Source organism: Shewanella halotolerans (genome assembly GCF_019457535.1).
GTDB classification, from domain to species: Bacteria; Pseudomonadota; Gammaproteobacteria; order Enterobacterales; family Shewanellaceae; genus Shewanella; species Shewanella halotolerans.
The window spans coordinates 115,344-173,014 of record NZ_CP080417.1; the positions used below are offsets into that span (position 1 = coordinate 115,344).

Sequence of the window (57,671 nt, forward strand, 5' to 3'; positions counted from 1 at the left end):
CTCTGGGTAGCGGACGCGACTGAGATCACGCTTTGGGCATTTGTCGCAAAGCTTACGAGCAGGGGGACGATAGAAAGCAGCAAAAGGCAGAGTCGCAGCATGGTAATGCTCTTTATTATTGTATATAAAGGCTAAATTAACAGTTAGGCCAATGAGTTTCCAGCTTCCGACCTGACTTTAGAGCATACTGCCAAGGCAAAAATCTCACGACTATTAGACAAAGGGGCTACAAAGCTGATGATAGTCGGAGTATTATAGGCTTAATTCTTACTAAAACACTCGGGTTTATCCTGACGGAGCATGTCTTAATGATCACCATTTCCGATGCAGCTCAGGCGCATTTTGTTAAGCTACTCGCTGACCAGCCTGAAGGAACTCATATTCGCGTTTTTGTTATCAGCCCAGGTACCCCTTCGGCTGAGTGTGGCGTGTCTTACTGTCCGCCGGATGCCGTAGAGGCAGACGACATCGAACTCGAATTTAATGGTTTTCATGCCATGGTGGATGAGAAGAGTGCTCCCTTCCTCGAAGAGGCTTCTATTGACTTCGTTACCGACCAGCTGGGTTCACAACTGACCCTGAAGGCGCCTAATGCCAAGATGCGTAAGGTCGATGCCGACGCGCCACTGAAAGAGCGTATCGAATATGTGATTCAGTCTGAGATCAACCCACAGCTGGCTAGCCACGGTGGCAACATCATGCTGGTGGATATCGACGAAGCCGGTATCGCTATCCTGCAATTCGGCGGTGGCTGTAACGGTTGTTCTATGGTGGACGTGACCCTGAAAGATGGCATCGAGAAGCAGCTACTGGATATGTTCCCTGGCGAGCTCACTGGGGTGCGCGATGTCACCGAACATCAACACGGTGAACACTCTTACCAATAAATGGTAAGCAAGCAGACAGCGGGATGACTTAGGTCATCCCGTTTTCGTTAGGGTATTACTCAATCGATAGCGGTAGTCCAGCGCCAGGCTGAGGCTGCGGGTTAGCATAAACAGACTCATGGCGGCCCACAGGGCATGGTTGCCATAACCCTGTAGCAGTAGCCATGTGGGGAAGAAGACCCCGAAGGTGGCGAGTATCATGGTGTTGCGCATCGCCTTGCCTTGGGCGGCGCCGATATAGACGCCATCGAACAGGTAAGAGCCGAAGGCGAGTAGCGGCAGGGCGACGACCCAGCCCAAGTAGGCCTGCGCCTCCTGGCGCACCTCAGAGATGTTGGTCAGCAGATTGATGACCAGCTCGCCCCACAGGGCAAAAAACAGGGTAAACAGCAGGGCAAAGATGGCCGACCAGAGTCCAGCAAGGGTGACGCTTTGGGTCAGGCGCTCATGGCTCTTTTCGCCCACGGCCCGGCCCACCTCGGCCTCACCATAATAGGCGATGCCATCCAGGGCGTAGGAGATGAGCAGCAAAAGGTTGAGCAGCACGGCGTTGGCGGCCACCGTATTGTCGCCCAGGTTCGCTCCCTGAAAGGTCATGAAGGCGAAGGCGAGTTGCAGGCAGAGGCTACGGATAAAGATATCCAGATTGAGGCGCACCAGGCGCTGGTAGCTATTGAGCGATAGGCTGCGGAGTAGGGGAAGGAACTCGAAACCTCCCTCTCGTTTGATGGTGCGCACCACCATGCTGGCGGCCACGGCAAAGCCCGTCATGTCCGCCAGTACAGAGGCCAGAGCGGCCCCTTCGACACCCCAGCCTAACCCCATCACGAACAGCACATCCAGTAGTATGTTAGTGATGTTGGCGGCGATGAGCTGCCACATGGCGGCCTTAGGCTGCTGGCGCCCCAGCAGCCAACCCAGCAGGGCCAGGTTGGCCAAGGCAAAGGGAGTTGACCAGATGCGGATGTTAAAATAGGCCTGGCTGTAATACCGCACCTGCTCACTGGCGTCGGAGAGCGCCATCGCCGCGGTGATTATGGGTTGCTGCAGGAGTAGCACCAGCAGGGAAAACAGCAGCGCCAGGCTGGCCGACTGCATCAGGAGGCGGTACTGGGTCTGAAGCTCCTTGGCGCCGAAGGCCTGCGCTACCAAGCCCGTAGTCGACATGCGCAGGAAGCCCAGAATCCATAAAATCAGGGTGATCACCGTTGACCCGACGGCGACTCCCCCTAAATAATAGGCGTTACTCAAGTGTCCCACGACGGCAGTATCGACCAGCCCCAGCAGGGGAACCGTAATGTTAGACAGAATCATAGGCACGGCGAGCGCGAACAACTGGCTGTTTTTCTGTTTATTTAACAATAAGTTTAGTGGCGACATAGACTCTCAGAGGTTACTCAATATGTTTAGAAGCGTGATTGCAGCGCTATTGGCCTGTCTCAGTTATTCGGCTCATGCTGTGGTGATTCTACAATATCATCATGTATCCGAGGATACCCCTATGGTGACCAGTGTGACACCTGCTCAATTCAGAGAGCAGATGAGCTACCTGAGGGAGAATGGTTTCAAGGTCAAGCCCTTGACCCAAGTGGTCGAGGCGATAAAGCAGGGACGAGAGCTGGCGGACAAGACGGTGGCCATCACCTTCGATGATGGCTATCAGAACATTGCCGATACCGCGCACCCTATCTTGAAGGAGTTCGGCTATCCCTACACCATCTTTATCTCCATCGATCCCATAGAGCGTAAGCATAAGAATGTGATGAGCTGGGCAACCCTGAAACGCCTGAGCGATGAGGGGGTGACGCTGGCCAACCACAGCTGGGGCCATGAGCATCTTATTCGCCGTCTACACGGTGAGGATGAGCAGGTTTGGCTGAGTCGGATTACAGATAATCTACTTGCCACCGAGGCCGAGATAGAGGCGAAAACCGGCCAGAGTGTGAAGATGTTAGCCTACCCCTATGGCGAATATAATACGGCCATCGAGGCGCTGGCGGATAAGCTGGGCTTCGTGGGCTTCGGCCAGCAGTCTGGCGCTGCAGGCGGTTACTCTTCGCTTACCGCCTTGCCGCGCTTCCCTGTGGCGGGTGCCTATGCGGATCTCACCTCGCTCAAGGCCAAGCTCTATAGCCTGAATATGCCTGTGCTGGCGATCACCCCGCGCAATACCCAACTGCCCCAGGGGCGGTGGCGACCCGAGATGCAGGTGACCTTAGATATGACAGATATCGTCGCCAGCCAAGTGATGTGCTTCGTCCAGGGCCAAGGCGCCATGAAGCCGAGCTGGGAGAGTGAAGATACCTTCAGTATACAGGCGGTGACAGACCTGCCACCGGGGCGTTCGCGCTACAACTGCACAGCCCCAAGCAAGGCAAGCGGACGCTATTATTGGTTCTCCCAGGCCTGGGTCAGGCCGAAAAATGACGGCACCTGGGTGAAGGAGTAGATTAGATCGATGTGTCACAAGAGCTAGGAGATCTCCGCCGTCTTGCTGGCGTTGAGTAGCTGCATCAGCCGGGCGGGGATCTTGTCCAGATGCAGTATCTCCTTGTGAGCATTGAGCTCGGCGGCGGCGCCCGGCATGCCCCATACCACAGAGCTGGCCTCATCCTGTATTATGGTGTGACTGCCGGCAGCCTTGAGGCGTTCCAGCCCCAGGGCTCCATCTTTTCCCATTCCCGTTAGCAGTATACCTATGGTGTTGGCCCCATAGCAGTCGGCGATACTGTTGAATAGCACATCCACTGCGGGCTTATGTCGATTGACCGGATCTGAGTCCAGTAGCTTGGTATAGAGCCTGCCGCCGTGTTTCTCCACCGTGAGATGAGCATCCCCAGGGGCCAGATAGGCGGTGCCTGACGCTATGAGCTCGCCGCCCTTGGCCTCGATCACCTTCATCGCAGAATGGCTGTCCAATCGCTTGGCGAAGGAGAGGCTAAAGGCGGCGGGAATATGTTGGGTGATCACTATGGGCGGCGTATTTGCCGGCAGCGGGGTGATCACCCGCTGGATAGCCTCTGTCCCACCGGTCGAGGCGCCGATGGCGATCAACTTGTCCCCGGTAAGGGCAAACATGTTGCTGGTGGCGACCTGAACAACCGGCCGGGTGAGCGGCTTAACATGGCTGACGGCGGCGGTGCGCACCTTGTCGATCAGCTCATCGGTATAATCCAGCAATGTATTGGTGAGATCCGACTTGGGCTTAGAGATGAAGTCCACCGCACCTAGTGCCAAGGCCTCCAGGGTGATCTCGGCGCCCTTGTGGGTCAGAGTCGAGACCATGACGACCGGCATGGGTCTGAGCTTCATCAGGTTGCGCAGAAAGGCGATGCCGTCCATCTTGGGCATCTCGATATCCAGTGTCAGCACATCTGGGTTAAATTGCTTGATCAGGCTCCTGGCCTCGTAGGGATCTTCGGCTGAGGCGACCACCTTGATATCCGGCGCCTGTGAGAGCATATGGGTAAGCAGCTGCCTGACCAGAGGTGAGTCATCTATGATCAATACTTTTATCATATGGCGCCATCCTTTTGCGTTATCTGGCTCATACGCCGACACCGAGTCGTTGCCGCACCAGAGCAGCGTGTTGAGGTTGATAGATGGTTTGGCCGATCAATTTGAAATCGCTCGAGATATTATGCAACGTCTCCGAATGACCGATAAACAGGTGACCATCGTCGGCGAGCAGTCGTCGAAACTGGCGGATGATCTTCACCTTGGTCTGGGCATCGAAGTAAATGAGCACGTTGCGACAGAAGATGAGATCGAAGGGGCCATGCATGGGCCATTCGCCTAGTAGATTCAATTGCTTGAAGTGGATGAGTCGCTTGAGTGAGTCGCACAGCATGACCTCGCCGGGATGGGGCCCGGGTTCCACATATTGGTTCAGCAGCGCCTTGGGCAGGTTGGCCATCGCCTCCTGGCTGTAGATACCGGCCCTGGCCTTGTTCAGCACGTTAGTGTCGAGATCTGTGGCGAGGATCTTGAGATCCCAGCTGGCGGACGGAAAGTGTTTCGCCAGGGTCATGGCGATGCTGTAAGCCTCTTCGCCGGTGGAGCAGGCCGACGACCAGACGCGCAGGCGGCGATTGCGTCTCTGTTGCCACTGAGGCACCAGGTGCCGCTCCAGGTAGTCGAAGTGGTGGGCCTCGCGAAAGAAGGAGGTGAGGTTAGTGGTCAGGGCATTGATGAAGTTGATCAACTCGCCGCCATCGTCCTCTAGCCTCTGGCAATACTGATGGAAATTGTTCAACTTGAGGGCGCGCAGGCGTCTGCTGAGGCGCGAGTAGACCATGTGCTGCTTCCTGTCTGGCAACACTATGCCCGACTCGCGATAGGCAAGCTGCCGAATAAATTCGAAGTCTTGCTGCGCCATCGGAAATTCCTTTTCATTGCTCTGTTCCAATTGCATCCCCTGGCCTAATATCGGCTGCTGGCTATCGAATCGACTCTATGGGGCGCCTTCCTCTGGCGCCCCCAGTTCCTAAAACTCGTTCCACTCCTCGTTGCTGATATTCAGGGGGCCATGGCTATCGCCGGCAACCAAGGAGAGCGGCGCCGAGGTCATGCCCGAATGCACCGGCGTCTGAGACTGGAAGAAGCCGAGCTGCGCCTTCATGTTGCGCGCCTGTTCGGCCATGGCATCGCCAGCGGCCGATACCTGTTCGACCAGGGCGGCATTTTGCTGGGTCATCTCATCCATCTGAGAGATCGCCTTGTTAACCTCCTGAATGCCCGCCGACTGTTGATCCGAGGCGATGCTGATCTGGCTGATCATATCGGCGACCTTAGTCACCGCCTGTACTATATCTTCCAGCGTCTCACCGGACTGGTTCACCAGCTGGGTACCATCGGTCACCTTGGTCACGCTGTCACGGATCAGCTCCTTGATCTCCTTGGCGGCGCCGGCGCTGCGCTGCGCCAGGTTACGCACCTCGCCTGCCACCACGGCAAAGCCGCGTCCCTGCTCGCCCGCTCGGGCCGCCTCGACGGCGGCATTGAGGGCCAGCAGATTGGTCTGGAAGGCGATCTCATCGATCACCCCTATGATGTCGGCGATACGCTTGCTTGATTCGTTGATTGCCTCCATGGCGGTCACGGCCTGCTCCACCACCTTGCCGCCGTGGGCGGCCTTAGTGTTAGCCTCCTGAGCCAGTTGATTGGCGACCGTGGCGTTTTGTGCGCTCTGGGTGACGGTTGCCGTCATCTCCTCCATGCTCGAAGCTGTCTCTTCGAGGGAGGCGGCCTGCTCCTCGGTGCGCTGACTCAGGTCGGCGTTACCCTGGGCGATCTCTTCGGCACCCGAGGTCACTGTATTGGCGGACTGGTTGATGCCATCGAGCACCTCGGTCAGCTTGGCTGCGGTGGCATTGGCATCGGCCTGTAGCTTACCGAACTGGCCTTGATACTCGCCCTGGATCTGACGATTGAGATCCCCCTTGGCCAGGCCGTCGAACATGTTCACCACATCGCCTATCACCTGGTCGGCGATGCCGACCAGACGGTTAAGGCCGTTGGAGAGGTTGAGGAAGAAGCCCTCTTTATCCTGGGTGCCTACCCTCAGGGAGAGGTCCCCCTTGCTGGCGGCGCCGATGATGGAGTCTATCTCATGTTCTATCGCTACCTCGGCGGTTCTGTCGGCCCACTCCACAACCGTGCCTATGCTTTCACCGTTAGGATCGCGGATAGGGTTGGCGACCACCTGGAAGGTGCGTCCGCCAACCTTGAGCTGGCTGGTGTAGGTGGTGGTCAGCGTCTTGAGCAGGTTGCGTTGATGGCTGGGATTCTTGTGGAAATTGTCTATGTTGACGCCCATGAGGTTGCTGGCGTCGAAGTTAGGCAGATCCTTGGCAATATCATTCTGCGCCTGCTTGAACATCTGGCTGACGGCCTTGTTCATGTAGATGATGTTCAGATCGGCGTCGGCCACCATGGTATTGGAGGAGACATTGTCCAGCGCCTGCTTGATGCGGGCATTCTCGGCGGCTAGTTGACGTTCCTTCGCCTCCTTGGCCAGCTTCTCGGTGACATCCTGCCACTCGACCACTGTGCCCGTGCGCACGCCATTCTCAAATACCGGGGTAGCGATCAGGGTGAAGTCTAGCCCCGCGACCTGAATGCTGGTGTCGTAGCTGCCGGTGAGCCTGTCGAGCATCTTACGTTGATGGGCCGGGTTCTGGTGGAAGATATCGATATTGCTGCCGAGCAGGCTATTGGTATTGAATTTGGTCAGCGTCTGTTGCAGCGTCTGCTCATTGTCCTTAAGCATCTGGGTGACAGAGTCGTTGAGGTAGATGATGTTATAGTCGGCATCCGCCACCATGACGTTGGCGCGGCAGACATCCAGCGCCTGCTTGATGCGGCTGTTCTCCTGGGCCAGCTTGTTCTCTGCGTCCGCCTTGGCCAGGGCTTCGGTCTTATCCTGCCATTCGACCACAGTCGCGATGCGCTGATGCTCGTCGTCAAACACCGGAGAGGCGATCAAGGAAAAGATGCGGCTACCTACCTTAATCTGCGCCGAGTGTGGGCGTTGCAGCTTGGCAATGATGTTTTGTTGATGGCTGGGTTGCTGGTGGAAGGCATCCATGTTGGTGCCGATAAGCGTGTCGACGCTGAAGCTGGCGATCGCCTGCTGTATGTCAGACTCTGCCTTTTCCAGGGTCTGGCGCAGCGACTGGTTGAGGAAGTTAATATTGCCTTGGGGGTCGGCCAGCATCACATTGGCCTGGCAGATCTCCAGTGCCCTGAGCTGTGCCTGATTGCCCTGGTTGGCATGCCATTGTTGGGTCAGGCTCTGGCTGATCTCAGGCCAATGGGGATAGTCGAAGGCGGAAAAGCTCGGCGGATTCTTGCCTTCGAGTGCCTGGCGGATCTCCTCGAAGGCTTGCCGCAGCCTGTGTTGCATCTGCCCCTGTTGTTGAATACCCAGGGCGATGACGGCGATGGCAACCACCTGAGCTATGCCGACCCAGAGCGAGGGCTGCTGGGTAAAGGCCAATAGGGCTGCGACGCCAGCGATCAGCAGTCCAATGATCGGCAGATTGTTTGCGTTGCCAGTCTTGCTGTTCATTGCATCCATTCTCTGTTCCTCTCTTGCCGGGTTAGGCGCTGACAGCCTGTGTTGAAGCAGCGTCGATATTATTGATGATGTTTGACAGTTGGGTGGCCTCGGGCAGCACCTCACTGCTAAGTAGGGTGTCTATGTCCAGCAGAATCACCATCTTGTCCGCCAGATTGGCGAGTCCCTTGATGAAGGTGAGATCTGTCTCCTCGCCGAAGTCGGGGGCGTCGCGCAGATCCCTGTGATGGACACTGAAGACATCAGAGACGGCATCGACCACTATGCCGATCACCTTGTGTTCGTCGCCGATACAGACCTTGATGACGATCACCACGGTTGTGGGGCCATAGTCCAGGCTGGCGATACCGAATCGTTGCCGTAGATCTATGATGGGGACTATGGTGCCGCGCAGGTTGATGACTCCTTTGACATGGCTGGGGGAGTTGGGAATGACTGTCGTTGGCTCCCAGCCGCGGATCTCCTGCACCGAGAGTATGTCGACGCCATACTCCTCATCGGCCATGATGAAAGTAAGATACTGATCGCTGGCATCGTCTTTGGCGGTGAGTGTGATGCCTGCTTCGTCTGCCTGTGTCATGGATGAATCTCCCTTCTCATTTGGTTTTCTAGGCGGCGTGCTCTTGGGTGTTGTTGATGCCCGCGAGGCTGACTAACCCGGCAATGTCTATGATCAAGGCGACGGTGCCGTCGCCGAGTATGGTGGCTCCCGAGATACCGGCCACCTTGCTGTAGTTATCTTCCAGACTCTTGATCACCACCTGCTGCTGGGACAGTAGCTCGTCGACCAGGAGCCCCACCTTGTCGTTGTTGGCATCGACCACCATCACCAGGCCATCTTTAATCTGTTTGGCATCTGCTTCGTGATGGAATGCCTCATAGACCTTGAGCACAGGCAGGTATTCATCCCGCAGACGGATCACCTCATGTTCTTCACTCAGGCGATTGATATGGGCGGCGGGCACCTCGAGCGACTCGTGAATCGCCACCAGGGGCACCACATAGGTGTGCGTACCAATGCGTACCAACTGACCATCGAGTATCGCCAGGGTGAGTGGCAGGCGTATGGTAAAGCGACTGCCCTTGTCCTGGGTGGATTTCAGCTCTATGGTGCCGTTGAGTTCGTGGATATTTCTTAGCACTACATCCATGCCGACGCCGCGGCCGGAGAGGTCCGAGACCGTCTCTGCGGTAGAGAAGCCGGGTTTGAAGATCAGCTGGTGAATGGCCTCTTCGCTCAGCTCCTCGTCGCTGCCGACCAGTCCCTTGGCGCGTGCCTTATCGAGAATTTTCTGGGTGTTGAGCCCGGCGCCGTCATCGATGATCTCTATGATGATGTTACCGCCCTGATGGAAGGCATTGAGGGTGAGGGTGCCTGTTTCGGGTTTGCCCTTCTGACGGCGCACCTCTGGGGTCTCCAGACCGTGGTCGAGGGAGTTTCTCACTAGGTGCACCATAGGATCGACTATCTTCTCCATCACAGTCTTATCCAGCTCGGTATCCTCCCCTTTGAGGACCAGCTCTACTTGTTTGCCCAGTTGCTGGCCTATGTCCCGTACCAGACGGGGGAAGCGGTTGAAGGCGAAGCTGATGGGCAGCATACGGATCTGCATGACACTCTCCTGCAGATCCCGGGTGTGGCTGGCCAGCTGCTCCAGCCCCTGTTTCATGGTGATGAAGGACTCGGGCGTCATCTCCTCCTGCTGACCGATTTGGCCCAGCATGGCCTGGGTGATCACCAGCTCACCTACCATGTTGATCAGCAGATCTATCTTCTCTATGCTGACGCGAATGGAGCCAGCGTCCTGGGTCTTGTTGCTGACCACGCTGGGCCTGGTCTGGCTTGCGGGTTTTTCGGGCTGGATACTAGCCGGGGGAGTTGTTTGAGCATTGGTTTGAGCATTGGCCTGGGCACTGGTCTGAATATCGTTTTCTGCCGTCGCCTCTATCTCTTTCTCTGTCGCTATCTTGTTGGCCTCGATCGCCTTGGGCTGAGCCTGATAGTCAATGTCGCATTCATCCTCGACCCATTCGAAGGCTTCCTTGAGACGCGAAAGGGGTTGGTCTGTGGTGAGGGTGAGCGACCAGGCGAGGTAGCAGGCCTCGGGGTCATACTGAGTGAAGTCGGGGACCTCTTGAGGCAGCAGCTCGACACTGAGTTCGCCACACTGACCCAGCTCGTTGAACATCAGCAGGGGGTCGTTACCGTACCTGAGGATGTCCGTGCCCGCCTTGAAGCTGATCTGCCAGGTCGTCAGTTCTGGTGTCTCGGGTTCGCGCGAAGCCGTATCTTCTTGTGACTCGGCCTGGGATAGCTCGGCGGCAAACTTCTGCTCCAGATCGGCGAGCATGGGATCGTCGAAGGTTTGCTGATGCATGACTGCGTCGAGCATGTTGCGCAGCAGGTCGACCGACAGCAGGAGTATGTCCTGATGATGGCTGGTCATCTCGCGGCGGCCATCGCGGATCTCATCCAGCAGCGTCTCTAGCAGGTGGGTGTAGTTGGCGACCTGGTTAAAACCGAAGGTGCCGCTGCCCCCCTTGATGGAGTGGGCGGCGCGAAAGATGGTGTTGATCGCCTCGGGATCCGGCGCGGCGATATCGAGCTTAAGCAGCTCGGACTCCATGCTTTCCAAGCCCTCTAGGCTTTCTTCAAAGAAGACTTGGCTGAATTGACTCAGATCGATTTCCATATCCCACCATCCAGACTCAGATTAACGTAACACCTTGTTGACCGTGGCAAGCAGCTGGTCTGGGTTAAAGGGTTTGACTATCCAGCCGGTGGCTCCGGCCGAGCGTCCCTCCTGCTTCTTGTCGCTGCCCGATTCTGTGGTGAGCATCAGCAGAGGGGTGAACTTGTAGTTGGGCAGGCTGCGTAGATTACGGATTAGTGTGATGCCGTCCATCACTGGCATGTTGACGTCTGAGATCACCAGGTCATAGTCCTGGCTCTTCGCCTGGGTCAACGCTTCGTCACCGTTGCAGGCTTCGGTCACGTCGAATCCCGCTGTCTTGAGGGTAAAGCCCACCATCTGACGCATGGAGGCTGAATCATCCACTGCGAGTATCTTCTTCATTCCTGAATTCTCTCCTGAGCAAGCACAAAGATCTGTGTCGCGTCGAGCCCCAACTCGGCCAAGGTATGTTCGACCTCCTCTGCGGGCGGTGTCCACTCGATGGCATGGTGGTGCGTCTGGCAATAGTGATGCAAAAAGTAGAGCAGCTGCGCACCTGAGGTATCGACCCGGGTCAACTGGCTGGCGTCGATACACAAGGCGTCAGACGCTGTGAGTTGTTCGGCAATATCGTGATGGACCTGCTGGATGTTACGAATCGTCAGCTCGGACGCTAAGCGAATCGGACTCTGGGTCATCGGGGGGCTCCTCTACAATCCCTGTCAATAAGACTCCACTAGGATCAAAAGATAGACGGTAAATAAGAGGCTTGCCTGAAAAATAACAGTTTTTTAACTAAATAGGCTCCCGAGTGAGGAGCCAGTGATGTGTGATGAAAGCAAATTTGACCAGTGATTCTTGCTATTCACCATAGTGAGTCGCCAGGGCGATCACATCATGAATGAGGTTCTTGTTGCGGATCTGCGGCAGCTGTCGCGGATCCAGGCTGGTGGGCTTAACCGTGGCCACCCGGGTGCCGTCGGGGGAGATGAGCACCATGGAGGCGCTGTGATCCACCTGATAGTTTTCGCCTTCGCCTACCATGGTATAGACGAAGCCCAGCTCCCGGGTCAGCGGCAGTAACTGGCTATGGGGGGCCGTGACCGCAACGAAGTTAGGATTGAAGAAGTTGATGTAATCCTTGAGTTTGGCCTGAGTATCCCGGGCCGGATCGACCGACAGAAACACCACCTGTAGATCTACTACGCCTTCCAGCTGTTGATAGGCCGCCGCCAGCTTGCCCAGTGTGGTGGGGCAGACATCCGGGCAGGAGGTGTAACCGACGAAGAACAGGCTCCACTTGTCTTTTAGCCTGGCGTTGGTGAAGGCCTTGCCGTTCTGATCTGTCAGCTCGAAGGGGGACAGAGGTCGCTGCTGGGGATAACGATAGCTGGTGAGCAGCTCAGGCGGCGTCGCTTGACCCGTGAAGTTAACCGCCGCGATCGCCCCCAGGCCGCTGAAGATGAGTAAAGTTAGGACTATCCATAGCGGTTTCATTGCGTTAGCTCCAGAGGTAGTGGTCGACCAGGAGCAGCAAGAAGAGCAGCATCAGATGGTAGATGGAGAAGCGAAACACCTGCATCGCCAGGCCCGGCTTGTCTCGATACTTGAGCTGCCAGGCCTTATAGATGAAGCCACAACTCAACAGGGTCGACCCCATCAGATAGAGGGGGCCGCACATGCCAACCAACACTGGGTAGAGGCAGGCCAGCGCCAGTAATACCGTATAGAGCATGATGCAGGTCTTGGTAAACTCGACGCCGTGGGTGACGGGCAGCATGGGCACATCGACCTTGGCATATTCGGCGCGCCTGTGGATCGCCAGCGCCCAGAAGTGGGGCGGGGTCCAGGCGAAGATGATGATCACCAGCAGCAAGGCATGGCCGTGAAACTCGCCGGTGATCGCCGTCCAACCCAGCAGGGGGGGCATGGCGCCGGCCAGACCGCCGACGACGATATTCTGCGGTGTCGCGCGCTTGAGATAGGCGGTATAGATCACCGCGTAGCCGATGAGGCTGGCGAAGGTGAGCCAGGCGGTTAGCGGGTTGACGGCCCAGTAGAGCAGCGCAAAGCCGAGAATCGCCATGGCGGTGGCAAAGGTGAGCGCCTTGGTGATAGAGACCCGGCCTTTGGGGAGCGGACGGTTATAGGTGCGGGCCATCAGGCCGTCGATGCGGCGGTCGATCAGATGGTTATAGGCGGCAGCGGCCCCCGCCATCATGCCTATGCCCACCAGGCCGGCGATCAGTGGCTGAACCGGTACCGCGCCTGGCACCGCCAGACACATGCCGACCAACACGGTCAGCAGCATCAGGGCAACCACCCTAGGCTTAGTCATCTCGAGGTAGGCGCGCCAGGGTAGCGGGGTGGCGACAGGCTTAGTGATTGTCATAGGTTTGGCCATGGCGATGCCTCCTTATGCCTTACGCCACAGGGCGTAGTTGATGAAGACCAAGGTGAGTAACAGGAGTGCGGCGCCCGCGTTATGGGACACGGCGATCCCTAGGGGAAGGTGCAGTACTACGTTGCTGATCCCTAGGGCTATCTGTAGGCACAATAACCCCAGGAGGACCCAGGCGCTGCGTCTCAGCAGCTGAGAGTGTGAGAATTTGATCATGCGATACACCAGCCAGAGCAGGGCGGTCGCCGTGATGATGGCGCCGAACCTGTGCGCCACATGAATTGTCATGCGGGAGGAGTAATCCAGTATGCCGAACTCGTAGCTACCTTCCGTCTTGTGCAGGGGATAGAAGGCGTGCAGCGGGTCTAGGTTGCTTACCCAGTCTCCTTCGCAGATGGGCAGTGTGGTGCAGGCCAGCGCCGCATAGTTAGAGGAGGTCCAGCCGCCCAGGATGATCTGCAGTACGAGTAGGCAAAGGCAGAAGAGGGCGTAGGGTGCCAGTTTTCGCAGCCTTGGCTCGCCGCCGGGTAGGCGTAGCGGCTTGGTTCTGAGATAGAGGAGCCACAATAAGGAGATCAGGGTAAAGCCGCCTATCAGGTGAGACATCACCACCACGGGCATGAGTTTCATGGTGACAGTCCACATCCCCAGCGCCGCCTGGAACAGGATCAGCAGGGCGATAAAGCTCGGCAGCTTCTTGGGGGCGTCGGGCTGCCTGAAGCTGATAAAGAGGATTAAGGCGACCAGCAGGCCCAGGGTGCCGGCAATATATCTATGGATCATCTCCAGCCAAGCCTTCTCAGGTTCTACCGTGTGTTCGGGAAAGCTGTCCTGTGCCTTGGCCAGCTCATGGCTCTGGGTAGGCACCTTGATCATGCCATAGCAGCCGGGCCAGTCGGGGCAGCCAAGGCCGGCGTCAGACAGTCGGGTGTAGGCGCCCATCAGGATAACGCACAGGGTAAAAACCAGGGTGAGTTTGAGTAGGGATGTCATCTGCATTAGCCGACCCTCGACAGTTTAAGCATCTTTCTTAAGTCGGCGATCATCGCCTTACCCAGCATCAGCTGGGCCTGCTCATCTTCAACCTGGGCATAGCGCATCACCAGGGAGCCCAGGGGATCCACTATGATGATCTCTTCCCGAGTTAGCATCTGGCTGAGCGCCTCGGTAGCCTGGGCTGTGGTGAAGCTGAACTCACTCTCCTGCAGCGCGGCGAGATCGCTTTCTGCCTGCAGCAGTATGATGGGGTTGACCCTGTGTTGGTCCCGTCCCAGGGCGATCTGGCTCTGATGCAGTATGTAGAGTCGGTTCATGCAGGCCTGATCACATTGGGTCGGCAACAGGTAGATCATCTGCCAGTGCTTGGGCATGGGGTTGGCCATCGCCAAGCGGGCGTAGTTGGTATCGGGCGGCAGGAGTTCGCCCTTGTTGGTGACGCCACCATGGTAGAGATTCAGACTCAGCACCAGCTTTGCCACCGCAACGGGCAAGACAAATACCAGTAGCAAGATCAGTAGGGGTTTTGCGCCTCGGCTCTTTGGGGATCTCATCTTAATCCTCTGTTGATTATTTTATGGGTTAGCGCGTGCCAGACACCGAAAAATATCAACTCCCCGAGACGGCTAGGAAGTGACCATTTACCTGGGTGAGCCCCCGTTAATTTGGGGTGCCTATTGTTTAACCTACAGGGTCAGCTGGTTTTGCGCAACAAGTTACGGCACTCATTTGTTTTTTCTGGATTTTTCATTTTTCCTCTTAAATATCAGAAGGTAAGTCATAAGCATCAGAAATACGGTCGCCATGGAAAACCACTGTAGTGCATAGCCCTGATGCTTCTGGGCACTCATGGGGATCGGCTGCCAGGGATGGGGTAGCGCGCTGCCCGGAATCGTCTCGGGTTGGAGTATGGCGGGGGCGAGCGGCAGCCCAAGTGTTTGCGATAACTCAGGCAGGTTAAGGTTCTGGATCCGCATGGGGGAGCCCGTTTCGGCCATCAGATGCTGACTCAAGGGGTTGCTGGCTCGCTGATAGACGCGACCGCTCAGTGTTTCCTCTCGGCTTAGTTTGGTTAATTGGGGCAGTTTCTGTCTGTCCAGGCCGCTGTCGATAAAGCCAAGCTCGACCAGCAGCAAGGGAGTATCGGCCTCGATCTCGGTCTCGACACGCATCACCTGATAGGCAAGATAACCGACGCGGCCCTCATATACCTGGTTGTCTAGCAGTATGATGGGGGCATCCACAGGTGTCGCCTTGACCTCCAGACGGTAGCCGGTGAGGGACCCGCGCTCGGCTAAGACGAGCAGACTCTGATAATCCAGCGGCGCGGCGGCCTGCTTGAGGGTGAGCGCCTGTTGCAGCGCCTGCTTCTCGGCGGCCCTGTCTAACTGCCACAGTCCCAGCTTGACCAGAATGGTGAATACCAGCAAAGTAACTAAAACGAGAAAAATCGTGCCACCGCGAACCGTGGGAGCCTTCATGAGCGAAATACTGCTATTTAAGATCGTCTTAGTACTGCTATTGGTCTTCATTATCTTTAATCTTGGCCGGGCCTTATTTGTTTTGGTGAAGGGAGAAGGCAAGGCGCCCATGAGTCAGTATCTGGGGCGACGTGTGCTCTTCTCTGTGCTGGTGGTGATCCTGTTGTTGGTTGCTCTGGGACTGGGGGTCATCACTCCCAATCCCAGACCCTATTAGTCTCTCGATTCGTCGCTAAAGCACATAGACGAATACGAACAGGCAGAGCCAGACCACATCCACAAAGTGCCAATACCAACTGCCCGCCTGGAAGGCGAAATGCTTATCCGGCGTGAAATGCCCCCTCAGTACCCGCAAGAAGAGCACGAACAGAAAGATAGTCCCCAGGGTCACGTGCATGCCGTGAAATCCGGTGAGCAGGAAGAAGGTATTACCATAAACGCCAGAGGAGAGAGTCAGCCCCATCTCCTGATAGGCGTGGGCATACTCTTTTGCCTGGAGGAAGAGGAAGGCAAGACCTAAGAGTATGGTGATGCCTAGCCAGAGGGTGAGCGCGGTGCGTTTGCTCTTCTCCAGGCTCACATGGGCGAAATGCAGAGTTACCGACGAGGTCAGCAGTATGATGGTGTTGTAAAGGGGCAGACCCGTCCAGCCCATGGCCTCCGTCTTGGTGCCGTCCGGTGTGGTGACCAGAGGCCAGACCGCCTGGAAATTGGGCCAGAGCACTTCGTGGGTCATGGCATTGTTCGAGGCGCCACCGAGCCAGGGCACGGCAATGGTTCGGGCATAGAGCAGGGCACCGAAGAAGGCGGCAAAGAACATCACCTCGGAAAAGATAAACCAGCTCATTCCTTGGCGGAAGGAGCGATCCATCTGTTTAGAGTAGAGGCCAGACATGGACTCGCCGATCACTGTCCTGAACCAGCCGAAGACCATGTAGAGGATGACGGCGATCCCGGCTGTAAGGATATAACCGCCGCTAGTCTGCTCCGTCTGTAACTGCTGTACATAACTGCCGGCGCCATAGGCGATGAGGAAGAGGCCGAAGGCACCTATGATGGGCCAGGCACTCTGGGCGGGGACATAGTAGTGTTCATGTTTGCTTGTCATTTCGAAGCTCCTTGCTCAACATCATCTACGTACCCCTTGTCGGTGATGTTGTATAGCGTATAAGAGAGAGTCAGTGTCGAGATCTGCTCGGGCAGCTCGGTATCGACATAGAAGATCAAAGGTAATTGCGCATCGGCATTGGCATCGAGTTTTTGCTGGTTAAAGCAGAAGCACTCTGTCTTGTGGAAATAGGCCGCGCCCTGTCCCGGAGAGACAGAGGGAATAGCCTGTCCGACAATCTGCTGCGCCGAGAGATTTTTGGCGTGAAACTGAGTACGAATCACCTCACCCGGATGCACCTGAATGCGTTTCATCTCAGGGGCGAAGACCCAAGGCATATCTTTCTGGGTCTGTGCCATAAATTCGACCGATACGGTGCGGCTGGTGTCTATGGTCACCGCCTTATATTCGGCGGCGGTCGATTGCGTCTTACCATTGATGCCTAATTTTTCACATAGCACATCGTATAGAGGCACCAAGGCGAATCCGAAGCCGAACATGCCCACGCAACCTAATAGCAGCAGGCCGATCAGCTTACGGTTGGAGTACGCCTTAGTGTCCGTCATGCTATTTCACCTCAGGTGGTGTCGAGAATGAGTGGTAGGGGGCCGGACTCGGCAATGTCCACTCCAGTCCCTCGGCGCCATCCCAAGGCTTGCTGGGTGCTGGCTCGCCGCCGCGGATGCACTTGATCACCACCACCAGGAAGATCAGCTGAGACAGGCCGAAGGCGAAGCCGCCGATAGAGACAATCTGGTTGACGTCGGCAAACTGAATCGAGTAGTCCGGAATACGTCGCGGCATGCCCGCCAGCCCTAGGAAGTGCATGGGGAAGAAGAGCACGTTCACAGAGATCACCGAGCACCAGAAATGCAGCTTGCCGAGCTTCTCGCTGTACATATGCCCGGTCCACTTAGGCAGCCAATAGTAGGCCGCCGCTATGATGGAGAAGATAGCCCCCGAGACCAGCACATAGTGGAAGTGGGCCACGACGAAGTAGGTGTCGTGATACTGGAAGTCCACCGGCGTGATGGCCAGCATCAGACCGGAGAAGCCGCCTATGGTGAAGAGTATGATAAAGGCCAGTGCAAACAGCATGGGCGTCTCGAAGGTGAGCGAGCCGCGCCAGAGAGTGGCGACCCAGTTAAATACCTTCACCCCGGTCGGCACGGCGATCAACATGGTGCAGTACATGAAGAAGAGCTCGGCGAACACAGGCATACCTGTGGTAAACATGTGGTGCGCCCAGACCAGGAAGGAGAGGATCGCGATACTGGCGGTGGCATACACCATGGAGGAGTAGCCGAACAGCTTCTTGCGGCTGAAGGCCGGTACTATGGCGGAGATGATGCCGAAGGACGGCAAGATCATGATGTAGACCTCGGGATGGCCGAAGAACCAGAAGATATGCTGGAACATCACAGGGTCACCACCACCGGCGGCGTCGAAGAAGCTGGTGCCGAAGAACTTGTCGGTCAGTACCATGGTCACTGTACCGGCGAGTACCGGCATCACGGCGATCAACAAGAAGGCGGTGATCAGCCAGGTCCAGACGAACAGTGGCAGCTTCATCCAGCTCATGCCCGGAGCGCGCATGTTGACTATGGTCACGATCACGTTGATGGCACCCATGATGGAGCTGATACCCATGATGTGCACCGAGAAGACAAACAGCGCCGTGCTATCCGGGCTATAGGCCGTCGACAGCGGGGCGTAGAAGGTCCAACCAAAGTTAGGCCCGCCGCCCTCCATAAACAGCGAGCTGAGCAGGATCGCAAAGGCGAAGGGCAAGATCCAGAAACTCCAGTTGTTCATCCGCGGCAGGGCCATATCCGGCGCGCCTATCATCATAGGGATTAGCCAGTTGGCGAGGCCGGTAAAGGCTGGCATCACGGCGCCAAACACCATGATGAGGCCGTGAACTGTGGTCATCTGGTTGAAGAAGTTGGGCTCCACCAGTTGCAGACCCGGCTGGAACAGCTCGGCGCGGATCACCATGGCCATGGCGCCGCCGGTTAAGAACATGATGAAACTGAACCAGAGATACAGGGTGCCTATGTCTTTATGGTTGGTGGTAAACAGCCAACGCTTTATGCCCGTCGGGTGCTCCTCGTGGTGGGTCGAATGTTCGCCAATATGAGTGGCATCCATATCTGCTTCACGCGTTATTGCATTCATAATGCCTCCCTATTGACCCTGTTGATTGACGTCTGTTGCCTGAACCATGTCGCCTGTGTTGTTACCCCAGGCGTTGCGCTCATAGGTGATCACCGAGGCGAGTTCCTGTGGCGTTAACTGGCTGGCGAAGGCCTGCATGGCGGTGCCAGGCTTACCGTGAAGCACTATGTCTAGGTGATTCTCAACTGGCCCTGTGGCGATGGCGCTGCCTTTGAGTGCCGGGAAGGCGCCGGGTAATCCCATGCCTGTGGCCTGATGACAGGCGGCGCAGTGGCCGAGATAAACCTGCTCTCCCTTGGCCATCAGCTCATCCATGGTCAGATCGTCTAACACAGGTGCTTGAGATTCCTCGGCGACGGAGTTTGCTGCCGCACTGGATTCGGCCGTCGGGGTAGGTATAGATTGAACCGCTTCGGCAGCTGCATCTGCTCCTGTGTTAGCGCCGCTCGATGCGCCTGAGTTTGCCTGGTTGACATCGGCTGCCTGCACCGTATCGCCCGTGTCGTTACCCCAGGCATTACGCTCGAAGGTGACCACTGCGGCTATTTCTGTAGCGGTGAGCTGCTGGGCGAAGGCCTGCATCGCTGTGCCGGAGCGGCCATGTAGCACCACATCCAGGTGATCGGCGACAGGGCCCTTGATGATTGGGCTGCCTATGAGTGACGGGAAGACGCCAGGTAAACCGGCACCATTTGGCTGGTGGCAGGCGGCGCAGCGCGCCATATAGACCTGTTCGCCCTGAGTCATCAGCTCTTCTTTCGACAGGGTCTTCGACAAGGCTGCCTGCGCCTCGGCGGCGGCAGCGCTGGCCTGTGCCTCCTGCTCGACAATCCAGTTGTCGAAATCGGCTTCGGAAAGTACTTGCACCACGATTGGCATGAAGCCGTGATCCTTGCCGCAAAGTTCGGCGCACTGGCCACGGTAGATGCCTGGCTTGTCGATGCGGGTCCAGGCCTCGTTGATGAAGCCTGGGTTAGCGTCTTTCTTCACCGCGAAGGCCGGTACCCACCAGGAGTGGATCACATCCTCCGAGGTCATCAGGAAGCGGATCTTACGATTGACCGGCAGCACCAGTGGCTTGTCGACCTCCAGCAGATAGTGTTCGCCTTTGGTCTCCTTACCTTCTATCTGTTCTCTGGGGGTCGCCAGTAGGCTGTAGTAGCTGATGTCTTGGTCAAAATAGCTGTAGTGCCATTTCCATTGGGAACCTGTGATCTTGATGGTGAGATCGGCATTGCTGGGATCTTCCATGGCGATGAGGGTCTTGGTGGCCGGGATGGCCATGAGGATCAAGATGACAAAGGGAACGAGCGTCCAAGCGATCTCTACCTTAGTGCTCTCATGAAAGTTTGCCGCGACGGCACCCTTGGAGCGCCTATGGTTGATGATGGCGTAGATCATCACCCCAAAGACGACTAGGCCTATGGCACAGCAGATATAGAGAATCGTCATATGAAGGCTAAACACCTTATTGCTGATCTCTGTGACCCCTGATGTCATGTTCAGGGGCATATCTGCTGCGAGTATGGTGGGCGTAAATAGCAACGCCAGCAAACAACACAACACTTGCTTCACTAGACTTCTCCTCTGTCAATTGCGAAGGCAACTACAAAGAAGAGCCACACAGTATGTCTCGGCTCTATGCAAACTCTTCAGTTCCCAAAAAAGCAACGATGACTTCAAAGTGCGTCGGTGGTGAATCTCTTGTTCTGCTGGTGGTGACCACGCTTGCACTTACGGCTGAATATATCAGACCAATTTCAGCTTCCGTAGGCGAGGTAGTACAGGTTCATTTTCGCCGCTCAAGCCGACAACCAAATTGTGCGATATAACAAATAATCGTTGATATCTCTTACTAACTTAATGGCTGTTTAAATATTGATCAAGATCACTTTTATTTTATTTTTCTAAACAAAACAGACACAAAAACGCCCCTGGCGGGGCGTCTGTATGGAAAGGTAAAGCGCGGAATATCAATGCAGCGAACTGAACAGACTCAAGGTCTGGCCGCCGAGATCCTCTTGGGGAAAAGGGTTGGCAGGTAAGTGACCATTCGCATCTTCGATTACCACCCCCAGGGCGCGGGTATTCTTGGCAACTATCTGTAGGCGACGACTGTCACGGGCATCCAGGGTTTGTGCCCAGCAGATCACCGCACTGGATGTACCACTTGTGAGGGCTTTTTCCATCGCCCACAGGGTTTCGACCTCATCCTTGGTGTGTACCAAGAGGATGCGATCCATACGCACACCGCCGTCGGCCAGCATCTGCTTGTAGCCTATATTAGGTGGGCTGATTAACACCACCCATTGTCCCTGCTGACTGAGTCGAGCCAGTTCCGGGGTGAGGGCCTGCAGCTCCTGCTTGCCCTGGGTCGAACTTGCCGTAGTCGAGATAGTGTTGCCATCGCCGCGCTTTAGTGAGCTGTCGAGATCGACCCACAGTCCTGGATGGCGTGGCGCCATGCCCATTAGGTTGTTCATTGCCAGTCTCCATTTCGAATAACGCCGACGGCCAGGCCTTCGATGCTCAGGCTCTGGGTGGTGAGGTCCACCACGATAGGGGAATACTCTTCATTTTCGGCATGCAGATAGACGGTACTGCCACGTTTCTCGAAGCGTTTAACCGTTACATCATCTTCCACGCGGGCCACGACTATCTGGCCGTTTCTTGCCTGTTCGACCTTATGTACCGCCAGTAGGTCGCCCTCGAGAATACCTATATCTTTCATACTGTCACCCCTGACGCGCAGCAGAAAGTCGGCGCTGGGGCGGAACATGCTAGGGTCAACCTGATAGTGTTGTTCCACATGCTCTTGGGCCAGGATAGGCTCACCTGCGGCCACCTGACCTATGAGGGGCAGGCCGAGATCTTCAGGCTCTTCCTCTTGGGTCAGCTTGATGCCACGTGAGGTGCCGGGCATGATCTCGATGCAGCCTTTCTTGGCCAGGGCCTTGAGGTGTTCCTCGGCGGCGTTGGCGCTCTTAAAGCCTAATCGACGCGCAATCTCGGCACGGGTAGGCGGCATGCCCGTGTCGGCTATATTGCGTTTTATCAGATCTAAAATCTCGGCTTGTCTTGGGGTTAAGGGTCTCATGATTAATCCTGTCTTTCCATACAGTACCTGTCAGTATATACAGTATTTTATACAGTGCAAGTATTAACCAGATTTTCTCCCAATCCCATCAAGCGATTAGCGCCTAAAGTGTGATTGATTAGCCGAGATGCGTCTGTTCAAGTGAGAGCAGTAGATGATGGTAATCGTCGATGGCGGGGAAGTCGGCAAACTGCTTGTGAGGCTTCTGGCTGTCGGGATTCTTGATCCCCAGCTGGTAGCCAACGCCGGCCTGCTTGGCCGCCTGCAGTATGGGCTCGCTGTCGTCGATAAACAGGCAACGGCTGGGATCCAGGGAAAACTGACTAAACAGGTGACGCCAAAATTGTGGGTGTTCCTTGGGATAGCCGGTTGCGTGACTCGAGAGCATCTCATCGAGTCCGTTAGCCAGCTCTGTATGCTCGAGTTTCAGTGCCAGACTGTGTGGGTGGGCGTTGGTGACCAAGATGCGCCGCTTGCTGTGTCTGGCCAGTGCGGTGAGAAAGGGCATGCTGTCCTGACGCAGCTGGATCCGGTCGACCAGAGTGTGGTGCAAAGCCAGAATGTCCAGACCCAGCTCCTGTTGCCAATATTCCAGGCAATACCACTCCAGGGTGCCGAAGACCTTAGCATAGGCTGTCTCCACTAGTTGCTGAGCCTCGACCTTAGGGATCTGCCTTTGTTCACACAAGGCTTGAGGTACCAGACTGAGCCAGAAATGGTTGTCGAAATGCAGATCCAGCAGGGTGCCGTCCATATCCAGCAGTACGGTATCTATCTTATTCCAGGGAAACATAAATCGAGTAAAAAAATTCCTTGGTTTGAGTTGTGGATTAGGCCCATCATAGTAAGATTGAGTGGTTAAGCAAACGCCATTTTTATCAGGAAGTTTCATGCCGGACAAAAAGCCGCAGATCCTACATGCCGAAGTTGTTGCCCAGAGCCGTCTGTTTCAGATAGAGCAGGTGCATTTAAAATTTTCGAACCAGGTTGAGCGTCAGTATGAGCGCATGAAGGGCAACGCCCGCGGCGCCGTGATGGTTGTGCCTGTGCATGGCGAGGAGTTACTGCTGGGGCGCGAATATGCGGCGGGCACCCACAGCTATGAGCTGGGCTTTCCCAAGGGCCTGGTGGATCCCGGCGAGACTCATGCCGAGGCGGCCAACCGTGAACTCCAGGAAGAGATAGGTTTTGGCGCCCGTAAGCTGACCCATCTGATGGAGTTGAGCCTGGCGCCTGGCTACTTTGCCAGTAAGATGCAGATCTTCGTCGCCGAAGATCTGTATGAGAGTCGATTAGAGGGTGACGAACCTGAACCCATAGAGGTGGTACGCTGGCCATTGAGCCAGTGGTCTGAGCTGTTATTAGAAGATGATTTTTCCGAATCTCGAAGCGTTAGCGCCTTGTTTTTGGCACAGAAACATCTAAAACTAAAGTAGTTAATTCAAATTTTCATATTAGGCATTGCCAGATGTAGGCTGTTGGAGTTGTGATGAAGCCAGAAGAGTATGTTGAGCAGGCGATTTCGATTGCCATCGAGGCGGGAGAGGCCATTAAAGGGATCTACCTCGAGGGCAGTTTTGACAAAGAGGTGAAATCCGACAATACCCCGGTAACCTCAGCCGATATCGCGGCCCATAAGATCATCTCTTCCCAGCTAAGCAGCCTTACCCCTGAGATCCCCGTCCTCTCAGAAGAAGCGGCCGACATTCCCTTTTCCCAGCGCGCCGACTGGCAGCGTTACTGGTTGGTTGACCCTCTCGATGGCACGGGTGAGTTTATCGCCGGTAGCGGCGACTTCTCGGTGATCATCGCCCTGGTCGAGCACAACCGCCCCATCATGGGAATCGTCTATGTGCCCATGACGGGTGTGGTCTACTATGCCGTGGCAGGCCTGGGGGCCTATAAGCGTAGCAGCAAGGGCGAGGTGCGTATCGCCAGCAAACAGCTGACCAAAGACGATGAGCCCTGCCTTCGTCTGGCGGTGAGCCGTCGCCAGGATCCTCAATCTGTGTTGAAGCTCTTCAATCATCCTAAGCACTGTGAGCTCGTTGTGCTGGGCGGTGCGGCGTTAAAGAGCTGCCTGGTGGCAGAGGGCCGCGCCGACTGCTATGTGCGCATCGGCCCAACCGGCGAGTGGGATACAGGCGCGGCGCAGATCATCATCGAAGAGGCTGGCGGCCAGGTGATGGACCTCGAGCTGCAGCCGCTGAGCTACAACGAGCGCGAATCACTGGAGAACCCCAATTTCATCGTCGTGGGCTCGACTCACCTGCCATGGGATGAGCTGTTAACCGGTGAATAACCCAAGCATTATCAGTGTCGAGGCGGCTTGTAAGACTCAGCTGCCAGCGATCTATCGTCTCGAGCAGGGGCTCTTTGGCGACCATGCCTACCCGGATTTTTTCTTTCGTCAGAGCTTCGATTGCTGGCCGAGCGGGCTGCTTGTTGCCTGCGACGACACTGATCGCCTACTCGGCTACATCTTGCTGGCAAGGAGTGAACAGGCCGACTGCGCCTGGATCCTCTCTGTGGCCGTCGACGATGCCGCTCAGGGTCGGGGCATAGGCAGGCGCCTGATCACCGATGCCCTAAGTGCGCTGCCAGATAGCGTGACCCTGGTAAAACTCACGGTAGCGCCGGAGAATCCCGCTAGACACCTCTATGCCAAGCTGGGCTTTGTCGACCAGGGGCTGGAAACCGATTATTTCGGCCCGGGCGAAGACAGGATCCTCATGATACTCCAGCGATAAAATCCTACTTATTACTACCCGGTGAAAAATAATCTTATTGTGAACATTGTTTTTTATTTTGCTTGCTGGTAACTTGAGCACAAATTGACAGCGCGATGGAGCCGAGATGGCAAGACGCAAAGAACATACTCATGATGAGATCCGGGCGATGGCGACCACCGCGGTGCTGCGCCACCTGGAGGTCGAGCCGCTCGATAGTCTTAGCCTGCGCAAGGTAGCGGCGGCCATAGGTTATGTGCCCAGCACCCTGGTGAATCTCTTCGGTAGCTATCAGGGCTTATTGCTGGCGGTTGCCGAACTGACCCTGGACGAGCTGTATCGGCGCCTGGCCGCTAGCGCTCAAGCTGACCCGATTCAAAGCCAAGCGTCTGAGTCGAGTCAGCTTGAGGCGATGGCCGCGGCCTATCAGCAATTTGCCTTCGCGCAGCCAAGGGCGTTTCAGCTGATCTTCGAGCTTAAGGCGACGGAGGAGCAGGGGCTGAGCGAGCACCATGCCCAGCTAATCGCGCAGCTGTTTGGCCTGATTGAGGCTTGCCTGGCGCGTCTGCTGCCCGAGCTTTCAACTGAGCAACTGCTACTGGCGAGCCGCGCCCTGTGGGGCGGCGTCCATGGTCTGGTGAGTCTGTCGCTGGACGATAAGCTCTTTGCCCCCGGGATCAGTATTGAGCAGGCCATTAGTCATCATCTCGCGGTACAACTTAAAGGATTGGGTTATCACAAGGAGGCGTTATGTTGTTAACCAAGCGGTTTTTTCCCTATTTTGCGACCCAGTGTCTGGGCGCGCTCAACGATAATATCTACAAGAATGTGCTGCTCCTGATGGTGACCTACAGCCAGATAGAGAGCCTGCCCATCAGCGTCAACCTGTTTGTTAACCTCGCCGCCGGCGTGTTTATTCTGCCTTTCTTCCTGTTTTCTGCCCACGCGGGTGTGGTGGCCGATAACATGGACAAGGCCAAGTTGATCAGGCGCTTAAAGCAGCTCGAGCTGGTGATCATGTCCTGCGCCGCCATGGCGATCTTGACCCAGAGCTACATGATGATGTTGTTGCTGCTCTTCTTAACCGGTAGCCAGTCGGCCTATTTCGGGCCGGTAAAATACTCGCTTTTGCCTCAGGCATTGGCAGAAGATGAGCTGGTGACGGGCAATGCCTGGGTGGAGATGGGCACCTTCCTCTCTATCCTCACAGGTACCCTGAGCGCCGGTCTCTTGGTGGCCAGCGACAAGGGGGCGATCATTACGGCGGCGACCGTATTCGTGTTGGCGCTGGCGGGTTATCTGAGCAGCCGCGCGATTCCTGCCATGCCGCCGCAGGGAAATGTCACTAAGATACGTTTCGCACCTTTGTCTGGCACCTGGCGAAGCATCGCCAAGGTGAGGAAGACGCCGAGTATCTGGATGGCCATCTTGGCGATCAGCTGGTTCTGGTTCCTCGGGGCGACCTATTTGACCCAGTTCCCCAACTTTGCTAAGTTGCATCTGCACGCCGATGCAACCGTGGTTTCACTCCTGTTGGCGCTCTTCTCTATCGGTATTGCGGCGGGCTCCTTCCTGTGTGAGCGCTTCTCCTTCGGCCATGTGGAGCTCGGGCTGCTGCCCTTCGGCGTGGCTGGGCTAACTCTGTTTGGTGTGGATCTGCTGTGGTCGCTGCCCGAGTTGCCCGCACAAGTCGAGACCATCTATAGCTTTAGCAGTTTCATCGCCGAGTCACAGCACTATCGGGTGATGTTTGCCCTGTTTATGGTGGGGGTGAGCGGCGGCCTGTTTATCGTGCCCCTGTACGCCTTTATTCAGTCGCGCGCCGACAGGGGCGAGTGTGCTCAGGCGATCGCCGCGAACAATATCATGAATGCCCTGTTCATGGTGGTCTCGGCGGTCATGTCTATCTTGCTGCTAGAGGTGTTTGGCTGGCAGATCACAGAGCTCTTCCTGTTGCTGGCGCTGCTCAATGCCGTCGTCGCCCTTTATGTCTATAGCCAGGTGCCCGAGTTTACCCAGAGATTTGTCAGTTACCTGCTGAGCCATATCCTGTATCGCGTGACAGTTACCGGCCGTGACAAGCTGCCCAGCGAAGGTGCCGGCATCATAGTGTGCAACCATGTGAGCTATGTGGATGCCTTGATCATCATGGGCGCCTCGACCCGCCCGATCCGTTTCGTGATGGATAAATCTATCAGCGAGATGCCGCTGCTCAAGTATCTGTTTCGTCATGCGGGAGTGATCCCCATCTGTTCGCCGCGTCAGAGTGAGGCCACCTATAATCAGGCGTTCGAGTCTATCCATCAGGCGCTGGCCGATGGCGAGCTGGTGTGTATCTTTCCCGAGGGGCGTCTGACCCCTAACGGTGAGCTGGGCGAGTTCCGTCCCGGTATCGACAAGATCCTCGCCCGCGATCCTGTACCTGTGATCCCTATGGCCCTCAACGGCCTCTGGGGTTCCTATTTCAGCCACAAGGATGGCCATGCCCTAAGTACCAGGCCAAAGCGCTTCTGGTCTAAGATATCCGTGGATCTGGATGATGTGGTGTCGGGCACAGAGGCTAACCGCCATCTGCTGCGCGAGCGGGTCGAGGCCATGTTGCCCGCATCCTAGCCGCTTGCGGCCCTAGATTAGATAGCGAAAAGCCAGGCTGATGCCTGGCTTTTGTGTGCTAGCGAGTGGCGTATTCATCCAGCCACTGATGCATGGCCTGATGGTCGCCTTGGAAGATCACCCTGTCGGCCTTCTTGCCAATCTGATATTGATACATGGGGTCGTAATATTTGCTCAACAGCAGGGCGATCCATTCGAGGTGCGCCTGGGTATCGCCGCGCTGGGTCTGTACGGCTAACGCGTCTCTGATCATCTGCTGCAGCTCATCATGCTGCTTGCCACCCAAGCGTTTCTGGATGCCACTGATGCTGTTGGCCAGGTACTCGGCAAATGCTTCAAAGCCAGCTTCTTCGCCCAGACGCTCAACATAACCTCTATGCATCTTGTGGACATACTCGTCGAGAAGACGCGTCAGCCTTGCCTCCAGCGGTTCCTCCAGGATGACCACGCTGGCTGATTGCATTCCCATGTAGAAGGCTTTGGGCAGCGCCGAGCGTCCGATAAGGTAACTCTCATCTTCTAACAGCAGGATTTTCGCAGGGCTTTGTTGGTGTCTGAGCAGGGCAACGCCCAGACTGTTTTCGAAGTTGATCTGCGTCGGCTGCCCTTCATGATAGCGGCCGAAGCTGGATCCCCTGTGATGGGCCAGTCCTTCGAGATCCACTGCCTCCTGGCGCTGCAACAGAAAGTCTGTTTTGCCACTGCCTGTGATGCCGCTGAGGATCAGCATAGGTTTCACCGCTGGCGCCCTGTCTATGGTGTCGATAAGGTACTGGCGCATCGCCTTGTAGCCGCCCTGGATATAGGGGACGTCTCTGCCAGCCTCGGCAAGCCATTGCTGAGTCAGCTGAGAGCGTAGGCCACCGCGAAAGCAATAGAGGTAGGCGTCTGGATGGGCGTCGAGATAGGCGAGCCAGGCATCGACCCGCTGCCGTTTGACCTCGCCGCACACCAGTGAGTGGCCCAGGGCTATGGCGGCATCTTGGCCATGTTCCTTATAGCAGGTGCCCACTTGTTGCCGCTCATCGTCGCGCATCAGGGGATGGTTGCTGCTGGCGGGAAAGGCGCCCTTGGTGAACTCTATCGGCGCGCGCACATCCATGATGGGATGGCCACTGGCAAGGATACGGCCATATTCGCTAGCCGGAATGACGTTAGCCAATTGATGATTCCCCATTAGATCAGTTCCACCAGTGGCAGTCCTTTGGCTTGCGGTACCAAGTGGCCGATGCATTGGGTCGGCAGCCCCTCTTTTTCCAGTAGTGCCAGCAGTTCGGCCTCATGGCTGTTAGATACGGCGATAAGCAAACCACCGCTGGTTTGTGGGTCGCACAGCAGGGCCTTCTGCTCGTCGTTCACCTCTGGCAGATGTTCGCCGTAGCTGTCGTAGTTTCTATGGGTGCCGCCGGGGATACAGCCGAGCCTGAGGTAATCCATCGCCTTTGGCAGCATGGGCAGGGCATCTAGGTCTATCTTGGCCGCCAGCGTGGCGCCCTGGCACATCTCGATCAGGTGGCCAGCTAGGCCAAAGCCGGTGACATCCGTCATGGCGGTAACCCCGGAGATCTTGGCGATTGCCGCGCCAATCTTGTTGAGCTGGCACATGGCACGCGGCGCGATATCGATATCCTCGTCCGCCAGCTTCTTCTGTTTCTGCGCCGTGGTTAGTATGCCGATACCCAGCGGCTTGGTCAGGAACAGCCTGTCGCCCGCCTTGGCGGTGTCGTTCTGCTTGAGTTCGTCTAAAGGGATCTGTCCGGTCACGGCGAGGCCGAAGATAGGCTCGGGCGCATCGATACTGTGGCCACCTGCCAACATGATGCCGGCATCCTTACAGGCCTGGCGTCCGCCATCGACCACCTGCTGGGCAATCTCGGCGGGTAAGACGTTGACCGGCCAGCCCAAAATAGCGATGGCCATCATGGGAGTGCCGCCCATGGCATAGATATCGCTGATGGCATTGGTGGCGGCGATGCGGCCGAAGGTAAAGGGATCATCCACGATCGGCATGAAAAAGTCTGTGGTGCTGATGATGCCTGTCTCATCGTTGAGTCGGTAAACGGCGGCATCGTCACGGGTCTGATTGCCTACCAGGATGTTGGGATCGTCAAAGCTGGGTAGCTGAGAGGCGAGTATAGTGCCCAGTACCTTAGGTGAAATCTTGCAACCACAGCCAGCGCCATGGCTGTATTCGGTGAGTTTAATCTTTTCTGCTGACATAACCGCAAACTATCTCTGGATGAAGTGGAGAGCCGCTCATGATAGACCCATAGGTGCGCCACTTCAATCGCCGGACGTGTTATACCAATCGTAATAAATAACTGATCATGCTAGCTTGTTAAAACGCTCGATAACGGCATTAGTATTTTTAATTGTAGAATAACTACTTATCTAAAAATCCTGCTTTGTTCTCAAGCGTTTTTCCTGCGCTATCTCTGCTCACTTACTTACTGTGATTGGTATTAGATGTGAAGGGTGGGAGGCCGCTATCATTCCTGATTATTTCAGGGTGTAAAAAAGCCACCCCGTGGGATGGCTCTTTCGAGATTGGATTAGGCAAAGCCAGTGGTGAGGGACTTCCACTGTTTCTGGCGTGCCAGGAGCTCTTGTTTCAGGTGTTCTACCTGCAGCATCAGCTGATGTGTGGTCAGCTGTTTGCGCTTGGCTTCCAGCAGCTCCTTATGGGCCTGGTAGTAATCGGCAATATGGGTCTTGAGTAGCTCATATTCCGCATGGATCTTCTCGAGGATCTCTTCGTGGTTGGCCAGCTGTGTGACCTTATGCTGGGCCTTCTTCAGTTGCATCTGTAGCTTGGCGCTCTCGATCCGTTCCTGAGGGGTTACCCTGAGGTTGTTGGCCAGCCCTGTCCAGGCCATGGCGTTGATCAGCCATTTGGTGGGATCATAGTGCCACCAGAGGATGCCGTTGCGATAGTCGTTCTCGAAGATGTGGTGGAAGTTATGATAGCCCTCGCCATAGGTAAACAGCGCCAGTACACCGTTGTCACGCGCCGTGTTCTTGTCTGTGTAGGGCTGGCTGCCCCAGATGTGGGCCAGTGAGTTGATGAAGAAGGTGCAGTGGTGAACGACCACCAGACGCAGCAGCCCTGCCATCAGCAACATGGCCCAGATATCGCCATTGAGCCAGCCTAGTAGCGCCGGCAGGCCTATGTTCATGATGATGAGGAGCGGCAGATAATATTTGTGCTGCCACATCACAATTTTCTCATTCTGCAGATCACGGACGTTCTTATAATCGTGATAACGCTGTGCCTGATACTCCCTCAGCATCCAGCCGATATGGCTGTACCAGAAACCCATGTTAGCCGAATAGGGATCTTTGTCGTTGTCATCCACATGTTTGTGATGGATGCGGTGATCCGACGACCAGTGCAGGGCACTGTTCTGTAGGGCCAGGGCGCCGCCCAAGGCAAACAGAAAACGTACCGACCAGTGTGCCTTGTAGGTGCGATGTGACCAGAGTCTATGGTATCCGGCGGTTATCGACAGGCCGCTGGCGAAGGCTAGGCCGACAAAGGCTACCCATTCCGCCATGCCGTAGCCATAGGTGATGCCATACCAAGGCACCAGAATGACAGCGCCTAAGAAGGTGATGGCAAAGAGTAGGATGTTGGTCCAGATGAGGGGAGGCTTTTTCATTATTATGTCCAGGTTATCTTGGTTGAGCGTACAGCTGTAAGCTAATTCTACTGACTTCACGGTGCAGGTCAAGGTGGGCTGCGTTTTTGCGCCAAAGAAGGTATTATTGTCGGATTGAGTTTTATCTAGTGGATTCATCATGATGGGTATCAGAGCACAGCAAAAAGAAAAAACGCGTCGCGCCTTGGTCGATGCCGCATTTAATCAATTAAGTGCCGAACGCAGTTTTTCTAGCCTGAGTCTGCGGGAAGTGGCTCGCGAGGCCAACATAGCGCCAACCTCCTTCTATCGTCACTTTAAGGATATGAACGAGCTGGGGCTTACCATGGTGGATGAGGGCGGCCTGACCCTGAGACAGATGATGCGCAAGGGACGTCAGCGCGCCGAGGCCGGCGGCAGCGTGATTCGTATCTCAGTCGATACCTTTATGGAAGTCTTGGAGTCTAACCCCAACGTCTTTCGCATCTTGTTGCACGAGCGTTCGGGTACCTCGGCGCCGTTTCGTGCGGCGGTGGCGAGAGAGATAGAACACTTCATTTCTGAGTTAGCGCACTACACCGAGGCGACCACCAAGCGCACCCCCGAACTGGCAAGAGCCCAGGCGGAGGCCCTAGTGACTTTAGTGTTCAATGCTGGCGCCGCGGCGCTGGACATGAAAAGAGTCGATCGCAAGATATTGGCCGATCGTCTGGTGATCCAGCTGCGCATGGTGGCTAAGGGCGCTGAGTCCCTGCAGCAGAAGATGGAACATCGTTAAGCCGGGAATGGATAGCCGGTAATAAATCGGATAAGCGAGCAACAAAAAAGGGCCATCGGGCCCTTTTTTAATGTTTCATTTATAGCTAGCCGATTAACGACGCTCCAGCAGCACACCAGATTCCATATGATCTGTATAGGGGAACTGGTCGAACAGTGCGAAGCGGGTGATCTTATGGGTCTTGTCCAACACCTTGAGGTTGTCCAGCAGGGTATTGGGATTACAAGAGATATAGAGAATACGCTCGTAGCCCTGCACCATAGATAGTGTGTTGTCATCTAAGCCTGCTCTTGGCGGGTCGACGAAGATAGTGTTGCAGTCATAGCTGTCCAGATCCACCCCTTCTAAGCGTCTGAAGCTACGCTTCTTGGCCAGCGCATCGGTAAAGTCTTCCGCCGACATACGGATAATCTGCAGATTTTCTATCTGGTTGGCCTCTATGTTGTACTGGGCCGAGTCCACCGATGGCTTGGCCAGCTCGGTAGCGAGCACACGGTTGAAGTTTTGTGCCAGGGCGATAGAGAAATTACCGTTGCCGCAGTAGAGCTCCAACAGATCGCCATTACTATCACGGGTGATGTCGATGGCCCACTCCAGCATCTTGATTGCCACCTCGCCGTTAGGCTGAGTAAAGCTATTTTCGACCTGCTTGTAGGTAAGCTGTTTGCCGCTGACGGGGAGGGATTCGATGACGAAGTCGCGATCCATCACCAGCTTCTGCTTACGAGCGCGGCCTATGATGTCCACCTTAAACTTGCTCGACAGTGCCTGTTTCAGCGCCTGAGCTTCCTCTTGCCACTGGGCATCGAGCTGCTTGTGATACAGGAGTGACACTAAGATCTCTCCGCTGAGGGTAGAGAGAAAATCCACCTGGAACAGCTTGTGTCTCAGGACTGGGTTAGGACGCAGCGCCGCCATCAGCTCGGGCATCATGTCGTTGATCAACTGACTCGCCGGTAAGAACTGCTCGCAGCGAACCTTCTGGTTCTGCGCCTTATCGAACATGTAATAGTAGAGATCCTCACCCTCATGCCAGACGCGAAACTCGGCGCGCATGCGGTAGTGGGCCTTCTGTGAGGCAAACACTTCCAGTTCGGGTGTCTCGAAGTCGGCAAATAGCTGGGCTAGTTTCTGACGTTTCACATCAAGTTGTGCGTCATATTGCTGGGGATCCATTGCGTCTACATTCATTTCTTAACACCGTTACTGTATCTGGGGGCGCAAATAGTATACTACTTGTCGTTGATGTCTAGGGGGTGGCTAACATTGTAGCGGACTTTCCCGGCGGATTAAGCCGCCATAAAAGCCAATTGTGAGGCCTATGGCTTTAGCTTTTATCGCGAATGTGAAAAAATCGCCCCTTTAGTGTGTCAGCGTTTCTATGAAGGGAGAGCCAATTTGTCAGCAAATATACTCGTGTTCGATTCTGGGGTTGGTGGCCTGTCGATATTGGCGGCGGTGCGAGAGCAAGTTCCCAGCGCGAACTACTGTTATCTGTTTGACAATGCCAGGCTACCCTATGGCGAACTCGACGAGCAGGAGCTGATCCAAGGTTGCGTTAGCTTAATTAGCCAGGCGGTTATCCAGTGTCAGGCGGATATCGTGGTCGTGGCCTGTAACAGTGCCAGCACACTTATCCTGCCAGCGTTAAGAGCCTGCCTGAAGGTGCCCGTGGTGGGCGTCGTTCCGGCTATTAAGCCCGCGGCGGTGTTATCGAAGAAGAAACACCTTGGGCTATTGGCAACGCCCGGTACTGTCAATCGCCAATACACCCAAGGTCTTATCGAGCAATTTGCCAGTGATTGCCGCGTTGACAGATTTGGCTCCTCCGAGCTGGTCTATCTGGCCGAGGATAAGATGGCGCAGCGGCCTGTGGATAGCGAGGCACTGAATCATATCCTCGCACCAATCAAAGCATCCGGGTTAGACACCTTGGTTCTCGGCTGTACTCACTTTCCGATTCTAAGAGAGGAGTTGCAAAGCTACTTGGGTGAGGACGTGCATCTATTAGATTCATCTAACGCCATCGCCGCCAGGGTGGTGAGCCTGCTCGAGCCGAGCACGAGTGGGGAGATAGGTAAGAGCCAGGCGCTCTATACGACAGATAGTATTTCCGAGGGATTAAGGAAGACCTTAGCTGCCTGGGGATTCAGATCGGCTACCGCCTTTCACGATAGCCTGATGCCAACAGGCAGCTAGGTTATGACGCTGCTAAATATAAGCTGACTTTCTAATATCAATTAAGCCGGGTTAAATTTAGCTGGCCTGTACTGCTTCGTTTTTCTCTGCGTCTTGAGATTTAGCTTCACGAACCTTGAGAGTGCGCTCCTGGAACTCGAATTCGTTTAGCTTGGTCATCGCCTTCTTGGCACCCGCCTCTGACATCTCGATAAAGCCGAAACCCTTACGACGTCCTGTCTTGCGATCGCGAACCAATCTGACCGAGCTAACAGGACCATACTTGCCGAATAACTCTTTCACTTCACCTTCATGCACACGGTAAGGCAGGTTGCCTACATAGAGTGTCATTGTGGGTCCTGTATAAGTGTCGCCTCCGGTAGCGTTAGCGGGAGATGACTGAAGTGTAAAAATAACACTCGCAATAATAGCACCAGTAAAAAATGCGACCGCTGAATAAAGCTCTGGTGTGAACTGAGATATTGCCAATGCGCCCAGGATGGCGACAATCAAAACAATAAGAAATGGCTTTTGCATATAATAGGTTCTCTGAGGAATTGATAATTAACTGTTAACAGCTCGTATATGGTAATGAATTATTAGCAATTACACTAGCATATTGATGAAAAAACGAACTTTAGCGGCCTTTGATATTGCGAGATCCCGATCCATTCTGTGTGATTTCCCCTCATTTTGTTTCTTAATTCAACGAAGCGATTAAAAGATCGACTTGCGATCGTCGATCCTTTAAAAAGCCCTTGCGCCTAAATCATAACTGCCTATAATGCGCATCCACTGACACGGCAAAGCAGACAACGCAGCGTCGAAACACTTGGTAGCTAAGGCAATAAGGTGGTCAGTCACTGAAAAGTGAAGCCTCAAAAAGTTTGCAAAAACTGCTTGACGCGAACAAGGGATTGCGTAGAATACGCAGCCCTAGCCACTCGGGAATCACCGGGATGCGCTAACGCTCTTTAACAATTTATCAAGTAATCTGTGTGGACACTCACAGGTATTGAGTTAATCGAAAACGATTTAAATCTCAATGCAACAATGAGTGTTCATAGCAATATGTACAAACATGTAGATGATTCTTCCGAGTCATTTATGTGAATCAGAATTCATTGAGTCGCTTCCTTTTGAATAAAGAGTGAAGCAAAAAAACTTTTAATTGAAGAGTTTGATCATGGCTCAGATTGAACGCTGGCGGCAGGCCTAACACATGCAAGTCGAGCGGTAACAGGGAGTAGCTTGCTACTTTGCTGACGAGCGGCGGACGGGTGAGTAATGCCTAGGGAACTGCCCAGTCGAGGGGGATAACAGTTGGAAACGACTGCTAATACCGCATACGCCCTACGGGGGAAAAGAGGGGCTCTTCGGACCTTCTGCGATTGGATGTACCTAGGTGGGATTAGCTAGTAGGTGAGGTAATGGCTCACCTAGGCGACGATCCCTAGCTGTTCTGAGAGGATGATCAGCCACACTGGGACTGAGACACGGCCCAGACTCCTACGGGAGGCAGCAGTGGGGAATATTGCACAATGGGCGCAAGCCTGATGCAGCCATGCCGCGTGTGTGAAGAAGGCCTTCGGGTTGTAAAGCACTTTCAGCGAGGAGGAAAGGTTAACGGTTAATACCCGTTAGCTGTGACGTTACTCGCAGAAGAAGCACCGGCTAACTTCGTGCCAGCAGCCGCGGTAATACGAGGGGTGCAAGCGTTAATCGGAATTACTGGGCGTAAAGCGTACGCAGGCGGTTGATTAAGCGAGATGTGAAAGCCCCGGGCTTAACCTGGGAACTGCATTTCGAACTGGTCAACTAGAGTCTTGTAGAGGGGGGTAGAATTTCAGGTGTAGCGGTGAAATGCGTAGAGATCTGAAGGAATACCGGTGGCGAAGGCGGCCCCCTGGACAAAGACTGACGCTCAGGTACGAAAGCGTGGGGAGCAAACAGGATTAGATACCCTGGTAGTCCACGCCGTAAACGATGTCTACTCGGAATTTGGTGTCTTGAACACTGGGTTCTCAAGCTAACGCATTAAGTAGACCGCCTGGGGAGTACGGCCGCAAGGTTAAAACTCAAATGAATTGACGGGGGCCCGCACAAGCGGTGGAGCATGTGGTTTAATTCGATGCAACGCGAAGAACCTTACCTACTCTTGACATCCAGAGAACTTTCCAGAGATGGATTGGTGCCTTCGGGAACTCTGAGACAGGTGCTGCATGGCTGTCGTCAGCTCGTGTTGTGAAATGTTGGGTTAAGTCCCGCAACGAGCGCAACCCTTATCCTTACTTGCCAGCGGGTAATGCCGGGAACTTTAGGGAGACTGCCGGTGATAAACCGGAGGAAGGTGGGGACGACGTCAAGTCATCATGGCCCTTACGAGTAGGGCTACACACGTGCTACAATGGTCGGTACAGAGGGTTGCGAAGCCGCGAGGTGGAGCTAATCTCACAAAGCCGGTCGTAGTCCGGATTGGAGTCTGCAACTCGACTCCATGAAGTCGGAATCGCTAGTAATCGTGGATCAGAATGCCACGGTGAATACGTTCCCGGGCCTTGTACACACCGCCCGTCACACCATGGGAGTGGGCTGCACCAGAAGTAGATAGCTTAACCTTCGGGAGGGCGTTTACCACGGTGTGGTTCATGACTGGGGTGAAGTCGTAACAAGGTAGCCCTAGGGGAACCTGGGGCTGGATCACCTCCTTACCTATACGATTGACTGATATTTGTTGAGTGTTCACACAGATTACTTGATAGAAAGATAGAGCAAAGTATCGAAAGATATTTTTGAGGGTTTTGATTCTTAATCAAAAGCCAAAAAGAAATGGGTCTGTAGCTCAGCTGGTTAGAGCGCACCCCTGATAAGGGTGAGGTCGGTGGTTCAAGTCCACTCTGACCCACCAATTCTTTTCTACTCTTCGTTAGTTTAATACTCGTTTAGCAGGCTAAACGTCGCATTAAACTGCCTTGATTAGAATGCGAATTGGCAATGGTATACTTTGTTCGCTGCATGTAATGGGGCTATAGCTCAGCTGGGAGAGCGCCTGCCTTGCACGCAGGAGGTCTGCGGTTCGATCCCGCATAGCTCCACCATTTGCTCTTGAAGAGAGCATGCAGTTATGGTTAGAGATGCCAAAGATAAATGCAGAATTTATCTTTGGCTTTTTTAAGCCCGCTCTTTAAAAATTTGGAAAGCTGATAGTGTTAATGTGAAAGGGATGGCGATTTATCGCTGTTTGTAGCATTAGCGCGAAAAATAATTGAGTTCTCAAAACACACTTTAATCAAGTGACTTGAGTATTCTTTTGGCGAAAGTAGAAACCGTTAGTTGCGATGCGACTCAGATGAAACTCATTTGGGTTGTATGGTTAAGTGACTAAGCGTATACGGTGGATGCCTTGGCAGTCAGAGGCGATGAAGGACGTAGTAACTTGCGAAAAGCGTTGGCGAGCTAGTAACAAGCATTTGAGCTAACGATGTCCGAATGGGGAAACCCGGCACCATAAGGTGTCATCATTAAGTGAATACATAGCTTAATGAGGCGAACGAGGGGAACTGAAACATCTAAGTACCCTTAGGAAAAGAAATCAACCGAGATTCCCCTAGTAGCGGCGAGCGAACGGGGATTAGCCCTTAAGCCTAGAGGGTGTTAGTGGAATGTGTTGGAAAGCACAGCGATACAGGGTGATAGCCCCGTACATGAAAACTAACTTTAGGTGAAAACGAGTAGGACGGGACACGTGATATCTTGTTCGAATATGGGGGGACCATCCTCCAAGGCTAAATACTCCTGACTGACCGATAGTGAACCAGTACCGTGAGGGAAAGGCGAAAAGAACCCCTGTGAGGGGAGTGAAATAGAACCTGAAACCGTATACGTACAAGCAGTGGGAGCGGTTCTTGAGACCGTGACTGCGTACCTTTTGTATAATGGGTCAGCGACTTACATTTTGTAGCGAGGTTAAGCGAATAGCGGAGCCGTAGGGAAACCGAGTGTTAACTGCGCGTTTAGTTGCAAGGTGTAGACCCGAAACCCGGTGATCTAGCCATGGGCAGGTTGAAGGTTGAGTAACATCAACTGGAGGACCGAACACACGTATGTTGAAAAATGCGGTGATGACTTGTGGCTGGGGGTGAAAGGCCAATCAAACCGGGAGATATCTGGTTCTCCTCGAAAGCTATTTAGGTAGCGCCTCGAGCGAATACCATTGGGGGTAGAGCACTGTTAAGGCTAGGGGGTCATCCCGACTTACCAACCCTTTGCAAACTCCGAATACCAATGAGTACTACTCGGGAGACACACGGCGGGTGCTAACGTCCGTCGTGAAAAGGGAAACAACCCAGACCATCAGCTAAGGTCCCAAAGTTATTGCTAAGTGGGAAACGATGTGGGAAGGCTTAGACAGCTAGGATGTTGGCTTAGAAGCAGCCATCATTTAAAGAAAGCGTAATAGCTCACTAGTCGAGTCGGCCTGCGCGGAAGATATAACGGGGCTAAGCAATACACCGAAGCTATGGGTACTAGCGCTTGCGCTAGTGCGGTAGAGGAGCGTTCTGTAAGCCGTTGAAGGTGAAGGGGTAACCCACGCTGGAGGTATCAGAAGTGCGAATGCTGACATGAGTAACGATAAAGGGGGTGAAAAACCTCCTCGCCGAAAGACCAAGGGTTCCTGTCCAACGTTAATCGGGGCAGGGTGAGTCGACCCCTAAGGCGAGGCCGAAAGGCGTAGTCGATGGGAAACGGGTTAATATTCCCGTACTTCTGCTAACTGCGATGGAGAGACGGAGAAGGCTAGGCTAGCGCGGCGTTGGTTGTCCGCGTTTAAGGCTGTAGGTAGGGTACTTAGGCAAATCCGGGTACCTAATACTGAGAGTTGATGACGAGTCACTACGGTGATGAAGTAGTTGATGCCATGCTTCCAGGAAAATCTTCTAAGCTTCAGGTTAGTAGGAATCGTACCCCAAACCGACACAGGTGGTCGGGTAGAGAATACCAAGGCGCTTGAGAGAACTCGGCTGAAGGAACTAGGCAAAATGGTACCGTAACTTCGGGAGAAGGTACGCTCCTGTTGGTGATGAGACTTGCTCTCTAAGCTGACGGGAGTCGCAGATACCAGGTGGCTGCAACTGTTTATCAAAAACACAGCACTGTGCAAACTCGCAAGAGGAAGTATACGGTGTGACGCCTGCCCGGTGCCGGAAGGTTAATTGATTGGGTTATCTTCGGAGAAGCTCATGATCGAAGCCCCGGTAAACGGCGGCCGTAACTATAACGGTCCTAAGGTAGCGAAATTCCTTGTCGGGTAAGTTCCGACCTGCACGAATGGCGTAATGATGGCCACGCTGTCTCCAGCCGAGACTCAGTGAAGTTGAAATTGCGGTGAAGATGCCGTATACCCGCGGCTAGACGGAAAGACCCCGTGAACCTTTACTATAGCTTGGCACTGAACATTGACCCTACATGTGTAGGATAGGTGGGAGACTTTGAAGCGGGAACGCCAGTTCTCGTGGAGTCATCCTTGAAATACCACCCTTGTAGTGTTGATGTTCTAACTCTGGCCCCTGAATCGGGGTTGAGGACAGTGCCTGGTGGGTAGTTTGACTGGGGCGGTCTCCTCCCAAAGAGTAACGGAGGAGCACGAAGGTTGGCTAAGTACGGTCGGACATCGTACGGTTAGTGCAATGGCATAAGCCAGCTTAACTGCGAGACATACACGTCGAGCAGGTGCGAAAGCAGGTCATAGTGATCCGGTGGTTCTGAATGGAAGGGCCATCGCTCAACGGATAAAAGGTACTCCGGGGATAACAGGCTGATACCGCCCAAGAGTTCATATCGACGGCGGTGTTTGGCACCTCGATGTCGGCTCATCACATCCTGGGGCTGAAGTCGGTCCCAAGGGTATGGCTGTTCGCCATTTAAAGTGGTACGCGAGCTGGGTTCAGAACGTCGTGAGACAGTTCGGTCCCTATCTGCCGTGGGCGTTGGATGATTGAAGGGAGCTGCTCCTAGTACGAGAGGACCGGAGTGGACGAACCGCTGGTGTTCGGGTTGTCATGCCAATGGCATTGCCCGGTAGCTACGTTCGGAATCGATAACCGCTGAAAGCATCTAAGCGGGAAGCGAGCCCTAAGATGAGTCATCCCTAGACCTTTAAGGTCTCTAAAGAGCCGTCCGAGACTAGGACGTTGATAGGCAGGGTGTGTAAGCGTTGTGAGGCGTTGAGCTAACCTGTACTAATGACTCGTGAGGCTTAACCATACAACCCAAAAGGGTTTTACTTGAAACGTTCCAGACGTTTAAAGTACTTCCTCCTTCCATGGAGGTCGTAATAATGGTTTTACGTAATCAAAAGAATACAAAGTACTTGATTAAAGTGCGAACTTAAATTGACTCTTAAATAAAGAGTACAGCTTTCCGAATTTCCAATTTTGTCTGGAAACCATAGCATTGTGGTCCCACCTGATCCCATCCCGAACTCAGAAGTGAAACGCAATCGCGCCGATGGTAGTGTGGGGTCTCCCCATGTGAGAGTAGGTCATTTCCAGGCGCCTAATTAAGTGAAGAAGCCACCTGAATAAGGTGGCTTTTTTGCGTTTGGGGTTTATGAATTTATTGGGTACCCTTTCGAACCACCTTAATTAAAGTCAGGTGGCTTATTCACTGATGTAGGCATGAATGCCTACTCCCGACGTCGCCCCACCGCTAAGCGGGGTCTCCGGCTACGAAGCTTAGCTTCTCCGCGTTCAAGTGGGGCTAAATACTGCGTATTTAAAGCGCCTCACTTTCACCCCCATGTGAGATTGAACATCTATCAACGAGAGCGAAGAAAATGCTTTAAGTAGGTCGATATTCTTCGTGGCTCTGTTAGCAACTGTATGTATACCCTTATTAACAGGTGTCGATTGCGCAACGCTATGCTCTCTTCCATTTTCAGTGTCCATTCACAAATGAATCATGAGCTCCATCAAGATTAATCTTTGTTGGGATTTAGGTTGCCGGGTTCAGATACGTTACAATGACTTTTTTGGCTGACAGACATAAATCACGCTTCCTCTATGGACTCCAAGAACACTGACTCTTTAACGCAATTTAATACCCTGGGCCTTAGGGCTGACTGCTTTCGACTGGTTAGGGCGAAGCAGGAGACTGAGCTGGTTGCCGTCTGTTTGCAGGCATTTAAGCAGCAGGAGCCGCTATTGCTGATAGGTGGGGGCAGCAATATTGTACTCACCGAGACTTTTCAGGGGACGGCCGTATTAGTGGAGACTAAGGGCATAGAGGTGAGTCAGGATGACCAATACTATTACCTCAGGGTCGAGGCTGGCGAGGTGTGGCATGATCTTATCGAGTTCTGTCTCGAATATAATATGCCTGGTCTCGAGAATCTTGCGCTTATTCCCGGTTCTGTCGGCGCCGCGCCCATTCAAAATATCGGTGCCTATGGCGCCGAGCTGGCGCAGTTCTGCGATTGGGTCGAATATCTCGACCTCGCTAGCGGTGAGATAACACGGCTGAATGGTGGCGATTGTGAGTTTGCCTACCGAGAATCTATCTTCAAGAATGCCCTAAAGTATCGCGCCGTGATCTTGCGGGTGGGCTTTAGGCTACCCAAAGTATGGCAACCTAATCTGAGCTATGGCCCATTGCTGGCATTGAGCGAGCGTAGCCAAGGGGTGACGCCAAGAGAGGTGTTCGACTGCATCTGCGAGACGCGCATGGCTAAACTGCCCGATCCTGCCGTATTAGGTAACGTCGGCAGCTTCTTTAAAAACCCTGTGGTTAGCCAATACACATTCGACGCGCTTAAGCAGCAATATGCGGACATAGTCGGCTATGCGCTGGAAGATTCAAAGGTAAAGTTGGCGGCTGGCTGGTTGATCGACAGGGCGGGGCTCAAGGGGCGGTCTGTAGGCAATGCATCGGTTCATCTTAAACAGGCTTTAGTCATTGTTAACAGAGGGGGCTGCAGCGGTCAGGACGTGTGTGACTTGGCGAAGTTGGTGATAGATAGGATATTCGAACAATTTGGCGTAAGGTTAGAGGTCGAACCTAGGATCATTGGTGCAACCGGACAGAAGGAATTAGCAGATGCATGATCAGTGGGCCCGTCGCCGGGATATTATTCGTTTGTTGAGTCAGGGCCAGTTTGTGTCGGGCGAGGCGCTGGCCAGCGAGCTCGGCATCTCTCGGGCGGCAGTCAGCAAGCAGGTAGCCAACTTAGAAGAATTTGGTGTCGACATCTATAGCGTTAAAGGTAAGGGCTATAAGTTAGCCACACCTATCTCGCTTATCGATGAGGCTAAGCTTAAGGCCGCTATTAAGAATCGCTGCTTCTATTTTAATGAGATCAACAGCACCAACGGATTCCTACTCGAGCATGTGAAGGATCTTAGCAGCGGCGATATCTGTGTGGCCGAGTATCAGTCTGCCGGGCGTGGCCGTCGTGGGCGTCAATGGGTATCTCCCTATGGCTGCCACCTCTATACCTCCTTCTACTGGCAGTTCTCCCAGGGGATGGCTCAGGCCATGGGGCTGAGCCTGGTGGTTGGCTGCTCATTGGTGACAGTACTGCGTTCATTGGGGGTCGATGGCATAGGGGTTAAGTGGCCCAACGATATCTATCTCAATCATAAGAAGCTCGCGGGCATACTGATCGAGATGAGTGGTCAGGCTGATAGCGTGTGTGATCTGGTGATAGGTATCGGCATCAACCTCTCTATGTCGCCGGCGCAGGCGGATAAGATAGATCAGCCCTGGAGCGATCTGTCTGAGTTGGCGCAATTGCCAGATAAAACGGAACTGATGATTGCACTGCAGCAGCAATTAGTGACAGATCTCGAGCTGTTTCAACGCCAAGGGCTGAAGGCTTTCCAGTCAAGATGGCGCGAGGCAGATCTGTTCGACGGTGAGCCTATCAAGCTGTTGATGGGCGAGAATAGCGTCGAGGGGATCTGCTGTGGAATCGACGAGCAGGGGGCAATATTGCTTAAGACGGAGGAGGGCACCAAGGCCTTCGTCGGCGGCGAGATCTCCATGCGTCCCGCATAACAAAACGGCCATCAATCGATGGCCGTTTGTCTAACTGTAGGTGCTTGGCTATCTAGTGTTAGCCTATTTACGCATCAGCACCTGGTGCATCATATGATCTGTGCCCTTGCGCAGGATAAGGTGCGCCCTGTCCCGTGTGGGCAGAATATTCAGATTTAGATTCGGGCCGTTGATGCTGTCCCAGATATTGGCGGCTATTTTGGTGGCCTCATCGTCAGTCAGCTCTGAATAGTGATGGAAGTATGAGTTCGGGTCGCTAAAGGCGCCGGTGCGAAACTTCAGGAAGCGGGAGATATACCACTCCTTAAGCAGCGGCTCTTCGGCGTCCACATAGATAGAGAAGTCGACAAAATCGGAGACAAAGGGCTGCTGTATGGCTACGTGGGTATCCTGGCCCGTCTGCAGCACGTTGAGCCCTTCGATGATCAGGATATCGGGTTGCTCTATGGCCTGTTGAGTATCAGACACCCTGTCATAACTGATATGTGAGTAGATAGGCGCATGTACCAGACTCTCGCCTGCCTTGATCTTGGAGATGAACTCGACCAGCAGCTTCATATCATAGCTTTCAGGAAATCCTTTACGCTGTAGTAGTCCACGGCGTTTGAGCTCAGACAGGGGGTAGAGGAAGCCATCTGTGGTGACCAGATCCACCTTGGGGTGCTCGGGCCACTGACGCAACAGCGCCTGGAGGATACGCGCCGTAGTGCTTTTGCCTACCGCGACACTGCCGGCGATGCTGATAATATAGGGTCGTTTGGGGGGGACACGACCGAGAAACTGATTCAGTACCAGTCCTCTCTGCTGCTTGGCGCCGACGATTAGATTCAGCAGGCGACTCAGGGGCAGATAGATGTCGGTGACTTCATCGAGGGAGATAGATTCGTTGATACCGCGCAGATCGTCGAGATCGGATTCGCTGAGTGTTAGAGGCACAGATTTTCGCAGCTCGGCCCACTGCTGGCGGGCAAATGCGAGGTAGAGTGCATTGTGAATTTGATTGTTGGCGTGCATGAATGAAATCTCCCCTTAGGCAAGGCACAGTACACCATAGACCCCGGTGGAACAACATCAAAAACACGATTCCATAATGGCTTATTAACCTGTTGGAGGTTAATGGGTAAATAGTGCACTTTCTGAGGCTTGCGTGGCGGAAAAAACGACGTTTAGGCGATTTTTTTGCAGATTTTTAAAATTAGGTATTGCACTTGTGCTCGCGATTACCTAATATCCGCTACCGAAATGACACGCCGGCATAGCTCAGTTGGTAGAGCAACTGACTTGTAATCAGTAGGTCCCGAGTTCGACTCTTGGTGCCGGCACCATTTCTCTGGAGGGGTTCCCGAGTGGCCAAAGGGATCAGACTGTAAATCTGACGGCTCAGCCTTCGAAGGTTCGAATCCTTCTCCCTCCACCATTTTTCTAGGTAGTTAGGTAACCTTAGTTAGGTTGCGCGGATGTCGTATAATGGTATTACTCCAGCCTTCCAAGCTGATAACGCGGGTTCGATTCCCGCCATCCGCTCCAATTTTCGCTGATTGTGCCCGTATCTATGAGCCAGCCCAACAGGGTCCAGTTCACGATAAACTGCCTTCAGCCTTCCCAACTAAGCTTCCGTAATTATCTTAATTAAATCGATTCGATGACATAATAGGCATCGGATTTTTTGTTGTATGTAGATTTCATCACCAAGTATCTCTTAATTGGGGCAATACCATGGCTAAAGAAAAATTTGAACGTAGCAAACCTCACGTAAACGTGGGCACCATCGGTCACGTTGACCATGGTAAAACAACTCTTACAGCTGCTATCTCTCACGTACTGACTAAGACGTACGGTGGTGAAGCTAAAGATTTCGCACAGATCGATAACGCTCCAGAAGAGCGTGAGCGCGGTATTACCATCAATACCTCTCACATCGAGTACGACACTCCAACTCGTCACTACGCACACGTAGACTGCCCAGGCCACGCTGACTATGTTAAAAACATGATCACTGGTGCTGCACAGATGGACGGCGCTATCCTAGTAGTAGCTTCTACTGACGGTCCAATGCCACAGACTCGTGAGCACATCCTGCTTTCTCGTCAGGTAGGTGTACCTTTCATCATCGTATTCATGAACAAGTGTGACATGGTTGACGATGAAGAGCTGCTGGAACTAGTTGAGATGGAAGTTCGTGAACTGCTATCTGAATACGACTTCCCAGGTGATGACCTACCAGTTATCCAAGGTTCAGCTCTGAAAGCCCTAGAAGGCGAGCCAGAGTGGGAAGCTAAGATCCTAGAACTAGCTGAAGCACTAGACTCTTACATTCCAGAGCCAGAGCGTGCAATCGACGGTGCATTCATTCTGCCAATCGAAGACGTATTCTCAATCTCAGGCCGTGGTACTGTTGTAACTGGTCGTGTTGAGCGCGGTATCGTTAAAGTTGGTGACGAAGTAGAAATCGTAGGTATCAAAGACACTACTAAGACTACTTGTACTGGTGTTGAAATGTTCCGTAAGCTGCTTGACGAAGGTCGTGCAGGTGAGAACTGTGGTGTACTACTACGTGGTACTAAGCGTGATGAAGTTGAGCGTGGTCAAGTACTGGCTCAGCCTGGTTCAATCACTCCACACACTCAGTTCGAATCAGAAGTATACGTACTGTCAAAAGAAGAAGGTGGTCGTCACACTCCATTCTTCAAGGGCTACCGTCCACAGTTCTACTTCCGTACAACTGACGTAACCGGTACTATCGAGCTGCCAGAAGGCGTTGAAATGGTAATGCCTGGTGACAACATCAAGATGGTTGTTACTCTGATCTGCCCAATCGCGATGGACGAAGGTCTACGTTTCGCTATCCGTGAAGGTGGCCGTACAGTTGGTGCTGGTGTTGTAGCTAAGATCATCGCTTAATAGCATTTGATTTTACAAACACACTGAAAAAGGCAGCTTAGGCTGCCTTTTTTGTTTTAGAACTCCCAGATATTGTGCTTATCCTTGTGCGGCTTAGCCTTGCTTACTGCGCGGAATAAGAATACAATCTATGGCCGATTTTTGACCCTCTGGGCTTACTGCTTGCTCTGGGAGTAAGTTCGGAGAATGTTAGTGGTATGGACTGGGCAATCTCAGCACTTGCGAGTTTTTTATGCCCGGCCAGACTTAAGCTCAGGTCGTAGTGAGTAACGGAATTAACCGATGACAACAAATACTGAAAACCAGGGAAGCTCTCTGGATATCGTTAAATGGGGCATAGTAGTCGTACTGCTAGCGGCCGCCATTATTGCTAATCAGATGTATAGCGAAGCTAGTGTATTAGTTCGTGCTATCGGTGTCGTAGTGGCATTTGCTATAGCAGGTTTTATCGCGCTTCAAACCGAGAAGGGTAAACAAGCGCTGACTTTCGCTCGCGAGTCTCATATTGAAGTGCGTAAAGTGGTATGGCCGACGCGTCAAGAAGCCCTAAACACGACATTTATCGTACTACTGGCAACAGGTGTACTGGCATTGGTTCTGTGGGGAATGGATGCGGTACTGCTGAGAATTGTTAATTTTATTACGGGCGTATAGGCATTTCATATGACTGAAGCTAAAAAAAGATGGTATGTGGTTCAGGCCTTTTCGGGTTATGAAGGTCGTGTATGCAAATCATTGCTTGAACACATCAAAATGCACGGCATGGAGCATTACTTCGGTGAGGTGCTAGTACCTACCGAGGAAGTGGTTGAGATGCGTGCAGGCCAGCGTCGTAAGAGTGAGCGTAAGTTCTTCCCTGGCTATGTGTTGGTACAGATGGAAATGAACGACGAAAGCTGGCACTTGGTGAAGAGCATCCCTCGTGTGATGGGCTTTATCGGTGGCACCTCTGATCGTCCAGCGCCTATCTCTGATCGCGAAGCCGATGCGATTCTGCAGCGTCTACAAGAGACAACCGAGTCTCCGACTCATCGCGTGATGTTCGAGCCTGGTGAAGTGGTTCGCGTAACCGACGGTCCTTTTGCCGACTTTAACGGCACCGTTGAAGAGGTCGACTACGAGAAGAACCGCGTTAAGGTGTCTGTAATGATCTTCGGTCGTTCAACACCTGTAGAGCTAGATTTCAGCCAGATCGAAAAAAGCTGATTAAATAAAGCACAAAACGTATTGGAAATGGGTGCGGATTTTTGTATAATCCGCACCCATTATTTTCGGGGAGCTAATCGGCATGTCGCCGCTAGCGTTTGTACCCAAACTTGAGGAAAATGTCTCATGGCAAAGAAAGTTGATGGTTACATCAAACTACAAGTAGCAGCCGGTGCTGCAAACCCGTCGCCACCAGTTGGTCCTGCATTGGGTCAAAAAGGTGTCAACATCATGGAATTCTGTAAAGCATTCAACGCTCGTACTGAAAAGTTCGAGAAAGGTATGCCAATTCCTGTTGTGATCACTGTTTACACTGATCGCTCTTTCACTTTTGAAACTAAGACTCCACCTGCTTCATTCCTGCTGCTTAAAGCTGCTGGTCTTAAGTCTGGTTCAGGCCGTCCTAACACTGAAAAAGTGGGAACTATCAAGCGTAGCGCTGTCCAGGAAATCGCTGAGACTAAAGCCGCTGATATGACTGGTGCTGACATTGAAGCGATGACTCGCTCAATCGAAGGTACTGCGCGTTCAATGGGTTTGGTAGTAGAGGATTAATATCATGGCAAAGCTAACTAAACGCGCGCGTTTGATCCGCGAAAAAGTAGAAGCGACTAAGAGCTACGACATCAACGAAGCTGTTGCACTACTGAAAGAACTAGCTACTGCTAAGTTCGTTGAAAGTGTTGACGTTGCGGTTAACCTAGGTGTTGACCCACGTAAATCAGACCAAAACGTTCGTGGTGCGACTGTTCTGCCACACGGTACTGGTCGTGAAGTACGTGTTGCTGTGTTTACTCAAGGTGCTAACGCTGACGCCGCTAAAGAAGCCGGTGCTGAGCTAGTTGGTATGGACGAGCTTGCTGCACAAGTTAAAGCTGGTGAAATGAACTTCGACGTAGTTATCGCATCTCCAGATGCAATGCGCGTTGTTGGTCAGTTAGGCCAAATCCTGGGCCCACGTGGTCTGATGCCTAACCCTAAGACTGGCACTGTAACGCCTAACGTTGCTGAAGCTGTTAAGAACGCTAAAGCTGGTCAGGTTCGTTACCGCAATGACAAGAACGGTATCATCCACACTACCATAGGTAAAGTGGACTTCGAACCAGTTCAACTGAAAGAAAACCTAGACGCTCTGCTAGGCGCGCTTATCAAAGCTAAGCCAGCTGCAGCGAAAGGCGTTTTCGTTAAGAAAGTAAGCATCTCTACCACTATGGGTGCAGGTGTTGCGGTTGATCAGAGCACTCTGAACCCAACTGCTTAATTTCTTAGCTTGTTTTACAAGGTGCGGGGATTAGTCTATAATGCGCGCACCTTGTGGGTTGAGGACCATTTTCATTCGTGCAAATGGTTCACGTCCAAGACCGTAGGTGTTAACGAATATGCGTTAGCTTAATTTCCTACGTAGACGGTGTCGGACCCCAGATAGATTTATTCTGCCTGGATATTCGCGCCGTAAGTAACTGAGTATTAAATACTTAGTTTGGTAATTGCTAGGGATATCCCTAGATTGAATCCAGGAGTAAAGCCAATGGCATTAAGACTCGAAGACAAAAAAGCGATTGTTGCTGAAGTCAACGAAGCTGCCAAAGGTGCTTTATCTGCAGTTGTAGCCGATTCTCGCGGTGTGACTGTAGGTGATATGACCGGTCTTCGCAAAACCGCTCGTGAAGCTGGTGTTTACATTAAAGTTGTACGTAACACACTAGTTAAGCGCGCTGTTGAAGGTACTGATTTCGAGTGCCTAAGCGAAACATTTACTGGTCCTACTTTGATTGCATTCTCTAACGAGCACCCAGGTGCCGCTGCGCGTCTTCTTAAAGATTTCGCGAAAGCTCAAGGGAATTTTGAAATCAAAGCAGCAGCCTTTGAAGGGGAATTAATCCCTGCAAGCGACATTGATCGTTTAGCAAAACTACCAACATACGAAGAAGCACTAGCACAGTTCATGATGACTCTGAAAGAAGCATCTGCTGGCAAGTTCGTTCGTACATTGGCCGCTCTACGCGATCAGAAAGAAGCTGCTTAATTTTACAAGCCGCTTAAATAAATTGAATTCAGTACAATTAGGAATTTTTTGTTATGTCTATCACTAAAGACCAAATCTTAGAAGCCCTTGCAGCTATGTCTGTAATGGAAGTTGTTGAACTAATCGAAGCAATGGAAGAGAAGTTCGGCGTTTCTGCCGCTGCTGCTGTTGTTTCTGGTGGTGCTGATGCAGGCGCTGCTGCTGAAGAGAAGACAGAGTTTGACGTAGTTATGACTTCTCACGGCGACAACAAAGTTGCAGTAATTAAAGCTCTTCGTGGCGCTACAGGTCTAGGCCTGAAAGAAGCCAAGGGTATGGCTGAATCAGCTCCAGTAGCTGTTAAAGAAGGCATCTCTAAAGAAGAAGCTGAAGCTCTGAAGAAAGACCTCGAAGAAGCTGGTGCTCAAGTAGAGATCAAGTAAGTTATACTCTAACTTACAACCTCCCGAGTGATCGGGCGGAGGCTGGCGGTTTTTTAACCGTCGGCCTTTTTTGCGCTGTAAGCGTAGGCGATTTTTTATTCACCGTTTGTCGCCAGATTTCGCAGTCCCTAGCAGAGATTATTGGTTAGGTTCTTGCTTTCAACGGTGATGGGCAAACGTGCTGTTGCAACCCTGCGTTGTTTCAGTCTTGGTCACATCTCGCAATCAGAGGAAACCCATGGTTTACTCCTATTCTGAAAAGAAGCGTATTCGCAAAGACTTTGGTAAGCGTCCACAAGTGTTGGATATCCCTTACCTTCTGTCAATCCAGTTGGACTCGTTTAAGAAGTTCACCGATCAAGATCCTACAGGTGAGCGTGGTTTAGAAGCCGCTTTCCGTAGCGTTTTTCCCATCAAGAGCTTTTCTGGTAATTCAGAGCTGCAATATGTCAGCTATAAGCTAGGTGAGCCAGTTTTTGATGTGAAAGAGTGTCAAATTCGCGGTGTTACATACTCTGCTCCACTACGCGTTAAGCTGCGTATGGTGCTGTATGATCGTGAAGCTGCGCCTGGCACAGTTAAAGACATTAAAGAACAAGAAGTCTACATGGGGGATATCCCTCTGATGACTGAAAACGGTACCTTTGTTATCAATGGTACTGAGCGTGTTATCGTTTCTCAGCTTCACCGTTCTCCAGGTGTATTCTTTGATCACGACCGTGGTAAGACCCACTCTTCAGGTAAGGTGCTTTATAACGCACGTATTATTCCTTACCGTGGCTCATGGTTGGACTTCGAGTTCGATCCGAAAGATGCACTGTTCGTACGTATCGACCGTCGTCGTAAGCTTGCGGCGTCTATCATACTGCGTGCACTTGACTACTCTACTCAAGATATTCTCGATCTGTTCTTCGAACGTGTTCAGTACAAGATCAAGAAAGATAGCCTAGTCATGGCACTGGTTGCCGATCGCCTACGTGGTGAGACAGCCAGCTACGACATCAAAGATGCTGAAGGTAACATCATAGTTGAGAAGGGCCGCCGTATTACTGCGCGCCACATTCGTCAACTTGAAAAGACAAACACCACAGAGCTTGAAGTACCTGTTGAGTACATCTCAGGCAAGATTGCTGCACAAGACTACATCGACCCAGATACGGGCGAAGTACTGGTTTCTGCTAACGCCGAAATCAGCCTGGAAGATCTTGCTAAGCTTTCTATGGCCGGCATCAAAGATATCGACACCCTATACATCAACGAGCTTGATCACGGTGCCTATATCTCTGACACCCTACGTATCGATTCAACGACTAACCGCCTAGAGGCGCTGGTTGAGATCTATCGTATGATGCGTCCTGGCGAGCCGCCAACCAAGGATGCTGCCGAAGCGCTATTCCAAAACCTCTTCTTCAGTGAAGAGCGTTACGACCTGTCTAAAGTAGGTCGTATGAAGTTTAACCGTCGTCTCGGTATCGATGACGATGAAGGTACAGGTATCCTGACCAAAGAAGATATCGTTGCAGTAATGCAGAAGATCATCGAAATCCGTAACGGTAACGATGAAGTAGACGATATCGACCACCTGGGTAACCGTCGTATCCGTAGTGTTGGTGAAATGGCTGAGAACCAGTTCCGTGTTGGTCTTGTTCGTGTAGAACGTGCCGTACGTGAGCGTCTGTCTCTTGGCGATCTTAACGAGCTGATGCCACAAGATCTGATCAACGCTAAGCCGATTTCTGCGGCAGTGAAAGAGTTCTTCGGTTCTTCTCAGCTGTCTCAGTTCATGGACCAGAATAACCCGCTGTCAGAAGTGACACACAAGCGTCGTATCTCTGCGCTTGGTCCAGGCGGTCTGACCCGTGAGCGTGCAGGTTTCGAGGTTCGAGACGTTCACCCAACTCACTATGGTCGTCTATGTCCGATTGAGACCCCTGAAGGTCCAAACATCGGTCTGATCAACTCGTTGGCAAGCTTCGCGCGCACCAACTCTTACGGCTTCCTCGAAACACCATACCGCAAAGTGGTTGATGGTGTGATCACAGATCAGGTCGATTACCTGTCTGCTATCGAAGAAGGTCGTTACGTGATCGCACAGGCTAACATCGAAGTCGATGCCGATGGTCGTATGGTTGAAGAGCAGATCGCTTGTCGTCATAAGGGTGAATCTACCTTTATGCGTGCAGCAGACGTTCAATATATGGACGTATCACCACAGCAGATTATCTCTGTGGCAGCCTCTCTGATTCCGTTCCTAGAACACGATGACGCGAACCGTGCATTGATGGGTGCGAACATGCAACGTCAGGCGGTACCAACACTTAGAGCTGACAAGCCGCTAGTAGGTACTGGTATTGAGCGTACATTGGCCGTTGACTCTGGCGTAGTTGTTGCCGCTAAGCGTGGTGGTTACGTTGACTATGTCGATGCGAGCCGCATCGTGGTTAAGGTTAACGAAGACGAGCTGACTCCTGGTGAAGCCGGTATCGACATCTACAACCTGACCAAGTACACCCGTTCTAACCAGAACACCTGTATCAACCAGCGTCCATGTTGTAGCGTTGGCGAGCCAGTGGTTCGTGGTGACGTACTGGCCGATGGTCCATCTACCGACCTGGGTGACCTGGCGCTTGGTCAGAACATGCGTATCGCGTTCATGCCTTGGAACGGTTACAACTTCGAGGATTCGATCTTAATCTCTGAGCGCGTTGCGCAAGAGGATCGTTTCACCACTATCCATATTCAAGAGCTTTCTTGTATTGCTCGTGATACTAAGCTGGGTAGCGAAGAGATCACCGCCGATATTCCAAACGTAGGTGAGTCTGCGCTGTCTAAGCTGGATGAATCAGGTATCGTTTACATCGGTGCAGAAGTTAAGGGTGGCGACATCCTGGTTGGTAAGGTTACGCCTAAGGGCGAGACTCAGCTGACCCCAGAAGAGAAGCTGCTACGCGCTATCTTCGGTGAGAAGGCTTCTGACGTTAAAGACAGCTCACTGCGTGTCCCTAACTCTGTTAAGGGTACCATCATCGACGTTCAGGTATTTACCCGTGACGGCGTTGAGAAAGACAAGCGTGCTGTAGAAATCGAAGAGATGCACATCGCTCAGGCTAAGAAAGACCTGACCGAAGAGTTCAAGATCCTTGAAGAAGGTGTCTTCGGCCGTGCGCGTAACCTTCTCATTGGAGCAGGTTTTGCACAGGCCGAGCTTGATGCTCTGCCACGTCCTCAGCTACTGGTACAAACCATTGAAGACGAAGCTAAGCAGACTGAACTCGAGCAACTTGCCGAGCAGCATGAAGAGCTGAAAGCCGATTTCGATAAGAAATTTGAAATCAAACGCCGCAAGATCACCCAAGGTGATGACTTGGCACCTGGCGTACTGAAGATCGTTAAGGTTTACCTGGCGGTTAAACGTACTATCCAGCCTGGTGACAAGATGGCGGGTCGTCACGGTAACAAGGGTGTGATCTCTAAGATCAACCCAATCGAAGATATGCCGTACGACGAAAACGGTAACCCAGTGGACATCGTACTGAACCCACTAGGTGTACCATCACGTATGAACATAGGTCAGGTTCTCGAAGTGCACTTAGGTGCCGCGGCCAAGGGCATTGGTGATCGCATCACCGCTATGCTCGAAGAGCAGCGTGAACTTGCAGAGCTTCGTGGCTACATCAAGAAGGTGTACGAACTGGGTGAAGACGTGCAGCAGCAGGTCGACATCGACTCGTTCACCGATGAAGAAGTTCTACGTCTTGCTAAGAACCTCAAAGGCGGTATTCCGACTGCGACTCCAGCATTCGACGGCGCGAAAGAGAAAGAGATTAAGGACATGCTTGAACTAGCAGGTCTGCCAACCTCTGGACAGCTGAAGTTGTTTGATGGTCGTACCGGTAACGAATTTGAACGCCCAGTAACCGTAGGTTACATGTACATGCTTAAACTTAACCACTTGGTTGACGATAAGATGCACGCGCGTTCAACAGGTTCTTACAGTCTTGTTACTCAGCAGCCTCTGGGCGGTAAAGCTCAGTTTGGTGGTCAGCGTTTCGGTGAGATGGAAGTATGGGCACTTGAAGCATACGGTGCCGCTTACACGCTACAAGAAATGCTTACTGTTAAGTCTGATGACGTTAACGGTCGTACTCAGATGTATAAGAACATCGTCGACGGTAACCATCAGATGCAACCAGGCATGCCTGAGTCCTTCAACGTATTGCTGAAGGAGATCCGTTCGCTCGGTATTAACATCGAGTTGGATCAAGAGTAAGACTTGGCCATCGCCGAAGTTTGGCAATAAACGGTGCTCTGCGAGAGCAGGGCACCTGGTTTAACTCCTTCAGGAGAGAAACGTGAAAGACTTATTAAAGTTTCTGAAACAGCAAAGCAAGACTGAAGAATTTGAAGGCATCAAGATCGGCCTAGCGTCGCCTGATCTGATCCGCTCTTGGTCATTTGGTGAAGTTAAGAAGCCAGAAACCATCAACTACCGTACTTTCAAGCCTGAGCGTGAAGGTTTGTTCTGTGCGCGTATTTTTGGTCCAGTTAAAGACTACGAGTGTTTATGCGGTAAGTATAAGCGTCTTAAGCACCGTGGTGTGATTTGTGAGAAGTGTGGCGTAGAAGTAACCCAGACTAAAGTACGTCGTGAGCGTATGGGTCACATCGATCTAGCCAGCCCAGTAGCGCACATTTGGTTCTTGAAGTCTCTGCCGTCTCGTATCGGTTTGATGCTGGATATGACTCTGCGTGACATCGAACGTGTGCTTTACTTCGAATCTTTCGTCGTGATCGAGCCTGGCATGACCAGCCTCGAGCGCGGTCAGATGCTGACAGAGGAAAACTACCTCGACGCACTCGAAGAGTACGGTGATGAGTTTGAAGCCAAGATGGGTGCCGAGGCAGTACTTGAGCTGCTGCGCGCTATCGATCTTGAGAAAGAGATTGAAGAGATGCGCGAAGAGCTGCCATCGATCAACTCTGAGACTCGTCGTAAGAAGATCACTAAGCGTCTGAAGCTGATTGAGGCCTTCTACCAGTCTGGCAACAAGCCAGAGTGGATGATCCTCAAGGTGCTACCGGTTCTGCCACCTGATCTGCGTCCATTGGTTCCACTGGATGGCGGTCGTTTCGCGACTTCAGATCTGAACGATCTGTATCGCCGCGTGATCAACCGTAACAACCGTCTGAAGCGTCTGTTAGACCTGGCTGCACCGGACATCATCGTGCGCAACGAAAAGCGTATGCTACAAGAGTCTGTTGATGCGCTATTGGATAACGGTCGTCGCGGTCGTGCGATCACGGGTTCTAACAAGCGTCCTCTGAAATCTTTGGCCGATATGATCAAGGGTAAGCAGGGTCGTTTCCGTCAGAACCTACTGGGTAAGCGTGTTGACTACTCAGGCCGTTCGGTAATTACCGTAGGTCCTACTCTGCGTCTGCATCAGTGTGGTCTGCCTAAGAAGATGGCACTTGAGCTGTTCAAGCCATTTATCTACGGCAAGCTGGAAGGTCGTGGCCTGGCTACTACCATCAAAGCTGCTAAGAAGATGGTTGAGCGCGAAGTACCAGAGGTTTGGGACGTACTCGATGATGTGATCCGTGAGCATCCTGTGATGCTTAACCGTGCACCAACACTTCACCGTCTGGGTATCCAGGCGTTTGAGCCGGTATTGATTGAAGGTAAAGCGATCCAACTGCATCCATTGGTGTGTGCGGCATATAACGCTGACTTCGACGGTGACCAGATGGCGGTTCACGTGCCACTGACGCTAGAAGCTCAGTTGGAAGCACGTTCACTCATGATGTCTACCAACAACATCCTGTCACCTGCGAACGGTGAGCCGGTGATCACACCGTCACAGGACGTTGTATTGGGTCTGTACTACACCAGCCGTGAGCGTATCAACGGCCGCGGTGAAGGCATGGCATTCGAATCTGTTGCCGAAGTAGAAAAGGCATACCGTACTGGCGTTGCCGAGCTGCACGCTCGCGTTAAGGTACGTATTACCGAGACTACTATCGCTGAAAACGGTGAGCGCACCGAGTCACGTCGTATCGTAGATACTACTGTGGGTCGTGCCCTGTTGTCTCAGGTTCTGCCAAAAGGCCTTTCTTATGATCTGGTTAACCAGAACATGGGTAAGAAGCAGATCTCTAAGCTATTGAACACCTGTTACCGTCAGCTAGGTCTGAAAGATACCGTTATCTTTGCTGACCAACTGATGTATACCGGTTTCCACTTCGCGACCGTTTCTGGTGCGTCTGTGGGTATCAACGACATGGTGATTCCAGATGAGAAATACTCTCTGGTTGCCGATGCCGAAGCTGAAGTACTTGAGATTCAAGAGCAGTTCCAGTCGGGTCTTGTTACCGCCGGTGAGCGTTACAACAAGGTTATCGATATCTGGGCAAGTGCGAACGAAAAAGTTTCTAAGGCGATGATGGATAACCTGTCTACCGAGGCAGTGATTAACCGTGATGGCGAAGAAGAAACTCAAGCTTCGTTCAACAGCATCTACATGATGGCTGATTCGGGCGCTCGTGGTAGTGCTGCACAGATTCGTCAGCTAGCCGGTATGCGTGGTCTGATGGCGAAGCCAGATGGCTCGATCATCGAAACCCCAATTACGGCGAACTTCCGTGAAGGTCTAAACGTACTCCAGTACTTTATCTCTACTCACGGTGCGCGTAAGGGTCTAGCGGATACCGCACTTAAGACAGCGAACTCAGGTTACCTGACTCGTCGTCTGGTTGACGTTGCACAAGACTTAGTGGTTATCGAAGACGATTGTGGTACACACGAAGGTCTGACAATGAAGCCGCTGATCGAAGGTGGTGATGTTGTTGAGCCGCTACGTGAGCGTGTACTGGGTCGTGTGGTAGCTGAAGATGTTTACTACCCAGGTACCGAAGATGTACTTGCGCCGCGTAACACCCTGCTTGATGAAGCCTGGTGTGACAAGCTCGAAGAACACTCTATCGACGAAGTTAAGGTTCGTTCTGTAATCAGCTGTGACACAGACTTCGGTGTGTGTGCGGCGTGTTACGGTCGTGACCTTGCACGTGGTCACCTGATTAACCAAGGTGAAGCCATTGGTGTGGTAGCTGCTCAGTCAATCGGTGAGCCAGGTACACAGCTGACAATGCGTACCTTCCACATCGGTGGTGCGGCATCGAGAGCGTCTGCAGAAAACAACGTACAGGTGAAGAACGCCGGTACCGTTAAGCTGCACAACGCTAAGCATGTTACCAACAGTGACGGTAAGCTGGTTATCGTATCGCGTTCATCTGAAATCGCGATTATCGATGAGCTGGGTCGTGAGAAAGAGCGTTACAAGGTGCCTTACGGTACTATCCTAGAGAAGTTAGAAGACGCAACGGTTAATGCCGGTGAAGTCATCGCTAACTGGGATCCGCACACTCACCCAATCGTTTCTGAGGTAGCGGGTAGCATCAAGTTCGTCGACATGATCGAAGGTGTCACCATGACACGTCAGACCGACGAGCTAACGGGTCTTTCTTCAATCGTGGTTATGGATGTGGGTCAACGTCCTACTGCGGGTAAAGAGATGCGTCCGGCGATTCGTCTGGTTGGTGCCGATGGCAATGACCTGATGATCCCTGGTACCGAAGTACCAGCGCAATACTTCTTGCCTGGTAAGGCGATCGTTAACCAAGACGATAACGCACAAATCGCCGTGGGTGACGCGCTTGCACGTATTCCGCAAGAATCGTCTAAGACTCGCGATATTACCGGTGGTCTGCCACGCGTTGCTGACTTGTTTGAAGCGCGTAAGCCGAAAGAGCCTGCCATTCTGGCTGAGTACTCAGGTACTATCTCGTTTGGTAAAGAGACCAAAGGTAAGCGTCGTCTGGTGATCACGCCTGCCGATGGTGGTAAGCCATACGAGGAGATGATTCCTAAGTGGCGTAACCTGAACGTGTTCGAAGGTGAGAAGGTTGAGCGCGGCGAAGTTATCGCCGACGGTCCAGAAGCTGCACACGACATCCTGCGTCTGCGTGGTATTCACAAGGTGGCTAACTACATCGTTAACGAAGTGCAAGACGTTTACCGTCTGCAAGGCGTGAAGATTAACGATAAGCACATCGAAGTGATTATCCGTCAGATGCTGCGTAAGTGTGAGATCACCGAAGCCGGTGACAGTGAGTTCCTACCGGGCGAACAGGTTGAAGTGTCTCGCGTCAAGATCGCTAACCGC

General features: G+C 53.1%; 48 protein-coding genes, 5 tRNA genes and 3 rRNA genes (2 of these 56 cut by a window edge). 29 read left to right on the forward strand and 27 right to left on the reverse strand.

Translation table 11 applies throughout. The annotated features are described in order from the left end of the window. A protein-coding gene (locus K0H81_RS00520; protein WP_220059560.1) for a M14 family zinc carboxypeptidase crosses the window boundary here: on the reverse strand, nucleotides 1-101 show its 5' end (the start). 2,437 nt of this gene lie to the left of the window's left edge; the window shows 101 of its 2,538 coding nt (coding positions 1-101); its start codon is at nucleotides 99-101; its stop codon lies off the left edge, out of view. Nucleotides 102-308: 207 nt separating this feature from the next. On the opposite strand from K0H81_RS00520, the gene nfuA reads away from it, so the two are divergent. Beyond that, nucleotides 309-887, forward strand: a complete 579-nt coding sequence (gene nfuA, locus K0H81_RS00525; protein WP_144202418.1) for a Fe-S biogenesis protein NfuA — start codon at nucleotides 309-311, stop codon at nucleotides 885-887. A gap of 33 nt (nucleotides 888-920) precedes the next feature. Here nfuA and K0H81_RS00530 read toward each other — a convergent pair whose 3' ends face one another. Beyond that, a complete protein-coding gene (locus tag K0H81_RS00530; protein WP_220059561.1) occupies nucleotides 921-2,267 on the reverse strand; it encodes an MATE family efflux transporter in 1,347 nt (448 codons plus the stop codon). Nucleotides 2,268-2,289: 22 nt separating this feature from the next. Between K0H81_RS00530 and K0H81_RS00535 the strand changes: the two genes are divergently transcribed. Then, a complete protein-coding gene (locus tag K0H81_RS00535; RefSeq protein ID WP_220059562.1) occupies nucleotides 2,290-3,336 on the forward strand; it encodes a polysaccharide deacetylase family protein in 1,047 nt (348 codons plus the stop codon). 23 nt (nucleotides 3,337-3,359) lie between these two features. Here the strand turns inward: K0H81_RS00535 and K0H81_RS00540 are convergent, their stop codons facing one another. The 12 genes from K0H81_RS00540 to K0H81_RS00595 form a co-directional block, all read right to left on the reverse strand. Beyond that, nucleotides 3,360-4,406: a protein-glutamate methylesterase/protein-glutamine glutaminase gene (locus tag K0H81_RS00540; protein ID WP_220059563.1), complete on the reverse strand. Its 1,047-nt coding sequence runs from the start codon at nucleotides 4,404-4,406 to the stop codon at nucleotides 3,360-3,362. A 28-nt stretch (nucleotides 4,407-4,434) separates the two neighbouring features. Beyond that, nucleotides 4,435-5,265 carry a CheR family methyltransferase gene (locus K0H81_RS00545; protein ID WP_220059564.1) on the reverse strand — a complete coding sequence of 277 codons (831 nt, stop codon included), beginning with the start codon at nucleotides 5,263-5,265 and terminating at the stop codon, nucleotides 4,435-4,437. A gap of 108 nt (nucleotides 5,266-5,373) precedes the next feature. Beyond that, complete coding sequence (locus K0H81_RS00550) at nucleotides 5,374-7,968, reverse strand: methyl-accepting chemotaxis protein (protein ID WP_220059565.1); 2,595 nt, start codon at nucleotides 7,966-7,968, stop codon at nucleotides 5,374-5,376. A gap of 22 nt (nucleotides 7,969-7,990) precedes the next feature. Beyond that, nucleotides 7,991-8,548, reverse strand: a complete 558-nt coding sequence (locus K0H81_RS00555) for a chemotaxis protein CheW (RefSeq protein WP_220059566.1) — start codon at nucleotides 8,546-8,548, stop codon at nucleotides 7,991-7,993. 28 nt (nucleotides 8,549-8,576) lie between these two features. Next, nucleotides 8,577-10,661 (reverse strand): chemotaxis protein CheA, encoded by a 2,085-nt coding sequence (locus tag K0H81_RS00560; RefSeq protein WP_220059567.1) that lies wholly within the window; start codon nucleotides 10,659-10,661, stop codon nucleotides 8,577-8,579. 21 nt (nucleotides 10,662-10,682) lie between these two features. Further along, a complete protein-coding gene (locus tag K0H81_RS00565; protein WP_033538855.1) occupies nucleotides 10,683-11,045 on the reverse strand; it encodes a response regulator in 363 nt (120 codons plus the stop codon). Next, on the reverse strand, nucleotides 11,042-11,341 hold the full coding sequence (locus K0H81_RS00570; RefSeq protein WP_220059568.1) for an STAS domain-containing protein: 300 nt from the start codon (nucleotides 11,339-11,341) through the stop codon (nucleotides 11,042-11,044). Before K0H81_RS00570 ends, K0H81_RS00565 begins: the two co-directional genes overlap by 4 nt. A 163-nt stretch (nucleotides 11,342-11,504) precedes the next feature. Beyond that, nucleotides 11,505-12,140, reverse strand: coding sequence for an SCO family protein (locus K0H81_RS00575; protein ID WP_220059569.1), 636 nt, complete (start codon nucleotides 12,138-12,140; stop codon nucleotides 11,505-11,507). 4 nt (nucleotides 12,141-12,144) lie between these two features. Further along, nucleotides 12,145-13,047, reverse strand: a complete 903-nt coding sequence (cyoE, locus tag K0H81_RS00580) for a heme o synthase (RefSeq protein WP_220059570.1) — start codon at nucleotides 13,045-13,047, stop codon at nucleotides 12,145-12,147. Nucleotides 13,048-13,059: 12 nt separating this feature from the next. After that, nucleotides 13,060-14,043 (reverse strand): COX15/CtaA family protein, encoded by a 984-nt coding sequence (locus K0H81_RS00585; RefSeq protein ID WP_220059571.1) that lies wholly within the window; start codon nucleotides 14,041-14,043, stop codon nucleotides 13,060-13,062. Beyond that, nucleotides 14,043-14,594: a redox-active disulfide-containing membrane protein gene (locus K0H81_RS00590; protein WP_220059572.1), complete on the reverse strand. Its 552-nt coding sequence runs from the start codon at nucleotides 14,592-14,594 to the stop codon at nucleotides 14,043-14,045. The genes K0H81_RS00585 and K0H81_RS00590 overlap by 1 nt, the downstream gene beginning before the upstream one ends. Nucleotides 14,595-14,765: 171 nt before the next feature. Beyond that, nucleotides 14,766-15,521 (reverse strand): SURF1 family protein, encoded by a 756-nt coding sequence (locus K0H81_RS00595; RefSeq protein WP_220059573.1) that lies wholly within the window; start codon nucleotides 15,519-15,521, stop codon nucleotides 14,766-14,768. On the opposite strand from K0H81_RS00595, the gene K0H81_RS00600 reads away from it, so the two are divergent. Beyond that, entirely contained in the window at nucleotides 15,520-15,738 is a 219-nt protein-coding gene (locus K0H81_RS00600) for a DUF2909 domain-containing protein (RefSeq protein WP_144202446.1), read from the forward strand. The two genes, K0H81_RS00595 and K0H81_RS00600, sit on opposite strands and share 2 nt — an antisense overlap. 15 nt (nucleotides 15,739-15,753) lie before the next feature. Here the strand turns inward: K0H81_RS00600 and K0H81_RS00605 are convergent, their stop codons facing one another. From K0H81_RS00605 to yrfG, 7 genes are all read right to left on the reverse strand, one after another. Continuing rightward, nucleotides 15,754-16,629 carry a cytochrome c oxidase subunit 3 gene (locus K0H81_RS00605; RefSeq protein ID WP_011863931.1) on the reverse strand — a complete coding sequence of 292 codons (876 nt, stop codon included), beginning with the start codon at nucleotides 16,627-16,629 and terminating at the stop codon, nucleotides 15,754-15,756. After that, nucleotides 16,626-17,195, reverse strand: coding sequence for a cytochrome c oxidase assembly protein (locus tag K0H81_RS00610; protein ID WP_220059574.1), 570 nt, complete (start codon nucleotides 17,193-17,195; stop codon nucleotides 16,626-16,628). The genes K0H81_RS00605 and K0H81_RS00610 overlap by 4 nt, the downstream gene beginning before the upstream one ends. Before the next feature lies 1 nt (nucleotide 17,196). Then, nucleotides 17,197-18,807: a cytochrome c oxidase subunit I gene (gene ctaD / locus K0H81_RS00615; RefSeq protein WP_220059575.1), complete on the reverse strand. Its 1,611-nt coding sequence runs from the start codon at nucleotides 18,805-18,807 to the stop codon at nucleotides 17,197-17,199. 9 nt (nucleotides 18,808-18,816) lie between these two features. After that, complete coding sequence (gene coxB / locus K0H81_RS00620) at nucleotides 18,817-20,382, reverse strand: cytochrome c oxidase subunit II (RefSeq protein WP_220059576.1); 1,566 nt, start codon at nucleotides 20,380-20,382, stop codon at nucleotides 18,817-18,819. Nucleotides 20,383-20,780: 398 nt separating this feature from the next. Continuing rightward, nucleotides 20,781-21,290 carry a cell division inhibitor SulA gene (locus K0H81_RS00625; RefSeq protein WP_144202452.1) on the reverse strand — a complete coding sequence of 170 codons (510 nt, stop codon included), beginning with the start codon at nucleotides 21,288-21,290 and terminating at the stop codon, nucleotides 20,781-20,783. Beyond that, nucleotides 21,287-21,904, reverse strand: a complete 618-nt coding sequence (gene lexA / locus K0H81_RS00630) for a transcriptional repressor LexA (protein ID WP_011863936.1) — start codon at nucleotides 21,902-21,904, stop codon at nucleotides 21,287-21,289. Before lexA ends, K0H81_RS00625 begins: the two co-directional genes overlap by 4 nt. Before the next feature lie 118 nt (nucleotides 21,905-22,022). Next, complete coding sequence (gene yrfG / locus K0H81_RS00635; RefSeq protein WP_220059577.1) at nucleotides 22,023-22,697, reverse strand: GMP/IMP nucleotidase; 675 nt, start codon at nucleotides 22,695-22,697, stop codon at nucleotides 22,023-22,025. A gap of 97 nt (nucleotides 22,698-22,794) precedes the next feature. Between yrfG and nudE the strand changes: the two genes are divergently transcribed. From nudE to K0H81_RS00660, 5 genes are all read left to right on the forward strand, one after another. Continuing rightward, nucleotides 22,795-23,340 carry an ADP compounds hydrolase NudE gene (nudE, locus tag K0H81_RS00640; RefSeq protein ID WP_160795780.1) on the forward strand — a complete coding sequence of 182 codons (546 nt, stop codon included), beginning with the start codon at nucleotides 22,795-22,797 and terminating at the stop codon, nucleotides 23,338-23,340. A 53-nt stretch (nucleotides 23,341-23,393) separates the two neighbouring features. After that, nucleotides 23,394-24,206, forward strand: coding sequence for a 3'(2'),5'-bisphosphate nucleotidase CysQ (gene cysQ, locus K0H81_RS00645; RefSeq protein WP_220059578.1), 813 nt, complete (start codon nucleotides 23,394-23,396; stop codon nucleotides 24,204-24,206). Further along, nucleotides 24,199-24,654 carry a GNAT family N-acetyltransferase gene (locus tag K0H81_RS00650; RefSeq protein WP_220059579.1) on the forward strand — a complete coding sequence of 152 codons (456 nt, stop codon included), beginning with the start codon at nucleotides 24,199-24,201 and terminating at the stop codon, nucleotides 24,652-24,654. Before cysQ ends, K0H81_RS00650 begins: the two co-directional genes overlap by 8 nt. A gap of 106 nt (nucleotides 24,655-24,760) precedes the next feature. Beyond that, on the forward strand, nucleotides 24,761-25,393 hold the full coding sequence (locus tag K0H81_RS00655; protein WP_220059580.1) for a TetR/AcrR family transcriptional regulator: 633 nt from the start codon (nucleotides 24,761-24,763) through the stop codon (nucleotides 25,391-25,393). After that, complete coding sequence (locus K0H81_RS00660; RefSeq protein ID WP_220059581.1) at nucleotides 25,384-27,246, forward strand: MFS transporter; 1,863 nt, start codon at nucleotides 25,384-25,386, stop codon at nucleotides 27,244-27,246. Before K0H81_RS00655 ends, K0H81_RS00660 begins: the two co-directional genes overlap by 10 nt. Nucleotides 27,247-27,304: 58 nt before the next feature. Here K0H81_RS00660 and mnmH read toward each other — a convergent pair whose 3' ends face one another. From mnmH to K0H81_RS00675, 3 genes are all read right to left on the reverse strand, one after another. Further along, nucleotides 27,305-28,423 carry a tRNA 2-selenouridine(34) synthase MnmH gene (mnmH, locus tag K0H81_RS00665; RefSeq protein WP_434086873.1) on the reverse strand — a complete coding sequence of 373 codons (1,119 nt, stop codon included), beginning with the start codon at nucleotides 28,421-28,423 and terminating at the stop codon, nucleotides 27,305-27,307. Further along, entirely contained in the window at nucleotides 28,423-29,466 is a 1,044-nt protein-coding gene (gene selD / locus K0H81_RS00670) for a selenide, water dikinase SelD (protein ID WP_220059582.1), read from the reverse strand. Before selD ends, mnmH begins: the two co-directional genes overlap by 1 nt. A gap of 332 nt (nucleotides 29,467-29,798) precedes the next feature. Continuing rightward, nucleotides 29,799-30,905 (reverse strand): acyl-CoA desaturase, encoded by a 1,107-nt coding sequence (locus K0H81_RS00675; RefSeq protein ID WP_220059583.1) that lies wholly within the window; start codon nucleotides 30,903-30,905, stop codon nucleotides 29,799-29,801. Between the two features lie 142 nt (nucleotides 30,906-31,047). Here K0H81_RS00675 and fabR point away from each other — a divergent pair, with 142 nt between their 5' ends. Next, nucleotides 31,048-31,662 carry an HTH-type transcriptional repressor FabR gene (gene fabR / locus K0H81_RS00680; protein WP_041406854.1) on the forward strand — a complete coding sequence of 205 codons (615 nt, stop codon included), beginning with the start codon at nucleotides 31,048-31,050 and terminating at the stop codon, nucleotides 31,660-31,662. Nucleotides 31,663-31,755: 93 nt separating this feature from the next. Here fabR and trmA read toward each other — a convergent pair whose 3' ends face one another. Further along, nucleotides 31,756-32,853 carry a tRNA (uridine(54)-C5)-methyltransferase TrmA gene (gene trmA / locus K0H81_RS00685; protein ID WP_220059584.1) on the reverse strand — a complete coding sequence of 366 codons (1,098 nt, stop codon included), beginning with the start codon at nucleotides 32,851-32,853 and terminating at the stop codon, nucleotides 31,756-31,758. Nucleotides 32,854-33,060: 207 nt separating this feature from the next. On the opposite strand from trmA, the gene murI reads away from it, so the two are divergent. Continuing rightward, entirely contained in the window at nucleotides 33,061-33,861 is an 801-nt protein-coding gene (gene murI / locus K0H81_RS00690) for a glutamate racemase (protein WP_220059585.1), read from the forward strand. A gap of 57 nt (nucleotides 33,862-33,918) precedes the next feature. Here the strand turns inward: murI and K0H81_RS00695 are convergent, their stop codons facing one another. After that, nucleotides 33,919-34,377 carry an RNA recognition motif domain-containing protein gene (locus K0H81_RS00695; RefSeq protein ID WP_144202473.1) on the reverse strand — a complete coding sequence of 153 codons (459 nt, stop codon included), beginning with the start codon at nucleotides 34,375-34,377 and terminating at the stop codon, nucleotides 33,919-33,921. A 631-nt stretch (nucleotides 34,378-35,008) separates the two neighbouring features. Here K0H81_RS00695 and K0H81_RS00700 point away from each other — a divergent pair. From K0H81_RS00700 to birA, 7 genes are all read left to right on the forward strand, one after another. Continuing rightward, nucleotides 35,009-36,551, forward strand: a 16S ribosomal RNA gene (locus tag K0H81_RS00700). Nucleotides 36,552-36,671: 120 nt separating this feature from the next. Further along, nucleotides 36,672-36,748 (forward strand) — tRNA-Ile (locus K0H81_RS00705). A gap of 114 nt (nucleotides 36,749-36,862) precedes the next feature. Continuing rightward, nucleotides 36,863-36,938: transfer RNA gene (locus K0H81_RS00710), tRNA-Ala, on the forward strand. A gap of 273 nt (nucleotides 36,939-37,211) precedes the next feature. Next, nucleotides 37,212-40,104, forward strand: a 23S ribosomal RNA gene (locus K0H81_RS00715). Between the two features lie 173 nt (nucleotides 40,105-40,277). Further along, nucleotides 40,278-40,393 (forward strand): 5S ribosomal RNA (gene rrf / locus K0H81_RS00720). Together the 16S, 23S and 5S rRNA genes with 2 tRNA genes alongside form the textbook arrangement of a ribosomal RNA operon. A 508-nt stretch (nucleotides 40,394-40,901) precedes the next feature. After that, nucleotides 40,902-41,942: a UDP-N-acetylmuramate dehydrogenase gene (murB, locus tag K0H81_RS00725; RefSeq protein ID WP_220059586.1), complete on the forward strand. Its 1,041-nt coding sequence runs from the start codon at nucleotides 40,902-40,904 to the stop codon at nucleotides 41,940-41,942. After that, a complete protein-coding gene (gene birA, locus K0H81_RS00730; protein ID WP_220059587.1) occupies nucleotides 41,935-42,894 on the forward strand; it encodes a bifunctional biotin--[acetyl-CoA-carboxylase] ligase/biotin operon repressor BirA in 960 nt (319 codons plus the stop codon). The genes murB and birA overlap by 8 nt, the downstream gene beginning before the upstream one ends. Nucleotides 42,895-42,957: 63 nt before the next feature. On the opposite strand, the gene coaA is transcribed toward birA, so the two are convergent. Further along, complete coding sequence (gene coaA / locus K0H81_RS00735; protein ID WP_144204521.1) at nucleotides 42,958-43,908, reverse strand: type I pantothenate kinase; 951 nt, start codon at nucleotides 43,906-43,908, stop codon at nucleotides 42,958-42,960. Nucleotides 43,909-44,143: 235 nt separating this feature from the next. Between coaA and K0H81_RS00740 the strand changes: the two genes are divergently transcribed. The 12 genes from K0H81_RS00740 to rpoC form a co-directional block, all read left to right on the forward strand. Next, a tRNA-Thr gene (locus tag K0H81_RS00740) sits at nucleotides 44,144-44,219 on the forward strand. 7 nt (nucleotides 44,220-44,226) lie between these two features. After that, nucleotides 44,227-44,311 (forward strand) — tRNA-Tyr (locus K0H81_RS00745). A 36-nt stretch (nucleotides 44,312-44,347) separates the two neighbouring features. After that, nucleotides 44,348-44,421: transfer RNA gene (locus K0H81_RS00750), tRNA-Gly, on the forward strand. Nucleotides 44,422-44,610: 189 nt separating this feature from the next. Next, nucleotides 44,611-45,795 (forward strand): elongation factor Tu, encoded by a 1,185-nt coding sequence (gene tuf, locus K0H81_RS00755; RefSeq protein WP_011863953.1) that lies wholly within the window; start codon nucleotides 44,611-44,613, stop codon nucleotides 45,793-45,795. Between the two features lie 282 nt (nucleotides 45,796-46,077). Further along, nucleotides 46,078-46,449, forward strand: coding sequence for a preprotein translocase subunit SecE (gene secE, locus K0H81_RS00760; protein WP_011863954.1), 372 nt, complete (start codon nucleotides 46,078-46,080; stop codon nucleotides 46,447-46,449). Nucleotides 46,450-46,458: 9 nt separating this feature from the next. After that, complete coding sequence (gene nusG, locus K0H81_RS00765) at nucleotides 46,459-47,001, forward strand: transcription termination/antitermination protein NusG (RefSeq protein WP_011863955.1); 543 nt, start codon at nucleotides 46,459-46,461, stop codon at nucleotides 46,999-47,001. 126 nt (nucleotides 47,002-47,127) lie between these two features. Next, nucleotides 47,128-47,556, forward strand: coding sequence for a 50S ribosomal protein L11 (gene rplK / locus K0H81_RS00770; RefSeq protein ID WP_011863956.1), 429 nt, complete (start codon nucleotides 47,128-47,130; stop codon nucleotides 47,554-47,556). Between the two features lie 4 nt (nucleotides 47,557-47,560). Beyond that, on the forward strand, nucleotides 47,561-48,262 hold the full coding sequence (rplA, locus tag K0H81_RS00775) for a 50S ribosomal protein L1 (RefSeq protein WP_011863957.1): 702 nt from the start codon (nucleotides 47,561-47,563) through the stop codon (nucleotides 48,260-48,262). A gap of 267 nt (nucleotides 48,263-48,529) precedes the next feature. After that, nucleotides 48,530-49,027, forward strand: a complete 498-nt coding sequence (gene rplJ, locus K0H81_RS00780) for a 50S ribosomal protein L10 (RefSeq protein ID WP_144204494.1) — start codon at nucleotides 48,530-48,532, stop codon at nucleotides 49,025-49,027. A gap of 53 nt (nucleotides 49,028-49,080) precedes the next feature. Then, the gene (gene rplL, locus K0H81_RS00785) at nucleotides 49,081-49,449 is read left to right on the forward strand and encodes a 50S ribosomal protein L7/L12 (RefSeq protein ID WP_144204493.1); all 369 of its coding nucleotides are present in this window, start codon (nucleotides 49,081-49,083) and stop codon (nucleotides 49,447-49,449) included. A gap of 238 nt (nucleotides 49,450-49,687) precedes the next feature. Continuing rightward, nucleotides 49,688-53,719: a DNA-directed RNA polymerase subunit beta gene (gene rpoB / locus K0H81_RS00790; RefSeq protein WP_144204492.1), complete on the forward strand. Its 4,032-nt coding sequence runs from the start codon at nucleotides 49,688-49,690 to the stop codon at nucleotides 53,717-53,719. Between the two features lie 82 nt (nucleotides 53,720-53,801). Then, nucleotides 53,802-57,671 carry the 5' portion of a DNA-directed RNA polymerase subunit beta' gene (gene rpoC / locus K0H81_RS00795; protein WP_144204491.1) on the forward strand. It continues 345 nt past the right edge of the window, so 3,870 of the gene's 4,215 nt are visible here — the first part of the coding sequence; the start codon lies at nucleotides 53,802-53,804; its stop codon lies off the right edge, out of view.

Bases quoted from the DNA above. Each gene is read 5' to 3' on its own strand.
- K0H81_RS00530 (WP_220059561.1), bottom strand. From the start codon at position 2,267: ATGTCGCCACTAAACTTATTGTTAAATAAACAGAAAAACAGCCAGTTG.
- K0H81_RS00535 (WP_220059562.1), top strand. From the start codon at position 2,290: ATGTTTAGAAGCGTGATTGCAGCGCTATTGGCCTGTCTCAGTTATTCG.
- cysQ (WP_220059578.1), top strand. From the start codon at position 23,394: ATGAAGCCAGAAGAGTATGTTGAGCAGGCGATTTCGATTGCCATCGAG.
- K0H81_RS00550 (WP_220059565.1), bottom strand. From the start codon at position 7,968: ATGGATGCAATGAACAGCAAGACTGGCAACGCAAACAATCTGCCGATC.
- K0H81_RS00660 (WP_220059581.1), top strand. From the start codon at position 25,384: ATGTTGTTAACCAAGCGGTTTTTTCCCTATTTTGCGACCCAGTGTCTG.
- nusG (WP_011863955.1), top strand. From the start codon at position 46,459: ATGACTGAAGCTAAAAAAAGATGGTATGTGGTTCAGGCCTTTTCGGGT.
- rpoB (WP_144204492.1), top strand. From the start codon at position 49,688: ATGGTTTACTCCTATTCTGAAAAGAAGCGTATTCGCAAAGACTTTGGT.
- selD (WP_220059582.1), bottom strand. From the start codon at position 29,466: ATGTCAGCAGAAAAGATTAAACTCACCGAATACAGCCATGGCGCTGGC.
- K0H81_RS00675 (WP_220059583.1), bottom strand. From the start codon at position 30,905: ATGAAAAAGCCTCCCCTCATCTGGACCAACATCCTACTCTTTGCCATC.
- fabR (WP_041406854.1), top strand. From the start codon at position 31,048: ATGGGTATCAGAGCACAGCAAAAAGAAAAAACGCGTCGCGCCTTGGTC.
- K0H81_RS00545 (WP_220059564.1), bottom strand. From the start codon at position 5,265: ATGGCGCAGCAAGACTTCGAATTTATTCGGCAGCTTGCCTATCGCGAG.
- yrfG (WP_220059577.1), bottom strand. From the start codon at position 22,697: ATGTTTCCCTGGAATAAGATAGATACCGTACTGCTGGATATGGACGGC.
- birA (WP_220059587.1), top strand. From the start codon at position 41,935: ATGCATGATCAGTGGGCCCGTCGCCGGGATATTATTCGTTTGTTGAGT.
- K0H81_RS00575 (WP_220059569.1), bottom strand. From the start codon at position 12,140: ATGAAACCGCTATGGATAGTCCTAACTTTACTCATCTTCAGCGGCCTG.
- cyoE (WP_220059570.1), bottom strand. From the start codon at position 13,047: ATGGCCAAACCTATGACAATCACTAAGCCTGTCGCCACCCCGCTACCC.
- K0H81_RS00565 (WP_033538855.1), bottom strand. From the start codon at position 11,045: ATGAAGAAGATACTCGCAGTGGATGATTCAGCCTCCATGCGTCAGATG.
- K0H81_RS00695 (WP_144202473.1), bottom strand. From the start codon at position 34,377: ATGCAAAAGCCATTTCTTATTGTTTTGATTGTCGCCATCCTGGGCGCA.
- K0H81_RS00570 (WP_220059568.1), bottom strand. From the start codon at position 11,341: ATGACCCAGAGTCCGATTCGCTTAGCGTCCGAGCTGACGATTCGTAAC.
- nudE (WP_160795780.1), top strand. From the start codon at position 22,795: ATGCCGGACAAAAAGCCGCAGATCCTACATGCCGAAGTTGTTGCCCAG.
- ctaD (WP_220059575.1), bottom strand. From the start codon at position 18,807: ATGAATGCAATAACGCGTGAAGCAGATATGGATGCCACTCATATTGGC.
- nfuA (WP_144202418.1), top strand. From the start codon at position 309: ATGATCACCATTTCCGATGCAGCTCAGGCGCATTTTGTTAAGCTACTC.
- rplK (WP_011863956.1), top strand. From the start codon at position 47,128: ATGGCAAAGAAAGTTGATGGTTACATCAAACTACAAGTAGCAGCCGGT.
- coaA (WP_144204521.1), bottom strand. From the start codon at position 43,908: ATGCACGCCAACAATCAAATTCACAATGCACTCTACCTCGCATTTGCC.
- K0H81_RS00600 (WP_144202446.1), top strand. From the start codon at position 15,520: ATGAGCGAAATACTGCTATTTAAGATCGTCTTAGTACTGCTATTGGTC.
- rplA (WP_011863957.1), top strand. From the start codon at position 47,561: ATGGCAAAGCTAACTAAACGCGCGCGTTTGATCCGCGAAAAAGTAGAA.
- lexA (WP_011863936.1), bottom strand. From the start codon at position 21,904: ATGAGACCCTTAACCCCAAGACAAGCCGAGATTTTAGATCTGATAAAA.
- K0H81_RS00625 (WP_144202452.1), bottom strand. From the start codon at position 21,290: ATGAACAACCTAATGGGCATGGCGCCACGCCATCCAGGACTGTGGGTC.
- trmA (WP_220059584.1), bottom strand. From the start codon at position 32,853: ATGAATGTAGACGCAATGGATCCCCAGCAATATGACGCACAACTTGAT.
- K0H81_RS00555 (WP_220059566.1), bottom strand. From the start codon at position 8,548: ATGACACAGGCAGACGAAGCAGGCATCACACTCACCGCCAAAGACGAT.
- murB (WP_220059586.1), top strand. From the start codon at position 40,902: ATGGACTCCAAGAACACTGACTCTTTAACGCAATTTAATACCCTGGGC.
- K0H81_RS00560 (WP_220059567.1), bottom strand. From the start codon at position 10,661: ATGGAAATCGATCTGAGTCAATTCAGCCAAGTCTTCTTTGAAGAAAGC.
- K0H81_RS00590 (WP_220059572.1), bottom strand. From the start codon at position 14,594: ATGAGATCCCCAAAGAGCCGAGGCGCAAAACCCCTACTGATCTTGCTA.
- tuf (WP_011863953.1), top strand. From the start codon at position 44,611: ATGGCTAAAGAAAAATTTGAACGTAGCAAACCTCACGTAAACGTGGGC.
- K0H81_RS00540 (WP_220059563.1), bottom strand. From the start codon at position 4,406: ATGATAAAAGTATTGATCATAGATGACTCACCTCTGGTCAGGCAGCTG.
- rplJ (WP_144204494.1), top strand. From the start codon at position 48,530: ATGGCATTAAGACTCGAAGACAAAAAAGCGATTGTTGCTGAAGTCAAC.
- rplL (WP_144204493.1), top strand. From the start codon at position 49,081: ATGTCTATCACTAAAGACCAAATCTTAGAAGCCCTTGCAGCTATGTCT.
- K0H81_RS00585 (WP_220059571.1), bottom strand. From the start codon at position 14,043: ATGCAGATGACATCCCTACTCAAACTCACCCTGGTTTTTACCCTGTGC.
- secE (WP_011863954.1), top strand. From the start codon at position 46,078: ATGACAACAAATACTGAAAACCAGGGAAGCTCTCTGGATATCGTTAAA.
- K0H81_RS00610 (WP_220059574.1), bottom strand. From the start codon at position 17,195: ATGACGGACACTAAGGCGTACTCCAACCGTAAGCTGATCGGCCTGCTG.
- K0H81_RS00605 (WP_011863931.1), bottom strand. From the start codon at position 16,629: ATGACAAGCAAACATGAACACTACTATGTCCCCGCCCAGAGTGCCTGG.
- mnmH (WP_434086873.1), bottom strand. From the start codon at position 28,423: ATGGGGAATCATCAATTGGCTAACGTCATTCCGGCTAGCGAATATGGC.
- K0H81_RS00595 (WP_220059573.1), bottom strand. From the start codon at position 15,521: ATGAAGGCTCCCACGGTTCGCGGTGGCACGATTTTTCTCGTTTTAGTT.
- K0H81_RS00655 (WP_220059580.1), top strand. From the start codon at position 24,761: ATGGCAAGACGCAAAGAACATACTCATGATGAGATCCGGGCGATGGCG.